Source organism: Novosphingobium capsulatum NBRC 12533, from assembly GCF_001598375.1.
Classification (GTDB): domain Bacteria; phylum Pseudomonadota; class Alphaproteobacteria; order Sphingomonadales; family Sphingomonadaceae; genus Novosphingobium; species Novosphingobium capsulatum.
Genome location: NZ_BCYV01000004.1, coordinates 57,672 through 112,137 on the forward strand (window position 1 = coordinate 57,672; position 54,466 = coordinate 112,137).

The 54,466-nt window shown below is 65.0% G+C and carries 59 protein-coding genes and 3 tRNA genes (2 of these 62 only partly in view); 36 read left to right on the forward strand and 26 right to left on the reverse strand.

What is annotated here, in order from left to right; translation table 11 throughout:
• Positions 1–91: the 5' portion of a thiolase family protein gene (locus SCA01S_RS01245; protein WP_062782110.1), read on the reverse strand. 1,106 nt of this gene lie to the left of the window's left edge; 91 of the gene's 1,197 nt are visible here — the first part of the coding sequence; the start codon lies at positions 89–91; the stop codon falls past the left edge of the window.
• A gap of 228 nt (positions 92–319) precedes the next feature.
• Between SCA01S_RS01245 and SCA01S_RS01250 the strand changes: the two genes are divergently transcribed.
• The 21 genes from SCA01S_RS01250 (at position 320) to SCA01S_RS01350 (ending at position 19,766) form a co-directional block, all read left to right on the forward strand.
• Positions 320–1,081, forward strand: coding sequence for a prepilin peptidase (locus SCA01S_RS01250; protein WP_245652406.1), 762 nt, complete (start codon positions 320–322; stop codon positions 1,079–1,081).
• A gap of 251 nt (positions 1,082–1,332) precedes the next feature.
• Positions 1,333–1,707, forward strand: coding sequence for an NADH-quinone oxidoreductase subunit A (gene ndhC / locus SCA01S_RS01255; protein WP_022676304.1), 375 nt, complete (start codon positions 1,333–1,335; stop codon positions 1,705–1,707).
• Positions 1,704–2,261, forward strand: a complete 558-nt coding sequence (locus SCA01S_RS01260; protein WP_157088825.1) for a NuoB/complex I 20 kDa subunit family protein — start codon at positions 1,704–1,706, stop codon at positions 2,259–2,261. The genes ndhC and SCA01S_RS01260 overlap by 4 nt, the downstream gene beginning before the upstream one ends.
• 13 nt (positions 2,262–2,274) lie before the next feature.
• Entirely contained in the window at positions 2,275–3,006 is a 732-nt protein-coding gene (locus SCA01S_RS01265; protein ID WP_062782113.1) for an NADH-quinone oxidoreductase subunit C, read from the forward strand.
• Complete coding sequence (locus SCA01S_RS01270; RefSeq protein WP_022676301.1) at positions 3,003–4,214, forward strand: NADH-quinone oxidoreductase subunit D; 1,212 nt, start codon at positions 3,003–3,005, stop codon at positions 4,212–4,214. Before SCA01S_RS01265 ends, SCA01S_RS01270 begins: the two co-directional genes overlap by 4 nt.
• A complete protein-coding gene (locus SCA01S_RS01275) occupies positions 4,211–4,417 on the forward strand; it encodes a hypothetical protein (protein WP_022676300.1) in 207 nt (68 codons plus the stop codon). Before SCA01S_RS01270 ends, SCA01S_RS01275 begins: the two co-directional genes overlap by 4 nt.
• Before the next feature lies 1 nt (position 4,418).
• Positions 4,419–4,754 carry a nuclear transport factor 2 family protein gene (locus tag SCA01S_RS01280; RefSeq protein WP_062782116.1) on the forward strand — a complete coding sequence of 112 codons (336 nt, stop codon included), beginning with the start codon at positions 4,419–4,421 and terminating at the stop codon, positions 4,752–4,754.
• Positions 4,754–5,422, forward strand: coding sequence for a complex I 24 kDa subunit family protein (locus SCA01S_RS01285; protein ID WP_062782119.1), 669 nt, complete (start codon positions 4,754–4,756; stop codon positions 5,420–5,422). The genes SCA01S_RS01280 and SCA01S_RS01285 overlap by 1 nt, the downstream gene beginning before the upstream one ends.
• A gap of 3 nt (positions 5,423–5,425) precedes the next feature.
• Positions 5,426–6,718, forward strand: a complete 1,293-nt coding sequence (gene nuoF / locus SCA01S_RS01290) for an NADH-quinone oxidoreductase subunit NuoF (protein WP_062782122.1) — start codon at positions 5,426–5,428, stop codon at positions 6,716–6,718.
• Positions 6,718–8,724: an NADH-quinone oxidoreductase subunit NuoG gene (gene nuoG / locus SCA01S_RS01295; protein ID WP_062782125.1), complete on the forward strand. Its 2,007-nt coding sequence runs from the start codon at positions 6,718–6,720 to the stop codon at positions 8,722–8,724. The genes nuoF and nuoG overlap by 1 nt, the downstream gene beginning before the upstream one ends.
• Positions 8,721–9,767, forward strand: coding sequence for an NADH-quinone oxidoreductase subunit NuoH (gene nuoH, locus SCA01S_RS01300; protein WP_062782128.1), 1,047 nt, complete (start codon positions 8,721–8,723; stop codon positions 9,765–9,767). Before nuoG ends, nuoH begins: the two co-directional genes overlap by 4 nt.
• Positions 9,764–10,249 carry an NADH-quinone oxidoreductase subunit NuoI gene (gene nuoI / locus SCA01S_RS01305; protein WP_022676294.1) on the forward strand — a complete coding sequence of 162 codons (486 nt, stop codon included), beginning with the start codon at positions 9,764–9,766 and terminating at the stop codon, positions 10,247–10,249. The genes nuoH and nuoI overlap by 4 nt, the downstream gene beginning before the upstream one ends.
• 12 nt (positions 10,250–10,261) lie before the next feature.
• On the forward strand, positions 10,262–10,879 hold the full coding sequence (locus SCA01S_RS01310) for an NADH-quinone oxidoreductase subunit J (protein ID WP_022676293.1): 618 nt from the start codon (positions 10,262–10,264) through the stop codon (positions 10,877–10,879).
• On the forward strand, positions 10,879–11,184 hold the full coding sequence (gene nuoK, locus SCA01S_RS01315; RefSeq protein WP_022676292.1) for an NADH-quinone oxidoreductase subunit NuoK: 306 nt from the start codon (positions 10,879–10,881) through the stop codon (positions 11,182–11,184). Before SCA01S_RS01310 ends, nuoK begins: the two co-directional genes overlap by 1 nt.
• A gap of 4 nt (positions 11,185–11,188) precedes the next feature.
• Positions 11,189–13,243 (forward strand): NADH-quinone oxidoreductase subunit L, encoded by a 2,055-nt coding sequence (gene nuoL / locus SCA01S_RS01320; RefSeq protein ID WP_062782131.1) that lies wholly within the window; start codon positions 11,189–11,191, stop codon positions 13,241–13,243.
• On the forward strand, positions 13,240–14,784 hold the full coding sequence (locus SCA01S_RS01325; protein ID WP_022676290.1) for an NADH-quinone oxidoreductase subunit M: 1,545 nt from the start codon (positions 13,240–13,242) through the stop codon (positions 14,782–14,784). The genes nuoL and SCA01S_RS01325 overlap by 4 nt, the downstream gene beginning before the upstream one ends.
• Positions 14,784–16,247, forward strand: coding sequence for an NADH-quinone oxidoreductase subunit NuoN (gene nuoN / locus SCA01S_RS01330; protein WP_062782134.1), 1,464 nt, complete (start codon positions 14,784–14,786; stop codon positions 16,245–16,247). The genes SCA01S_RS01325 and nuoN overlap by 1 nt, the downstream gene beginning before the upstream one ends.
• Positions 16,216–17,001: a biotin--[acetyl-CoA-carboxylase] ligase gene (locus SCA01S_RS01335; RefSeq protein ID WP_062782137.1), complete on the forward strand. Its 786-nt coding sequence runs from the start codon at positions 16,216–16,218 to the stop codon at positions 16,999–17,001. Before nuoN ends, SCA01S_RS01335 begins: the two co-directional genes overlap by 32 nt.
• Positions 17,001–17,807 carry a type III pantothenate kinase gene (locus SCA01S_RS01340; RefSeq protein WP_022676287.1) on the forward strand — a complete coding sequence of 269 codons (807 nt, stop codon included), beginning with the start codon at positions 17,001–17,003 and terminating at the stop codon, positions 17,805–17,807. Before SCA01S_RS01335 ends, SCA01S_RS01340 begins: the two co-directional genes overlap by 1 nt.
• A gap of 53 nt (positions 17,808–17,860) precedes the next feature.
• Complete coding sequence (locus tag SCA01S_RS01345) at positions 17,861–19,456, forward strand: ribonuclease J (protein WP_412103063.1); 1,596 nt, start codon at positions 17,861–17,863, stop codon at positions 19,454–19,456.
• 37 nt (positions 19,457–19,493) lie between these two features.
• Positions 19,494–19,766: a DUF1467 family protein gene (locus tag SCA01S_RS01350; protein ID WP_062782143.1), complete on the forward strand. Its 273-nt coding sequence runs from the start codon at positions 19,494–19,496 to the stop codon at positions 19,764–19,766.
• A 1-nt stretch (position 19,767) separates the two neighbouring features.
• Here SCA01S_RS01350 and SCA01S_RS01355 read toward each other — a convergent pair whose 3' ends face one another.
• Both SCA01S_RS01355 and SCA01S_RS01360 read right to left on the reverse strand, forming a co-directional pair.
• Positions 19,768–20,652: a bestrophin family protein gene (locus SCA01S_RS01355; RefSeq protein WP_062782146.1), complete on the reverse strand. Its 885-nt coding sequence runs from the start codon at positions 20,650–20,652 to the stop codon at positions 19,768–19,770.
• Between the two features lie 18 nt (positions 20,653–20,670).
• Positions 20,671–20,934 (reverse strand): hypothetical protein, encoded by a 264-nt coding sequence (locus SCA01S_RS01360; RefSeq protein WP_022676283.1) that lies wholly within the window; start codon positions 20,932–20,934, stop codon positions 20,671–20,673.
• Positions 20,935–21,022: 88 nt separating this feature from the next.
• On the opposite strand from SCA01S_RS01360, the gene SCA01S_RS22040 reads away from it, so the two are divergent.
• Together SCA01S_RS22040 and SCA01S_RS01365 are read left to right on the forward strand one after the other, a co-directional pair.
• Entirely contained in the window at positions 21,023–21,169 is a 147-nt protein-coding gene (locus SCA01S_RS22040; protein ID WP_157088826.1) for a hypothetical protein, read from the forward strand.
• A complete protein-coding gene (locus SCA01S_RS01365) occupies positions 21,169–22,050 on the forward strand; it encodes a LysR family transcriptional regulator (protein ID WP_062782149.1) in 882 nt (293 codons plus the stop codon). The genes SCA01S_RS22040 and SCA01S_RS01365 overlap by 1 nt, the downstream gene beginning before the upstream one ends.
• 80 nt (positions 22,051–22,130) lie before the next feature.
• Here the strand turns inward: SCA01S_RS01365 and phoB are convergent, their stop codons facing one another.
• From phoB to SCA01S_RS01400, 7 genes are all read right to left on the reverse strand, one after another.
• The gene (gene phoB / locus SCA01S_RS01370) at positions 22,131–22,820 is read right to left on the reverse strand and encodes a phosphate regulon transcriptional regulator PhoB (protein ID WP_022676280.1); all 690 of its coding nucleotides are present in this window, start codon (positions 22,818–22,820) and stop codon (positions 22,131–22,133) included.
• 99 nt (positions 22,821–22,919) lie between these two features.
• Positions 22,920–23,603, reverse strand: a complete 684-nt coding sequence (phoU, locus tag SCA01S_RS01375; RefSeq protein WP_022676279.1) for a phosphate signaling complex protein PhoU — start codon at positions 23,601–23,603, stop codon at positions 22,920–22,922.
• Positions 23,604–23,614: 11 nt separating this feature from the next.
• Positions 23,615–24,445, reverse strand: coding sequence for a phosphate ABC transporter ATP-binding protein PstB (pstB, locus tag SCA01S_RS01380; RefSeq protein ID WP_062782152.1), 831 nt, complete (start codon positions 24,443–24,445; stop codon positions 23,615–23,617).
• A gap of 1 nt (position 24,446) precedes the next feature.
• On the reverse strand, positions 24,447–25,733 hold the full coding sequence (pstA, locus tag SCA01S_RS01385; protein WP_084390714.1) for a phosphate ABC transporter permease PstA: 1,287 nt from the start codon (positions 25,731–25,733) through the stop codon (positions 24,447–24,449).
• Positions 25,726–27,108 (reverse strand): phosphate ABC transporter permease subunit PstC, encoded by a 1,383-nt coding sequence (gene pstC, locus SCA01S_RS01390; protein WP_022675553.1) that lies wholly within the window; start codon positions 27,106–27,108, stop codon positions 25,726–25,728. The genes pstA and pstC overlap by 8 nt, the downstream gene beginning before the upstream one ends.
• Positions 27,109–27,130: 22 nt before the next feature.
• A complete protein-coding gene (locus SCA01S_RS01395; RefSeq protein ID WP_062782155.1) occupies positions 27,131–28,177 on the reverse strand; it encodes a substrate-binding domain-containing protein in 1,047 nt (348 codons plus the stop codon).
• Positions 28,178–28,333: 156 nt separating this feature from the next.
• The gene (locus SCA01S_RS01400; protein WP_062782158.1) at positions 28,334–29,521 is read right to left on the reverse strand and encodes a sensor histidine kinase; all 1,188 of its coding nucleotides are present in this window, start codon (positions 29,519–29,521) and stop codon (positions 28,334–28,336) included.
• A gap of 503 nt (positions 29,522–30,024) precedes the next feature.
• Between SCA01S_RS01400 and SCA01S_RS01405 the strand changes: the two genes are divergently transcribed.
• Positions 30,025–30,246 carry a hypothetical protein gene (locus tag SCA01S_RS01405; protein ID WP_062782161.1) on the forward strand — a complete coding sequence of 74 codons (222 nt, stop codon included), beginning with the start codon at positions 30,025–30,027 and terminating at the stop codon, positions 30,244–30,246.
• A 93-nt stretch (positions 30,247–30,339) separates the two neighbouring features.
• On the opposite strand, the gene SCA01S_RS01410 is transcribed toward SCA01S_RS01405, so the two are convergent.
• The 4 genes from SCA01S_RS01410 to recJ form a co-directional block, all read right to left on the reverse strand.
• Positions 30,340–30,414, reverse strand: a tRNA-Glu gene (locus tag SCA01S_RS01410).
• Positions 30,415–30,497: 83 nt separating this feature from the next.
• Positions 30,498–30,572, reverse strand: a tRNA-Glu gene (locus SCA01S_RS01415).
• 19 nt (positions 30,573–30,591) lie between these two features.
• Positions 30,592–30,666: transfer RNA gene (locus SCA01S_RS01420), tRNA-Glu, on the reverse strand.
• A gap of 92 nt (positions 30,667–30,758) precedes the next feature.
• Complete coding sequence (gene recJ / locus SCA01S_RS01425; protein WP_062782273.1) at positions 30,759–32,573, reverse strand: single-stranded-DNA-specific exonuclease RecJ; 1,815 nt, start codon at positions 32,571–32,573, stop codon at positions 30,759–30,761.
• 172 nt (positions 32,574–32,745) lie between these two features.
• Here recJ and SCA01S_RS01430 point away from each other — a divergent pair, with 172 nt between their 5' ends.
• From SCA01S_RS01430 to SCA01S_RS01440, 3 genes are all read left to right on the forward strand, one after another.
• Positions 32,746–33,228, forward strand: coding sequence for an NAD(P)H-dependent oxidoreductase (locus SCA01S_RS01430; protein WP_245652407.1), 483 nt, complete (start codon positions 32,746–32,748; stop codon positions 33,226–33,228).
• A 264-nt stretch (positions 33,229–33,492) separates the two neighbouring features.
• Complete coding sequence (locus tag SCA01S_RS01435) at positions 33,493–34,080, forward strand: hypothetical protein (RefSeq protein WP_157088827.1); 588 nt, start codon at positions 33,493–33,495, stop codon at positions 34,078–34,080.
• A 53-nt stretch (positions 34,081–34,133) separates the two neighbouring features.
• Positions 34,134–34,619: an AHH domain-containing protein gene (locus SCA01S_RS01440; RefSeq protein ID WP_255420046.1), complete on the forward strand. Its 486-nt coding sequence runs from the start codon at positions 34,134–34,136 to the stop codon at positions 34,617–34,619.
• 65 nt (positions 34,620–34,684) lie between these two features.
• Here the strand turns inward: SCA01S_RS01440 and leuA are convergent, their stop codons facing one another.
• The 7 genes from leuA to miaA form a co-directional block, all read right to left on the reverse strand.
• Positions 34,685–36,355, reverse strand: a complete 1,671-nt coding sequence (gene leuA / locus SCA01S_RS01445; RefSeq protein ID WP_062782170.1) for a 2-isopropylmalate synthase — start codon at positions 36,353–36,355, stop codon at positions 34,685–34,687.
• Between the two features lie 248 nt (positions 36,356–36,603).
• Entirely contained in the window at positions 36,604–37,251 is a 648-nt protein-coding gene (locus tag SCA01S_RS01450; protein ID WP_062782173.1) for a YceI family protein, read from the reverse strand.
• A gap of 128 nt (positions 37,252–37,379) precedes the next feature.
• Complete coding sequence (locus SCA01S_RS01455) at positions 37,380–37,778, reverse strand: I78 family peptidase inhibitor (protein ID WP_084390717.1); 399 nt, start codon at positions 37,776–37,778, stop codon at positions 37,380–37,382.
• 246 nt (positions 37,779–38,024) lie between these two features.
• Entirely contained in the window at positions 38,025–39,044 is a 1,020-nt protein-coding gene (gene ilvC / locus SCA01S_RS01460) for a ketol-acid reductoisomerase (protein WP_022675564.1), read from the reverse strand.
• A 103-nt stretch (positions 39,045–39,147) separates the two neighbouring features.
• Positions 39,148–39,663: an acetolactate synthase small subunit gene (ilvN, locus tag SCA01S_RS01465; protein WP_171792719.1), complete on the reverse strand. Its 516-nt coding sequence runs from the start codon at positions 39,661–39,663 to the stop codon at positions 39,148–39,150.
• A gap of 26 nt (positions 39,664–39,689) precedes the next feature.
• A complete protein-coding gene (gene ilvB / locus SCA01S_RS01470) occupies positions 39,690–41,441 on the reverse strand; it encodes a biosynthetic-type acetolactate synthase large subunit (protein WP_022675566.1) in 1,752 nt (583 codons plus the stop codon).
• A gap of 165 nt (positions 41,442–41,606) precedes the next feature.
• Entirely contained in the window at positions 41,607–42,587 is a 981-nt protein-coding gene (gene miaA / locus SCA01S_RS01475) for a tRNA (adenosine(37)-N6)-dimethylallyltransferase MiaA (RefSeq protein ID WP_062782178.1), read from the reverse strand.
• Between miaA and serB the strand changes: the two genes are divergently transcribed.
• Together serB and SCA01S_RS01485 are read left to right on the forward strand one after the other, a co-directional pair.
• Complete coding sequence (gene serB / locus SCA01S_RS01480) at positions 42,580–43,464, forward strand: phosphoserine phosphatase SerB (protein ID WP_028657667.1); 885 nt, start codon at positions 42,580–42,582, stop codon at positions 43,462–43,464. The genes miaA and serB overlap by 8 nt on opposite strands.
• A complete protein-coding gene (locus tag SCA01S_RS01485; protein WP_062782181.1) occupies positions 43,464–44,261 on the forward strand; it encodes a Coq4 family protein in 798 nt (265 codons plus the stop codon). The genes serB and SCA01S_RS01485 overlap by 1 nt, the downstream gene beginning before the upstream one ends.
• 123 nt (positions 44,262–44,384) lie before the next feature.
• Here SCA01S_RS01485 and purL read toward each other — a convergent pair whose 3' ends face one another.
• Positions 44,385–46,526: a phosphoribosylformylglycinamidine synthase subunit PurL gene (gene purL, locus SCA01S_RS01490; RefSeq protein WP_062782184.1), complete on the reverse strand. Its 2,142-nt coding sequence runs from the start codon at positions 46,524–46,526 to the stop codon at positions 44,385–44,387.
• Positions 46,527–46,646: 120 nt separating this feature from the next.
• On the opposite strand from purL, the gene SCA01S_RS01495 reads away from it, so the two are divergent.
• The 5 genes from SCA01S_RS01495 to queA all read left to right on the forward strand — a co-directional run bounded on the left by SCA01S_RS01495 (position 46,647) and on the right by queA (position 50,356).
• A complete protein-coding gene (locus SCA01S_RS01495; RefSeq protein ID WP_028657669.1) occupies positions 46,647–46,892 on the forward strand; it encodes an exodeoxyribonuclease VII small subunit in 246 nt (81 codons plus the stop codon).
• Between the two features lie 5 nt (positions 46,893–46,897).
• Positions 46,898–47,806: a polyprenyl synthetase family protein gene (locus SCA01S_RS01500; protein WP_062782188.1), complete on the forward strand. Its 909-nt coding sequence runs from the start codon at positions 46,898–46,900 to the stop codon at positions 47,804–47,806.
• Positions 47,806–48,318 carry a pantetheine-phosphate adenylyltransferase gene (coaD, locus tag SCA01S_RS01505; protein WP_022675573.1) on the forward strand — a complete coding sequence of 171 codons (513 nt, stop codon included), beginning with the start codon at positions 47,806–47,808 and terminating at the stop codon, positions 48,316–48,318. The genes SCA01S_RS01500 and coaD overlap by 1 nt, the downstream gene beginning before the upstream one ends.
• A 111-nt stretch (positions 48,319–48,429) precedes the next feature.
• On the forward strand, positions 48,430–49,149 hold the full coding sequence (locus SCA01S_RS01510) for a peptidylprolyl isomerase (protein ID WP_022675574.1): 720 nt from the start codon (positions 48,430–48,432) through the stop codon (positions 49,147–49,149).
• Between the two features lie 178 nt (positions 49,150–49,327).
• Positions 49,328–50,356 (forward strand): tRNA preQ1(34) S-adenosylmethionine ribosyltransferase-isomerase QueA, encoded by a 1,029-nt coding sequence (gene queA, locus SCA01S_RS01515; RefSeq protein ID WP_062782191.1) that lies wholly within the window; start codon positions 49,328–49,330, stop codon positions 50,354–50,356.
• Here the strand turns inward: queA and SCA01S_RS01520 are convergent, their stop codons facing one another.
• Entirely contained in the window at positions 50,357–51,160 is an 804-nt protein-coding gene (locus tag SCA01S_RS01520; RefSeq protein ID WP_084390718.1) for a TSUP family transporter, read from the reverse strand.
• 69 nt (positions 51,161–51,229) lie between these two features.
• Here SCA01S_RS01520 and tgt point away from each other — a divergent pair, with 69 nt between their 5' ends.
• Positions 51,230–52,357, forward strand: coding sequence for a tRNA guanosine(34) transglycosylase Tgt (gene tgt, locus SCA01S_RS01525; RefSeq protein WP_022675577.1), 1,128 nt, complete (start codon positions 51,230–51,232; stop codon positions 52,355–52,357).
• A gap of 12 nt (positions 52,358–52,369) precedes the next feature.
• Here the strand turns inward: tgt and SCA01S_RS01530 are convergent, their stop codons facing one another.
• Together SCA01S_RS01530 and SCA01S_RS01535 are read right to left on the reverse strand one after the other, a co-directional pair.
• Entirely contained in the window at positions 52,370–52,597 is a 228-nt protein-coding gene (locus SCA01S_RS01530; protein WP_022675578.1) for a hypothetical protein, read from the reverse strand.
• Positions 52,598–52,673: 76 nt separating this feature from the next.
• Complete coding sequence (locus SCA01S_RS01535; RefSeq protein ID WP_062782194.1) at positions 52,674–53,579, reverse strand: LysR family transcriptional regulator; 906 nt, start codon at positions 53,577–53,579, stop codon at positions 52,674–52,676.
• Between the two features lie 122 nt (positions 53,580–53,701).
• On the opposite strand from SCA01S_RS01535, the gene SCA01S_RS01540 reads away from it, so the two are divergent.
• Positions 53,702–54,325, forward strand: coding sequence for a YceI family protein (locus SCA01S_RS01540; RefSeq protein WP_054132241.1), 624 nt, complete (start codon positions 53,702–53,704; stop codon positions 54,323–54,325).
• A 129-nt stretch (positions 54,326–54,454) separates the two neighbouring features.
• On the opposite strand, the gene rpsD is transcribed toward SCA01S_RS01540, so the two are convergent.
• A protein-coding gene (gene rpsD / locus SCA01S_RS01545; protein ID WP_022675581.1) for a 30S ribosomal protein S4 crosses the window boundary here: on the reverse strand, positions 54,455–54,466 show its 3' end. The gene runs 603 nt beyond the window's last position; only the last 12 of its 615 coding nucleotides appear in the window; its start codon lies beyond the right edge, outside the window; it ends in the stop codon at positions 54,455–54,457.

The following is a 54,466-nucleotide window of genomic DNA, read 5'->3' on the forward strand; positions in this document are numbered from 1 at the left end:
CAACGTCTGCCAGTGCACCCTGCATGGCGCCCATCGGCGTGCGCGCATAGCTGAGGATGACGATCGGATCGGCGGCGGAGAACTGGGCCATGGTAACAGGTCCTTCCTGTGCTAAACTGCCGCCCCGGCTGCGGGCGGGTGGCAGCGTCTTGTCGTTGCCAGCGCCGATGTAGAGACCGGGCGTGGCGATTGCAATTGAAGGCGGCCCTGCATTGCCGTTTCATGACGCATTGCAGCAATTCGGCAGACACCCTGGGGTGGGGCTCGTGCGGCCGGGCATGGGGCGGGTGGGGGACGTAACGTGGGGTTTTCGGCGCAGATGCCGATGTTTACGGTCGTGTTGGGCATGCCGGCCTGGCTCTTGGTGACAATCGGCGCCATTTTGGGGGCAATCATCGGATCATTCCTGGGCACCGTGGCGGTGCGCCTGCCGGCCGGGCGCGGCATCATCCGCGCGCCTTCGGCCTGCGATAGCTGCCGCCAGCGCCTGCGCCCGTGGCACCTGGTGCCGATCGTTTCATGGCTGGCCCTGCGCGGGCGCTGTCAATCCTGCGCTGCGCCGATCGGGCGGGGGCAACTGGCGGCAGAGGTGCTGGGCGCCGCGATCGGCGCATTGGCATGGTGGGCACCGATTGGCCTCGCCTTGCCGGCCATGGTGCTGGGCTGGCAACTCCTGCTGCTGGGGCTGCTCGATGCGCGCTGCCTGTGGTTGCCGTGGCGCCTCAACGCTGCGCTGGCGTTGAGCGGATTGGCGGTAGCCGTGGCGGACAACTGTTTGCCATTTGCCCTCGCTGGGGGCGGCCTGGCCTATGGCCTCTTGGCGCTGGTTGCGTGGGGCTATCGCCGGGCGCGCGGGCGCGAAGGGCTGGGCGGAGGTGATCCGCTGCTGCTCGGCGCGATCGGGTTATGGGTGGGGCCGGTGGGCGCGGTGCATGTCCTGCTTGGCGCGGCGCTGCTCGGCCTGGCCGTGGCGGGCCTGATGGCCTGGCGAGGAGGCCGCATCGATGCAGCCACCAGATTGCCGCTCGGTACGTTCCTGGCCGCCGCGGCCTGGCCTGTTTTCGTGCTCGACCTGAGGTGAGGGTGCGCGGGGCGCCTTGTGCAGCATGCAATCGTGTGCGCAATTCCTGCAACTGACATCTCGCGATGCGGCAAGAGGTGGCTGGTTTGCCGCGCTTTTGGGCAAAATCCGGGGGTTTGTACCTCGGTATTGTCACGATCTTGCCCAAATGGGTGGGGTCAACCCCCTTTATTGCGCTGCACCCCACTTGCGCATGGGCCAAGGCAGGACTAGTGCCCCGTGCCAAGTGCATTCCATCGCGAGTCAGCCCCTTGGTCGACCTCATCCAATATCTGCCGATCCTGATTTTCCTCGGGATCGCGCTCGCGCTTTCCACGGCCTTCGTGTTTTTGCCGATGGGGGCAGCCCGTCTGACGGGCACCCACAATCCCACGGCAGACAAGCTGGCCGAATATGAGTGCGGGTTCCCCGCCTTTGAAGACCCGCGCAGCCAGTTCGACGTGCGGTTCTACCTCGTGGCGATCCTGTTCATTATCTTCGACCTGGAAGCAGCGTTCCTGTTTCCCTGGGCGGTGAGCCTCAAGCAGACCGGTTGGGCCGGCTGGGCGACCATGATGGTCTTCCTGGCTGAGCTGGTGCTGGGCTTCATCTATGCCTGGAAGAAGGGCGCACTGGATTGGGAATGAACGACATGGCTACTATCCCCGCTGTCTCGCCCGTCGCTGGCTCGCCGATCGTCGCGCCCGACCAGGCCTTTTTCGAAAGCATCAACGCCGAGGTTTCGGACAAGGGCTTTCTCGTCACCTCGACCGAGGAACTGTTCCAGTGGGCGCGCACCGGCTCGCTCTGGTGGATGACCTTTGGCCTGGCATGCTGCGCCGTGGAAATGATCCACGTCAACATGCCGCGCTATGACATGGAGCGCTTCGGCGTTGCTCCGCGCGCCTCGCCGCGCCAGTCCGACGTGATGATCGTGGCCGGCACGCTGTGCAACAAGATGGCCCCGGCGCTGCGCAAGGTCTACGACCAGATGTCGGACCCCAAGTACGTCATCTCGATGGGTTCGTGCGCCAATGGTGGTGGCTATTACCACTACAGCTATTCGGTGGTGCGCGGCTGTGACCGCATCGTGCCGGTGGATATCTATGTGCCGGGTTGCCCGCCGACTGCCGAGGCGCTGCTCTATGGCGTGATGCAGTTGCAGCGGAAGATCCGCCGCATCGGCACGCTTGAGCGTTGAGAGGGTAGGGCACATGGCCATTCTGCATTCCGCACCGCGCTATGCCCCCTTCGACGGGGTGAAAGACACGCTCGCCACCGCGCTGGGTGACCTGGTGATCGAAGCCAAGGAAGAGCACGGCGAAATCGTCCTGCTGGTGGTGCGCGAGCGCATCCAGGACGTGCTGCGCACCCTGCGTGACGAGCACGAATACCAGCAGCTGATGGAAATCGCCGGGGCAGACTATCCGCAGCGGCTCGACCGTTTCGAAGTGGTCTATTGCCTCCTCTCGCTGACCCGCAACCATCGCCTGATCGTGAAGGTGCGGACCGACGAGGCGACCCCGGTTCCCACCGCCACCACGCTGTGGCCGGTGGCTGGCTGGCTGGAACGCGAAGTCTATGACATGTATGGCGTGCTGTTCGCGGGCAACCCCGATCTGCGCCGCATCCTCACCGACTATGGCTTCCAGGGGCACCCGTTCCGCAAGGACTTCCCGCTGACCGGCTATGTCGAGCTGCGCTATTCCGAGGAAGACCAGCGCGTGGTCTATGAGCCCGTGCGCCTGGCCCAGGACCTGCGCCAGTTCGACTTCATGAGCCCGTGGGAAGGCGCCGACTACGTGCTGCCCGGTGACGAGAAGGCAGCGCAAGCGGCCGCGCCTGCACCGGTGGCCACGCCCAAGGACACGCCGACGCCGGCGCATACCGGCGCTGGCGCGGCGGCCAACAAGGAAGCGACCAAGCCCTCGGGAGACAAGGCATGAGCTTCTCGCTCGAACAGTCGCCCACCACGGGTGACGAGGTCATCACCAACTACACGATCAACTTCGGCCCGCAGCACCCGGCTGCGCACGGTGTGCTGCGCATGGTGATGGAGCTGGACGGCGAAATCATCGAGCGGATCGATCCGCACGTCGGCCTGCTGCATCGCGGCACGGAAAAGCTGATCGAGCACAAGACCTATCTCCAGGCGCTGCCGTATTTCGACCGCCTGGACTACTGCTCGCCACTGGCGATGGAGCACTCCTACGTGCTCGCGGTGGAAAAGCTGCTCAACATCGCCGTGCCGCTGCGCGCGCAGTATCTGCGCGTACTGTTTGCCGAGCTGACCCGCATCTGCAACCACATGCTCAACATCGGTTCGCACGTCATGGACGTGGGGGCGATGACGCCGAACCTGTGGCTGTTCGAAATCCGCGAGGATTGTCTCACGTTCTTCGAACGCGCATCGGGCGCGCGTATGCACTCGGCCTGGTTCCGCCCCGGTGGCGTGCATCAGGACGTGCCGCTCAAGCTGTTGACCGATATGGCCGACTGGCTCGACACGCGCCTGCCGCAGCTGTTCGACGACGCGATGAGCCTGGTGGTCGACAACCGCATCTTCAAGCAGCGCAACGTCGATATCGCCGTTGTGAGCAAGGACGATGCGGTGCGCTGGGGCTTCTCCGGCCCGATGATCCGCGGTTCGGGCATCCCCTGGGATATCCGCAAGGCGCAGCCCTATGACGTCTATGACCGCATGGAATTCGATATTCCGGTGGGCACGCGGGGCGATTGCTATGACCGCATGATGGTGCGCGTGGAAGAAGTGCGCCAGTCGGCCCGGATCATGAAGCAGTGCCTGGCGCAGATGCCCGAAGGCCCGGTGCACAGCGATGACCGCAAGGTGATGCCGCCCAAGCGCGCCGAGATGAAGAGCTCGATGGAAAGCCTGATCCATCACTTCAAGCTCTACACCGAAGGGTTCCACGTGCCGGCCGGCGAAGTCTATGTCGCCACCGAAAGCCCCAAGGGCGAATTCGGCGTGTACCTGGTCTCTGACGGCACCAACAAGCCCTATCGCTGCAAGATCCGCCCGACCGCGTTCTCGCATCTCCAGGCGATGGACTTCATGTCCAAGGGCCACATGCTGCCCGACGCGACCGCCATCCTGGGCGCGATCGACGTGGTGTTCGGGGAGTGCGACCGGTGAGCCGCGCGCAGATCGATCAGGTTTCGATCCTCGCCTGCCTGACTGGGCTGGTCCTCGCCGTGGCCTGGTTCATTGCCCTGGGCGTGACCGGCAAGGCGCCGGAAAGCCTGGCCATGCTGGCAAGCGCGGTGGGCGGTTTCGAACTGTTCCATTTTGGCCAGGGGCTGTGGTTCAACCGCGCCCGCCGGCGCAGGGGGCTTTGACATGGCTGGTTTGACCCAGATCGCCACGGCCATGATCGCGGCCTACAACGCCCAGGATGCCGACACTTACGTCAGCTACATGACCGACGATGCCTGCGAAGCGGGCTATCGCGGCGCCGTGGTGCGCGACGGCAAGGAAGGCACCCGCCAGGGCCTCAAGAAGATGTTTGCCGAGTTTCCGGAAAACCGCGCCGAGGTGATCGGGGCGAACGAGCTGGGCAATTATGTGGTGTTTCACGAGCGCGTCTGGCGCTCTGCCGCTGCCGAGCCGTTTGACGTGATTGCCGTCTACAGCTTCGTCGATGGCAAGTGCGCACGCGTGGAGTTCATTCGCTAATGGCTGATCGTCATCCCGAACCCGATAGCCCCGCGCTGCGTGCGCGCTGGGGCAGCTTTGCCTGGACGCCCGAGAACGCGACCAAGGCCAAGGAAATCATCGCGCGCTATCCCGCCGGGCGCCAGCGTTCTGCGGTGATGCCGCTGCTCGACCTGGCGCAGCGCCAGGTTGGCGCCGAAGAGAACACGCAGGGCTGGCTGCCGCTGCCGGTGATGGAATACGTCGCCGCGCAGCTCGACATGCCGATCATCCGCGTGCTCGAAGTGGCCACCTTCTACACGATGTACAACATCGCGCCGATCGGCCGGTTCCACGTGCAGGTCTGCGGCACCACGCCGTGCATGCTGCGCGGGTCTGACGACATCCTCGCCTCCTGCAAGGCCAAGGGCATGAAGAAGGGCCACACCACTGCTGATGGTCTGTTCACGCTGACCGAAGTGGAATGCATGGGCAACTGCTCGTCGGCGCCGATGGTGCAGATCAACGACGACAACTATGAAGACCTGACGGCCGAGCGGATCGAGCATATCCTCGACGAACTCGCTGCCGGGCGCCAGCCCAAGACCGGCACGCAAGAGCCGGGCCGCCACACCGTGGAACCGGTGGGTGGGCCGACCTCGCTGACGGCGATGGTTTCCGAAAACCACGATTATCGAGGGGAGTGGTAAGCCATGGCCCTTGCCGACAAGGATCGCATCTTCACCAATCTCTACGGCTATCAGCCGTGGAACCTGGCTGCCGCCCAGGCGCGCGGCGATTGGGACAACACCAAGGACCTGATCGCGCGCGGCCGTGACGCGATCATCCAGGAAATGAAGGACTCCGGCCTGCGTGGCCGTGGCGGTGCGGGCTTCCCCACCGGCATGAAGTGGTCGTTCATGCCCAAGGAATCCAAGGATGGCCGCCCCAGCTTTCTGGTGATCAACGCCGACGAATCCGAACCGGGTTCGTGCAAGGACCGCGAAATCATCCGCCACGATCCGCACAAGCTGATCGAAGGCGCGCTGGTCGCCGGTTTCGCGATGGGCGCACGCGCGGCCTATATCTACATTCGCGGTGAATATATCCGCGAAGCCGAAACGCTGTTTGCCGCCGTGGCCGAAGCCTATGACGCTGGTCTGCTCGGCAAGAACGCTGCCGGTTCGGGCTATGATTTCGACGTCTTCGTCCATCGCGGCGCGGGTGCCTACATCTGCGGCGAAGAAACCGCGATGATCGAATCGCTCGAAGGCAAGAAGGGCCAGCCCCGCCTCAAGCCGCCGTTCCCGGCCGGCGCCGGCCTCTATGGCTGCCCGACCACGGTGAACAACGTGGAATCGATCGCGGTTGCCCCCACCATCCTGCGCCGTGGCGCGGCATGGTTCTCCAGCTTTGGCCGGGAGAACAACAAGGGCACCAAGCTGTTCCAGATCAGCGGGCACGTCGACAAGCCCTGCGTGGTCGAGGAAGAGATGTCGATCCCGTTCCGCGAGCTGATCGAGAAGCATTGCGGTGGCATTCGCGGCGGTTGGGACAACCTGCTCGCCGTGATCCCGGGTGGTTCGTCGGTGCCGCTGGTGCCGGCGGCCGAGATCATGGATGCGCCGATGGACTTTGACGGCCTGCGCGCACTCGGCTCTGGCCTGGGCACCGCAGCGATCATCGTCATGGACAAGTCTACCGACATCGTTCGCGCGATCAGCCGCCTTTCGTACTTCTACAAGCACGAAAGCTGCGGCCAGTGCACACCCTGCCGCGAAGGCACCGGCTGGATGTGGCGCGTGATGGAGCGCCTGCGCACCGGCGATGCCGACGTGGAAGAGATCGACATGCTCTTCAACGTGACCAAGCAGGTCGAAGGCCACACCATCTGCGCCCTGGGTGACGCGGCCGCCTGGCCGATCCAGGGCCTGATTCGCCACTTCCGCCCCGAAATCGAACGTCGCATCGCCGCGCGCGCCGACGTTCGGGAGGCAGCAGAATAATGCCCAAGGTCAAAGTAGACGGCGTCGAACTCGAAGTTCCGGCCGGGGCCACCGTGCTCCAGGCCTGCGAACTCGCCGGCAAGGAAATCCCCCGCTTCTGCTATCACGAGCGGCTGAGCATTGCCGGCAACTGCCGCATGTGCCTGGTCGAAGTGAAGCCTGGGCCGCCCAAGCCGCAGGCGTCGTGCGCGCTTCCGGCCAGCGAAGGCCAGGAAATCCGCACCGACAGCGAAATGGTCAAGAAGGCGCGGGAAGGGGTGATGGAGTTCCTCCTCATCAACCACCCGCTCGATTGCCCGATCTGTGACCAGGGCGGCGAATGCGACCTGCAGGACCAGTCGGTGGCCTATGGCCGTGGCGGCTCACGCTATCACGAGCACAAGCGTGCCGTGACCGAGAAGTACATGGGCCCGCTCATCAAGACGACGATGACGCGCTGCATCCACTGCACCCGCTGCGTGCGGTTCTCGGAAGAGATCGCCGGCGTGGACGAAATCGGCGCGCTCTATCGCGGCGAAACCATGCAGATCAGCACCTATCTGGAAAAGGCCGCCAAGCACGAGCTTTCGGCCAATGTGATCGACCTGTGCCCGGTCGGCGCGCTGACCAGCAAGCCCTATGCGTTCGAAGCGCGCCCGTGGGAGTTGAAGAAGACGCTGTCGATCGACGTGTCTGACGCGATCGGCGCCAACATCCGCCTCGACAGCCGTGGCCGCGAAGTGCTGCGCATCCTGCCGCGCGTCAACGATGACGTGAACGAGGAATGGCTGGCCGATCGTGGGCGCTTCATGGTCGACGGCCTGACCCGCCGCCGCCTGGATCGTCCGTGGCTGCGCCGTGATGGCAAGCTGGTTGCCGCAACCTGGGCCGAAGCCTTTGCCGCGGTTGCCTCGATCAACCCCGGCCCGTCGGTTGCGGTGGTTGCCGGTGACCTGGTCGATTGCGAAACGATGTTCGCGGCCAAGTCCCTGGCCAGCGCGCTCGGTTCCTCGCTGCTCGAAGGGCGGCAGACCGGCATGGCGTACACCACGTCGAGCCTGGCGGCCGTGGCGTTCAACTCGACCCTGGCCGGCATCGAGGACGCTGATGCGATCCTGATCGTGGGCAGCCAGGTCCGCAACGAAGCGCCGCTGCTCAATCCGCGCCTGCGCAAGGCCGTGAAGCGCGGCGCCAAGGTCTTCGTGATCGGGCCGGTGTGGGATACCACGTTCCCCGCCACGTTCCTGGGCGACGATGCCGTCACGCTGGCCAACCTGCCGGCCGAAGTGGCCGACGCGTTTGGCGCGGCAAACAAGCCGGCGATCATCATCGGCGGTGCGGGCCTGGCCAAGGGCGCGCTGGAAGCGGGCCTGGGCTTTGCCGCGCGCTTCAACCTGGTGCGCGATGGCTGGAACGGCTTCAACGTGCTGCACATGGCAGCCGCGCGCATGGGCGGCCTGATGCTGGGCTATGCCCAGCCGGGCGGCTTGGCTGATCTGGTGGCGGCCAAGCCCAAGATGGTCATTTCGCTGGGTGCGGACGAGGTCGACTGGACCAAGTTTGCCGACAGCATGATCGTCCACATCGGCCATCACGGCGACAAGGCGGCCCATGCCGCCGACGTGATCCTGCCTGCCGCTGCGTTCAGCGAAAAGGACGGCACTTACGTCAACACCGAAGGCCGCGTGCAGTTTGCCGAACGCGCCGTGTTCGCCCCGGGCGAAGCGCGCGAAGATTGGACGATCATGCGCGCGCTGGCCGATGCCTTTGGCGTCAATGTCGGGTTCGACAGCTTTGAACAGCTGCGCGCGGCGATGATCGCGGCGGTGCCGGCACTGGGCGTCGAAGGTCTGGCCGATTACGGCGCGCTTCCCACGGCTCCGGCCAGCGCGGATTGCACCGGGACGATCGCCTATCCGATCGCCGATCCCTATCTGACCAACGCCATCGGCCGCGCCAGCCCCACGCTGCAGCGCTGCTCGAGCGAACTGCTCCACGGTGAACTTCAGGCGGAGGCCGCGGAATGACTGCGTTCTTTCAAGGCCTTGGCCTGCCCTTCGCGGCGGCCTGGACCATTTCCACGATCTGCGGAATCCTGCTGATCGCGCTGCCGGTGATGCTGGCGGTGGCCATGGTCATCTATGTCGACCGCAAGGTCTGGGCATCGATGGCGCTGCGCCGTGGCCCCAACGTGGTTGGCCCGTTCGGGATTCTTCAGTCGTTTGCCGACGGCCTGAAGGTGTTCCTGCAGGAAACCATCATTCCTTCGGCGGCGAACAAGGGCCTGTTCCTGATCGCGCCGATCATCACTTTCACGGTGGCGCTGCTGGCCTGGGCGGTGATCCCGTTCAATTCGGGCGCGATCCTGGCCGATATCAACGTCGGCCTGCTCTATATCCTCGCGATCTCGTCGCTGGGGGTTTACGGCATCGTCATCGCGGGCTGGTCGTCCAACTCGAAGTACCCGTTCTTCTCGGCGATGCGCGCATCGGCCCAGATGATCAGCTACGAAGTCTCGATCGGCTTCATCCTGGTCTGCGTGGTGTTGTGGGCCAACTCGTTCAATCTTAACGATATCGTCAAGGCGCAGCACGGCTTCGGCTTTGGCTTCATCAACGGTTTCTGGTGCAGCCCGCTGCTGTTCCCGATGTGGGTGATGTTCCTAATCTCCAGCATGGCCGAAACCCAGCGCGCACCGTTCGACCTGACCGAAGCGGAAAGCGAACTCGTCGCCGGCTATCAGACCGAATATTCGTCGATGGCCTTCGCCCTGTTCTGGCTGGGTGAATACGGCAACGTGCTGTTGATGTGCGCGCTCAACGCCACGCTGTTCTGGGGCGGTTACCTGCCGCCGGTGGAACTGGCGATCCTCTACCTGATCCCTGGTTGGATCTGGCTGATCCTCAAGATCGCTTTCGGCTTCTTCGTATTCAGCTGGGTCAAGGCGACGGTGCCCCGTTACCGTTATGACCAACTGATGCGCCTTGGCTGGAAGATCTTCCTGCCCGTCTCGCTGCTGTTCGTGTTCCTCGTCAGCGGCTACCTCATGGCTACCGGACACTTCGCATGACTGTCGGACAGCTCGTCAAGAGCTTCACCCTCTGGGAGTTCGTGAAAGCGCACTGGCTGACCCTGAAGTATTTCTTCAGGCCCAAGGCGACCGTGAACTACCCGTTCGAGAAGAACCCGATCTCGCCGCGCTTCCGTGGTGAACACGCCCTGCGCCGTTATCCCAACGGCGAGGAACGCTGCATCGCGTGCAAGCTGTGCGAAGCGGTGTGCCCGGCGCAGGCGATCACGATCGAGGCGCAACCGCGCGAGGACGGCAGCCGCCGCACCACGCGGTATGATATCGACATGACCAAGTGCATCTTCTGCGGCTTTTGCCAGGAAGCATGCCCGGTCGATGCCATCGTCGAGGGGCCCAACTTCGAATACGCGACCGAAACGCGCGAAGAACTGCTCTACGACAAGGCCAAGCTTCTGGCGAACGGGGACAAGTGGGAGCGGGCGATTGCCGCGAACCTTGAAGCCGATGCACCGTACCGGTAAGGGGCGCGCGTCATGATCCAGGCAATTGCCTTTTATCTCTTTGCCACGCTTACGATCTTTTCGGGCGCGGTGACCATTCTCGCCCGCAATCCGGTGCACTCGGTGCTCTGGCTGATCCTGGCGTTCTTCAACGCTGCTGGCCTCATGATCCTGATCGGCGCCGAGTTCATCGCGATGCTGCTGGTGATCGTCTATGTCGGCGCGGTGGCGGTGCTGTTCCTGTTCGTCGTCATGATGCTCGACATCGACTTCGCGCAGCTGCGGGCCGGCTTCATCAAGAACTTCCCGCTCGGCTTTGCCCTGGCCTTCGTGTTCCTGGCCGAACTGGTCATGGGCGTGGGCGCCTACAAGGCCGGTGGCCTGGTGCTGGGTACGCCTGACGCGGCGACTGCACCGGTGGCGGGGCTGTCCAACACGGCGGCCATCGGAGCGCTGCTCTATTCGCGCTATCTCTTCCTGTTCGAAACCGCCGGCATTATCCTGCTGGTGGCCATGATCGGCGCTATCGTGCTGACCCATCGCCAGCGTGGCGATGTGCGCGGCCAGAAGCCGAGCAGCCAGATCTCGCGCCGTCCGGAAGAGGCGACCATCAATCTTCAGCCGGAAGTCGGGAAGGGGGTAACGCTCTGATGATCGGCATCGAACATTATGTCTTCGTCAGCGCGATCCTGTTCGTGCTCGGCGTGCTGGGGATTTTCCTCAACCGCAAGAACGTCATCATTCTGCTGATGTCGATCGAGCTGATCCTGCTGTCGGTGAACCTCAACCTGGTCGCTTTCAGCGTCTTCCTGCATGATCTGGTCGGCCAGATCTTCGCGATGTTCGTGCTCACGGTGGCAGCGGGCGAAGCGGCGATCGGTCTTGCCATTCTTGTCATCTACTTCCGTGGCCGCGGCACGATTGCCGTCGACGACGTCAACCGGATGAAGGGCTGAACCCATGTCGTCCATCAACGTCATCGTCTTCCTGCCGCTTCTGGCAGCGATCGTTGCCGGCCTTGGCAACAAGAAACTGGGCCTGATCCCGTCGAAGGTGATCACCACCGGCGCGCTGTTCTTTTCCTGCGCGCTGTCGTGGCCGATCTTCCTCTCGTTCCTGGGCGGCCATGCCGAAGCGAGCGTTACGCCGGTGCTGCACTGGGTGAAGTCGGGCGATCTCGATTTCCTCTGGGCGCTGCGCGTCGATACGCTCACCGCGATCATGCTGGTGGTGATCACCACCGTCTCGTTCCTGGTGCACCTCTATTCCTGGGGGTACATGAGCGAGGAACCCGATCAGCCGCGCTTCTTCGCCTATCTGTCGCTGTTCACCTTTGCCATGTTGATGCTGGTGACGGCCGACAACCTGGTGCAGATGTTCTTCGGCTGGGAAGGCGTGGGCCTGGCCTCGTACCTCCTGATCGGCTTCTGGTTCCGCAAGCCCAGCGCCAATGCCGCCGCGATGAAGGCCTTCGTGGTCAACCGCGTGGGCGACCTTGGCTTCATGATGGGCATCTTTGCGACGTTCCTGGTGTTCCACACCGTGTCGATCCCACAGATCCTGCACGATGCGCCAGCCGTCCTTTCGGGCTCGACCATCGGTTTCCTGGGCTATCGCCTCGATACCGCCACGGTGATCTGCATCCTGCTGTTCATCGGCGCGATGGGCAAGTCGGCGCAGCTCGGCCTGCACACCTGGTTGCCTGACGCCATGGAAGGCCCGACCCCGGTGTCAGCGCTGATCCACGCGGCCACCATGGTCACCGCCGGCGTGTTCATGGTTTGCCGCCTGTCGCCGCTGTTCGAACTGAGCCCGACGGCGACCAGCTTCGTCACCTTCATCGGCGCGATGACCTGCTTCTTTGCCGCCACGATCGGCACGACGCAGACCGACATCAAGCGCGTGATCGCCTATTCGACCTGCTCGCAGCTCGGCTACATGTTCTTTGCCGCCGGCGTTGGCGCCTATGGCGCGGCGATGTTCCACCTGTTCACGCACGCCTTCTTCAAGGCGCTGCTGTTCCTGGGTGCCGGCTCGGTGATCCATGCCATGCACCACGAACAGGACATGCGTTACTACGGTGGCCTGCGGAAGAAGATCCCGCTGACCTTCTTCGCCATGATGGCCGGCACGCTGGCCATTACAGGGGTCGGTGCATTCGAGATCGGTTTCGCCGGTTTCTTCTCGAAGGATGCGATCATCGAGGCCGCCTGGGCCAAGGGCACCGAACTCGGGCACTTTGCCTTCTTCATGGGCGTGTTCGCTGCGCTGCTCACCAGCTTCTATTCGTGGCGCCTGGTCTACCTGACTTTCTTCGGCAAGCCGCGCTGGGAGCAGTCGGAGCACATCCAGCACGCCGTGCACGATGCGCATGGCCACGACGATCATGGGCATGATCATGCACACGCGCATGGCCATGATCATCACCACCATGACGAACACAGCGATGGCACGGCGGGCTATCACCCGCACGAAAGCCCGCTGGTCATGCTGGTGCCGCTGGTCGTGCTGTCGCTCGGCGCCATCTTCGCAGGTTGGGTTTTCGCACACGCGTTCATCAGCGAAGGTACGGGTGAATTCTGGAAGGGCGCGCTGGTCTACAGCGAGCACCTGATCCACGCCGCGCACCATGTGCCGACCTGGGTGAAGTGGTCGCCGTTCGCGGTGATGGTCACTGGCTTCCTGATCGCGACGTATGCCTATGTCGTGAACCCGGCGTTCCCGGCGGCTTTCGTGAACCAGTTCGGCTTCCTCTATCGCTTCCTGCTCAACAAGTGGTACTTCGACGAACTCTATCACTTCATCTTCGTGCGCCCCGCGCTGTGGCTCGGCCGCGTGTTCTGGAAGGTGGGTGATATCGGGATCATCGATCGCTTTGGCCCGAACGGCGCCGCCTGGCTGGTGGCGCAGGGCAGCCGCGGGGCGGTCAAGCTCCAGTCCGGATATCTCTACAGCTATGCGCTGGTCATGCTCGTCGGTCTCGTCGGCGCGATCAGCTGGGTGATCGCACAATGACCGGCTTTCCGATCCTTTCGCTCATGCTGCTGGTGCCGCTCGTCGGCGCCGGCCTGGTCCTCAAGGCCAACCGCGAGCAGGCCCGCCTGATCGCGCTGATCGCCACGCTCATCGATTTCGTCCTGGGCGTTGTCCTGTGGATGCACTTCGATGTGGGCGGCGCACAGTGGCAGTTCCAGGAGCGGGCCGCGCTCTTCTCCGGCTTTGAATGGAAGCTGGGCATCGATGGCATCGCCCTGCTGCTGATCGCACTGACCGTGTTCCTCATGCCGATCTGCATCGGCGCCAGCTGGAACTCGATCGAGAAGCGCGCCGGTGAATACTACGCGGCGTTCCTGCTGATGGAGACGCTGATGATCGGCGTCTTCACCGCGCAGGATCTGTTCCTGTTCTACATCATGTTCGAAGCCGGCCTGATCCCGATGTATCTGATCATCGGCATCTGGGGCGGGGCGGATCGCATCTACGCCAGCTACAAGTTCTTCCTCTACACGCTGCTCGGCTCGGTGCTGATGCTGATCGCGATGTTCTGGATGGTCAACGTGGCGGGCACCAGCGACATCCCGACGCTGATGGCCTACAACTTCCCGGTCCATGCGCAGACTTGGCTGTGGCTTGCGTTCTTTGCCAGCTTTGCGGTGAAGATGCCGATGTGGCCGGTGCACACCTGGCTGCCCGACGCGCACGTGCAGGCACCCACCGCCGGCTCGGTGATCCTGGCGGGCGTGTTGCTCAAGATGGGTGGCTACGGCTTCATCCGCTTCTCGCTGCCGATGTTCCCCGAAGCCTCGGCGCAGTTCGCGCCGCTGGTGTGGGGCCTGTCGATGGCGGCCGTGGTGATCACCTCGCTGATCGCGCTGGTCCAGCAGGACATCAAGAAGCTGATCGCCTATTCCTCGGTCGCGCACATGGCGATCGTGACCATCGGCCTCTTCGCGTTCAACACGCAGGGTCTTGAAGGCTCGATGCTGATCATGCTGAGCCACGGCCTGGTGGCCGGCGCGCTGTTCCTGGGCGTGGGCGTGATCTATGATCGCCTGCACACCCGTGAAATCACGCGCTATGGCGGTCTTGCCATAAACATGCCGTACTACGCGCTGTTCATGCTGCTGTTCACCATGGCCTCGATCGGCCTGCCGGGCACCAGCGGGTTCGTGGGTGAATTCCTCTCGCTGATGGGCGTTTATGCCGAAAGCAGCTGGGTGGCGCTGGTGTGCACCACCGGGATCATCCTGGGTGCGGCCTATATGCTCTACCTCTATCGCCGCGTGATCTTTGGTGACCAGAAGAACGCCGACGCTGCCGCCATGCTCGATCTCGACAAGCGCGAGTGGGCAATGATGGTGCCGCTGGCCGCCGTGGTGCTGTGGATGGGCGTCTATCCGGAAAGCTTCCTGGCGCCGATGCGCAAGGATATCGCCGCGCTTGAAGCGCGCGTGGCCCCGGCCAAGCCCAAGGGCGACGCGCAACTGAAACTCGGGGTGGCCCAGCCGGTTGGTGCCGCTGCCCATGAAGAAGCCGCGCACGGGGAGGCGCACTGATGGAACTGCTTCGCTCTCTCCAGATCACCCTGGCCGAGGAAGTGCTCAGCATTTCCGGCCTGATCCTGCTGCTGGTGGCGGCCTGGGCCGGTGACAAGGCTGCGCGCCTGATCTCGATCCTGTCGGTTGCGGTCCTGACCGTCTGCGCCCTGATCGCCGCGCCCGCGCTGTGCGGATCGGCGATGGGCCCGGCGGTGACCGCTTTCGCCGGCCAGTATCATGCCGATGCCTTTGCCGCCTTTGCCAAGCTGCTGATCTATGCCGGTGCCGGCGTGACGCTGATCGTGGCGCCCGCGTTCTTCGAACGCGTGCGCGGCATGCGCGCGGAATTTCCGCTGCTGGTGCTGTTTGCCGCGCTGGGCATGGGGATCATGGTGTCGGCCGGCGATCTTCTCGCGCTGTATATCGGTCTCGAACTCAACAGCCTTGCTTCGTATGTGCTGGCTTCCATGCTGCGCAGCGACGAACGCTCGGCAGAATCGGGCCTCAAGTACTTCGTGCTGGGCTCGCTCGCCTCGGGCATCCTGCTCTATGGCGTCAGCCTGACCTATGGCTTCACCGGCACGACCAGCTTTGAAGGCATTCGCCTGGCGCTCAGCCATGGCCTGTCCACCGGCGCCACTTTTGGCGTGGTCTTCGTTCTGGCTGGCCTGGCGTTCAAGATCAGCGCTGCGCCGTTCCACATGTGGACGCCCGACGTTTATGAAGGCGCGCCGACCCCGGTGACGACCTTCTTTGCCACGGCGCCCAAGGTCGCTGCGCTCACGCTGCTGATGCGTGTCAGCCTCGAAGCATTCGGCACCCAGGTCCACGCCTGGCAGCAGATCGTGATCTTTGCCGCGCTGCTGTCGATCGTGATCGGTGCGCTGGGCGCGATCGGGCAAAACAACATCAAGCGCCTGATGGCCTATTCGTCGATCAACAACGTCGGCTTCATGCTGATCGGCCTGGCCTGTGCCAACCAGCCGGGCGCGGCCGCGATGCTGGTTTACCTGGCGATCTACGTGGCGATGTCGGTGGCGGGCTTTGTCGCCGTGCTGATGCTCAAGGACGCCGATGGCGAGCCGGTGGAAGCGATTTCCGACATGGCCGGCCTGTCCAAGACGCGCCCGGGCCTGGCCGCAGCGCTGGCTGCAGTCATGTTCAGCCTGGCGGGCATTCCGCCGCTGTTCGGTTTCTGGGGCAAGTTCGTGGTGTTCCAGGCGGCCGTTCAGGCCAACCTGCTGGCGCTGGCCGCGATTGGTATCGCTGCCTCGGTGATCGGCGCGTTCTACTACCTCAAGGTCGTCAAGGTGCTCTACTTTGACGAGGCGACCGACAAGGTGACGGGCAAGAGCGAACTGGCCCATACCGTGTTGCTGGTGGTGGCCACGCTGTTCATCTCGCCGCTGGGCTACCTGCTGACCAACTGGCTGCACGTGCTTGCCGGCAATGCGGCAGCCGCGCTGTTCCACGTGGCCTGAGCCGCTCTTGCTCGAATACGTAAAAGAAATCCCCTCCACCAACGCGGCCCTTGTGGCGCGCGCTGGTGGGGGGGATTGCCTTTTGGAGGGGCACTGGCTGATCGCCGATCGGCAGAGCGCCGGGCGCGGCCGATCGGGCCGGGTGTGGAGCGATGGCTTTGGCAACTTCATGGGCTCTACCGCCGTGCAACTGGCGTCCCATGAAACCGCGCCGCAGACATTGGCGCTGGTTGCCGGCCTGGCGCTGTGGGATGCCGTTTCCAGCATGGCGCCGGGGCTACCCGGACTGTACCTGAAATGGCCCAACGATCTGCTGGTGGGCCAGGCCAAGCTGGCGGGTATCCTGCTGGAACGGGTGGGCCAGACCGTGGTGGTCGGCATCGGCGTGAACCTCGCCGCCGCGCCCGATGTGCCGGGGCGGCAGACCGTTTCCCTTGCGGCATTGGGCCACGCTATTGCGCGTGATGCCTTTGCCGCGGCCCTGGCAAGCGCCTGGGCCGCGCGGCTTGGCGCCTGGCATGCCGGGCAATGGCCTATCTTGCGCAGCGCCTGGGAAGAGCGGGCGGTGCCGCGTGGCACGCTGGTTTCCGTCAACGATCGCGACCATGGCATGATCATGGGTGCCTTTGCCGGCATCGATGCCGATGGCGTGGCCCAGTTGCGCCTGGCCGATGGCCGCACCCTTGCGATTCATGCCGGCGATGTCGATCTGGTGGGTGATCCCACGCCACCAGCGGCCCAAGGAGATGCGTAATGCTGCTGGCGGTTGATGTCGGCAATACCAACGTGGTGTTTGCCCTGTTCGAGGATCGCACGATCCGCGCGCGCTGGCGCGTGGCCACCGATCCGCGCCGCACGGCCGACGAATACGCCGTGTGGCTGCTGCAACTGATGCAGATCCAGGGCTTTGCCCGCGATGCCGTGCGCCAGATCGTGATTTCCACGGTGGTGCCGCGCGCGCTGCACAACCTGCAGGTTCTGGCCGACAAGTATTTCGGCCTGGAAGCGCTGGTGGCGGGGCAGGGCCTGGCCGAATGGGGCTTTGTCGCCGATGTGGACGAGCCACGCTCGCTCGGCGCGGATCGCGCGCTGAACGTGATTGCCGGCCATGCCGCCCATCCCGGGCAGCACCTGATCATCATCGATTTCGGTACGGCGACGACGTTCGACTGGGTAGACCCACAAGGCACCTACAAGGGCGGGATCATTGCGCCGGGGATCAACCTCTCGCTCGACGCGCTGGTGAGTGCGGCGGCGAAATTGCCGCGCATCGCCATTTCCGTGCCGCGCCAGGGCGAAAGCGTGATAGGGCGCAACACCGAAGACCAGATGCACATCGGCGTGTTCTGGGGCTATGTTGCCATGATGGAAGGCCTGATCGCCCGGATGCGCGCCGAAATCGGCCAACCGGCCAAGGTGATTGCCACGGGCGGGCTGGCCGTATTGTTTGACCGCCACACGCGGATTTTTGACCATGTCGACCCCGACCTGACGTTGGACGGCATGGCCTTGCTTGCAGAGCGCGCCATCGCGGCCGCCCAGAACAGGACACAAGAGTGAAGCCCGGAAAGGAATTGCTGTTTCTCGCCCTTGGAGGTTCGGGCGAGATCGGGATGAACGTCAACCTTTATGGGTGTGACGGCAAGTGGTTGATGGTCGACCTGGGCATGACCTTTGCCGATCCCTGGTACCCCGGCGTCGAACTCGTCTTTGCCGATCTGGAATTCATCGAAGCGCGCAAGAAGGACCTGCTCGGCATTGTCCTGACCCATGCGCACGAGGATCATATCGGCGCGGTGCCCTATTTCGCGCAGGAACTGGGCGTGCCGCTCTATGCCACGCCGTTTACCGCGCGCCTGGTGAATGAAAAGCTGGTGGAAGCCGGCATCGAGAACAGCGTCGAACTGAACGTGATCCAGAACGAGGGCAGCCTCTCGCTCGGCGCGTTCGACATCCGCTATGTGCCGCTGGCGCACTCGATCGCCGAAGGCAATGCCCTGGTGATCGACACGCCCTATGGCCGCGTGTTCCACACCGGTGACTGGAAGCTGGACGACGAGCCGCGCGTGGGCACGCCCGCCACCGAGGAAGAACTGACCGCCATCGGTGACGAAGGCGTGCTGGCGCTGGTGTGCGATTCCACCAACGTGTTCAATCCCAAGCCGTCCGGCTCGGAAGGTGCGGTGCGGGCCGGGCTGCTCGAAACCATTGCCGAGCTCAAGGGCCGGCGCGTGGTGGTGACGACCTTTGCCTCCAACGTGGCGCGCTTGCAGACCCTGGCCGAAGTGGCCGAGGCCACCGGGCGGCAGCTGTGCGTGGCCGGGCGCTCGCTCGATCGCATCATCAAGGTGTCGCAGGCATCGGGCTATCTGCTCGATTTTCCCGATCCTATCAGCATGGACGCGGCGATGGACCTGCCGCGCGGCGAAGTGCTGATCCTGGCCACTGGCGGACAGGGTGAGGCGCGCGCCGCGCTTGCCCGTATCGCTGGTGGCCAGCATCCGATCTCGCTGGAAGCGGGCGATGCGGTGGTGTTTTCCAGCCGCCAGATTCCCGGCAACGAACTGGCCATCGGCCGCGTGCAGAACGCGCTGGTGGAAAAGGGCGTGCGCCTGATCACCGACAAGCAATCGATGATCCACGTTTCGGGTCACCCTGGTCGGCCGGAACTGGTGGCGCTGTATGATTGGCTGCGCCCCAAGATCCTGGTGCCGGTGCATGGCGAAATCCGCCACATGGCCGAGCAGGCCGCGCTGGGCAAGGCCGAGGGCATTCCCAAGACCATCCTGCAGAAGAACGGCGATCTGGTGCGCCTGGCCCCCAATGGGCCGGTCAAGATCAGCACCGAACGCAATGGCCGCCTGGTGCTGGATGGCGATATCATCGCCCCGGCCGATGGCGAGGCGATGGCCGCGCGGCGCAAGCTGGGCAACAATGGCCTGGTCAGCGTGGCCCTTGCGGTGACAGCCGAAGGCAAGCAGGCCTCTGGTGTGGACATCGGCTGCATTGGCGTGCCCCTGGAAGAGGACATGGAGCCGTTCCTGGAAGAGGCGCGCGAGGACGTGTCAAAGGCGCTGAAAGCCCTCAAGGGCGACCGCAAGCGCGACCGCGTGGCCGTTGCCGAATGCGTGCGGCTTGCGGTAAGACGCACGGCGCAGCGCTGGTCGGGCAAGAAGCCGGTGGTGCAGGTGCTGCTGCGCGAACGTTGAGCCGGCAACAGCCGCACGGCGCAAGAGGGAGAGAACGATGCGTTTTGGCTCGATGCTGGCGGTCTATGCCCTGATCTGGGTGCTGTCTGCCTTTGCCGTGCTGCCCTTTGGCCTGCGCACCCCGCACGATGCCGGGGTGAACCCCACGGTGGGCCATGCCACCAGCGCGCCGGTGAATTTCCGGCCGCGCATGGTGGCTTGGCGTGCCACGCTGGTTTCGGCGGTGGTCTTTGCCCTGCTCTACGCCAATTTCCGCAACGGTTGGATAACGGCGTCAGACCTCGACATTTCGCCGTTGATCGGCCTTTGACCTACCACAGGATGCCGCCTTCGGGCTGAACCACTGGAACGGGCGGCAGGCCCAGGCTTTCATTGCAATCGGATTCGATCGTGGCGCACATCGCCGTGAGCGGGGCGTCGTGGATCGTGTTGGCGAACGGATTGACCAGGTCATCGCCGATCTGCAGCGCGGCGAGGAACATGAAGCCGGCCAAGGCGGAGCCAAGCGGCGTCGCCGGCCCCAGCGTTTCCACCAGGCCAATCGGCAGCAGCACGCAGAACAGGCGCGTGAAGAACGTGGGAAAACTGCGGTATTGCGCGGGCAGCGGGGTGTTGCGCAGACGCTCCATGGCGCCTTGGGCGTTGCTGATATCGACCATGATCGCCTCGATCCGGCTCAACTGCACGGTATCGATCCAGCCCTGACGCAGCGCGGAGGCCAGGCGCATGCCGTTGCCTTCGAGCAGGCCATTGGCCGGGTTGCGCCGCGCCAGTTCGGGAATCTCCGCCTCTCCCAGCACGCGCTGCGCGCTTTCAGCCGGGTCTTGCCCGCGCAACTGGTGGCGCAGCACGTGGACATAGGCGATGTGGCGGCGCACCACGTCATGGCGCAAGGCCTGGCCGGCCGCGTGATCGGGCAGGGCGGCACCCACCGCGCGCGCCAGGCTGCGCGAGGCGTTGGTCATCGCGCCCCACACGATGCGGCCTTCCCACCAGCGGGCATAGGCCGAATTGACGCGAAACCCCAGCAGCAGTGCCAGCCCGGTGCCGAAGATCGTCAAGGGCAGCGCCGGGGCGGGGAAGGGCGTGAAATAATAGAAGACGGTTACCGCCACATCCCACACGAACAGGGCGAGCAGCGTGTTCCACGCCGCCACGAACGTCATGCGGATACGCGGGGTCTTGCCAACGATCATGCCTGTTTGAACCTTTGATCAGGGGCGCGGCGCCGGGTCATCGGGGCGATCCATGCCCAGCCAGGCCCGGCGCAGCGCGATGCAGCCGATAATACCGATCACCTTGGCAAGCGCCAGTTGCAGTGTCTGCCCTTCTTCGTTGATCGCCAGCCAGGCCAGCACGGCCATGGCCAGCACGGCGCAGTGCACCGGCAGCGCCTCGATATCGTTCCAGCGCAGGGGCGCTTCGGCGCCATACGCGGCGGCAGGTGCGGCGTTGCGAAAGGGGAATGCAAAGGCCATCGACAGGTTCCCGTGTCTCATCGGCGGTACCACCATGGCACGCCATCGCCCTTTCATTTTGCGACGCGCCAGGGAAATGGGAATGCCCATGGCCGGCAACCGTGGCTTGCAGATTTTGAAAACATCAGGTGGAACAGAGAATTACGTCGCAAATCCGGCAGCGGGCAACGATTTCAAACAGTTCTGCAACCTTGGGCATATTGCGGCGCAACACCGGCATCCTATCCTCGGTTAATGGCAGATCGTTATTCCGAACTGGTTTCATTCGTCCGCGTGGCCGAGGCGGGTAGCTTGTCGCAGGCGGCAGTGCGCCTGGGCCTGTCGCTGCCGGTCGTTAGCCGCCGCCTGGCCCAATTGGAGGCGCGCCTGGGCGTGGCGCTGGTCCGCCGCAACAGCCGCCACCTTTCGCTGACCGAGGAAGGCGAAATCTTCTATCGCCAGGCCGGGCAGGCCCTGGCCGACATGGAACGGGCCGAAACCGTGATCCGCACGCGTGCCTTTGGCCCCGCTGGCACGCTGAAAGTGGCAACGACCCTGGCCTTTGGCCGCCGCCGCCTGGGCGAGTTGTTGCAGCGCTTTGCCCGTGCCCATGCCGACGTGACCGTGCATCTCGACAGCGTGCCGGCGCTGGCCAACCCGGTGGAGAGCGGGCACGACCTGGTGATCAGCTTTGCGCCGCCGCCGCTGTCTTCGCTGATCTGCCGCCGCCTGGGCAGCAACCCGCGCGTGCTGTGTGCCGCGCCGTCGTATCTGGAGCGGCGCGGGCGGCCGCAGGCGGTGGAAGACCTGGCGCATCACGAGCACGTGGTGGTGCTGGACGAAGCCGGCGCCGTGCTGCGCGAGGGCCTGCCCGAGGGGCTGGCGCTGCCGGCGGGCCTGGCCACCAACGATGCCGACGTGGCGCGCGCCTGGGCGCTGGATGGCGCAGGCGTGGCGCTGCATTCGCTGTGGGAAGTGGCCGAAGACCTGGAGAGCGGCGCGCTGGAGGCGGTGCTGCCCGATCTGGAACTGCCGGCGCTGCCGGTGGTGGCGCTGTTTGAGCCGCGCCAGGGGCAGACACCGCGCCTGCGCCGCTGCCTGCAATTCCTGGCGCATCAGGTGCCGGCTTTGGCGTGATGGGAGGAGCATCGACGTACCCCCCTCCGTCAGCCCTGCGGGCTGACACCTCCCCCACGGGTGGGGGAGGATTTGGATGGTTACACGCCTTCCAGGGCGTAGCCGGCGGAGCGCACGGTGCGCACCGGGTCAGCCGCGCCGGGCAGGGCGATCGCCTGGCGCAGGCGGCGGATGTGCACGTCAACCGTGCGCAGTTCGATGTCGCTGCCGCTGCCCCACACCGCATCGAGCAGTTGCCCGCGCGAAAACACGCGGCCGGGATGCTCCATGAAATGCTTGAGCAGGCGGAATTCGGTGGGGCCGATCTTGATCGTCTGGCCGCGCCGGGTGACGCGGTGCGCGGTGGGATCGAGGCTCATGTCGCCCACGGTAATGGTTTCGCCGGCCAGCGCCGGGCGCACGCGGCGCAGCACGGCGCCAACGCGGGCGATGAGTTCGCGCGGCGAAAACGGCTTGGTGACGTAGTCATCAGCGCCGGTTTCCAGGCCGCGCACGCGATCATCCTCGTCGCTGCGCGCGGTGAGCATGATGATCGGCACATGGGCCGTGGCCTTGTTGCGGCGCAGGCGGCGGCACACCTCGATCCCGCTGGTGCCACCGATCATCCAATCGAGCAGCACGAGATCGGGCGTGTCTTCGGCGGCCAGGAGCAGGGCTTCATCGCCATCGTCGGTGCTGCGCACGTCATAGCCTTCGCCGCGGAAGCGATATTCCACGAGTTCGGCCAGCGCGGTATCGTCTTCGACGAGAAGCAGCTTGGGAGCAGACACGCATTACCTCCGGGATGAACCTTGACCGTAACCTTGCGAAAGCACGACAATTGTTACGTGGCCATGACGAATGGCGTGGGAATAATGCGGCCGCCGCGATCACGCTGGCGGAATGACGTCTTCCCGTTCGGGCAGATAGGTGCCCGTGGCGGCATAGTGGACGATTTCGGCAATATTGGTGGCCTGGTCGCCGATCCGCTCGATATTGCGGGCCACGAACATCAGCTGGGCGACGCTGCTGATCGTGGCGGGGTTTTCCACCATGTACGACACGAAATTGCGGAACACGCTGTCATAGATCGCATCGACCTTGGCATCGCGGCGCACGATTTCGGCGGCGGCCACGGCATCGCGCGCGGCATAGGCGGTGAGCACGTCGTGCACCATGTCGCTGGCCAGCTCGTTCATGATCGGCAGCAGGGTCAGCGGTTCGAAGCGCTTGCGCCCCTCGATATGGCCCACGCGCTTGGCGATGTTCTTGGCATAGTCGCCAATCCGCTCGATCACGCCGGCGATCTTGAGCGCGGCGATCACTTCGCGCAGGTCGTCGGCCATCGGTGCGCGCAGGGCGAGCACGCGGATGGCGAGGCGATCAACCTCGCCTTCCAGCTGGTCGATGCGCTTGTCGCGCGCGATCACGCTGGTGGCCAGCTCCTCGTTGCCGCCGACCAGGGCGTCCATCGCCTCGGTAATGGAAAGTTCGGCCAGGCCGCCCATTTCCGCCACCAGGCCGCGCAGGCGGGTGATGTCTTCGTCGAATGCCTTGACGGTATGTTCAGCCACGTCTCGTATCCTTACCCGTAACGCCCGGTGATATAGTCCTTGGTGCGCTCTTCCCGTGGATTGGTGAAGATGTCCGAGGTCGTGCCATATTCCACGATCTTGCCCATATGGAAGAACGCGGTGCGCTGCGAGACGCGGGCGGCCTGCTGCATGGAGTGGGTGACGATCACGATGGCATAGCGGCCACGCAATTCGTCGATCAGTTCCTCGATCCGCGCGGTGGCGATGGGATCGAGCGCGGAGCACGGCTCGTCCATCAGGATCACTTCGGGATCGACGGCAATGGCGCGGGCGATGCACAGGCGCTGTTGCTGGCCGCCCGAGAGCGCGGTGCCGCTGTCGGTGAGCCGATCCTTGACTTCGTCCCACAGGCCGGCGCGCTGGAGCGAGGTTTCGACGATGCCGTCCAACTCGCTCTTGCTGGTCGTTAGCCCGTGGATGCGCGGGCCATAGGCGATGTTTTCATAGATCGACTTGGGAAACGGGTTGGGCTTTTGAAAGACCATGCCAACGCGCGCGCGCAGCTGCACCACGTCCATGCCCGAGCGGTAGATATCCTGCCCATCGATCAGGATTTCGCCTTCGACCCGGGCATTGGCGATCGTGTCGTTCATGCGATTCAACGAACGCAGGAACGTGGACTTGCCACAGCCCGAGGGGCCGATAAACGCGGTGACATAGTCGTTGGGCACGTCGATCGAGACATCGTCGATCGCGCGCTTGGCGCCATAGAACACCGAAACGTTGCGCGCGCTGATCTTGGCCGGGCCATCGTCGGGCAAGCTGGTGATCTGCGCCGCGGCTTCGGCAGGGGCGTCGGTGAGGGGCAGGGGGGCGTTCATGTTACCACCGTTTCTCGAAGCGGTTGCGCAGGTAGATGGCAAGACCGTTCATCAGCAGAAGGAAGACCAGCAGGACGACGATCGCGGCGCTGGTGCGCTCGATGAAGCCACGGTCGATTTCGTCGGACCACAGGAAGATCTGCACCGGCAGCACCGTGGCTGGCGAGGTGAGATCGCCCGGTGGCGAAGCGACGAAGGCGCGCATGCCGATCATCAGCAGCGGCGCGGTTTCACCCAGCGCGCGGGCCATGCCGATGATCGTGCCAGTGAGGATGCCGGGCAGCGCCAGCGGCAGCACGTGGTGGAACACCACCTGCACCGGGCTGGCGCCCATGGCCAGCGCGGCGTCGCGGATCGAAGGCGGCACTGCCTTGATCGCATTGCGCCCGGAAATCACGATGACCGGCATCGTCATCAGCGCCAGCGTCATGCCGCCGATCAGCGGGGCCGAGCGATAGTGCGGGAAGATCGCGAGGAATACCGCGAGGCCGAGCAGGCCAAAGATGATCGAGGGCACGGCCGCCAGGTTGTTGATCGAGATTTCAATCAGGTCGGTCCAGCGGTTGCGCGGGGCATATTCCTCCAGATAGAGCGCGGCGAGCACGCCTACCGGGAACGCCAGCACGATCGTGACCAGCATGGTCATGATCGAACCCTTGAGCGCGCCCCAGATGCCCACGGCCTGCGGGCTGGTGGCGTCGGAGCGGGCCAGAAAGCCCCAGTCGAATGCGCGCACCAGCTTGCCATCCTGGACCAGGCGCTGCGCGACAGGGCGCAGTGCCTCGGGGCCATCGCCACGCTGGGCAGCGGCGAGTTCGTCGGTGGCGGGCAGGGAAAGCGATAGGCTCGGTTCGTCCAGCAGCGCAGGCTTGGCCGCGATTTGCGCGGCAACATCGCGCCAGGCACCATCGGCAAGCAACGCCGCGCCGCCCAGGCCCAGGCCCTTTTCAGCGGCGGCATCGACCATCGCGGGTAGGCCTGCCAGTTCCAGCGCGCTGGCCGGATCGGGCTGGCCCAGGCGATCGCGATCGATCGAAAGCTGGCCGCGCAGGGGCAGGTCAAAGCGCAGTTCGCTGCGCTGGAAACCAGCCAGGCCACTCGATGCCATCGACACCAGCAGGAACACCAGGACCAGCGCGGAAAACGCCACGGCACCCAGGCCAGCCAGCTTGAACAGCCGGTCGCCGGTGTGGCGGCGCGCCAGGCGCGCGGCCATGCGGGCGCGGCGCTGCGCGGCCAGCGCGTCGGCAGAAGAGGAAGTCAGCGTGTCCATGATCGGCTCACTCATAGGCTTCGCGATAGCGCTTCACCACGCGCAGGGCGATGAAGTTGAGCGCCAGGGTGACAAGGAACAGCACCATGCCCAGGGCAAAGGCCGAAAGGGTGGCCGGGTGATCGAAGCTGCCTTCGCCGGTGAGCATGGCAACGATCTGGAACGTCACCGTGGTCATCGACTGGAATGGATTGGCGGTGAGATTGGCCGAGGCGCCGGCCGCCATCACCACGATCATGGTTTCACCGATCGCGCGGCTCACGGCCAGCATGATGCCTGCGACGATGCCGGGCAGCGCGGCCGGCACCAGCACCTTGCGGATGGTTTCGGCGCGGGTGGCGCCCATCGCCAGGCTGCCATCGCGCAGGGCATCGGGCACGGCGGCGATGGAATCGTCGGCCATCGAGGAGACGAAGGGAATGATCATCACGCCCATGACCAGGCCGGCAGCCACCGCGCTTTCGGTCGAGGCGCTGGAAATGCCGATGCCTTGCGCGAAATCGCGCACCGCCGGCGCCACGGTGAGGGCGGCGAAATAGCCGTATACCACCGTGGGCACGCCCGCGAGGATTTCGAGCAGCGGCTTGATCACCTTGCGCACGGTGGAAGAAGCATATTGCGTGAGGTAGATCGCGCTCATCAGGCCAAGCGGGATGGCCACCAGCATGGCAATGATAGCGCCGATATAGATCGTGCCCCAGAACAGCGGAATGGCGCCGAACTGCTTGCCATCGACCGCGCCGGTACTCATCGGATCGGGCGCCCAGTGGGTGCCGAACAGAAAATCAATGGGCGAGACCATGCCGAAAAAGCGCACGGTTTCGAACACCAGGCTGATGATGATGCCGGCCGTGGTGAGAATGGCGACGAGCGAAGCGATCAGCAGCAGCGACATGACCGCCCGCTCCACCCGGGTGCGGGCGGTGAAATCAGGCTTCAAGCGCAGGAAGGCAAAGGCCCCGCCAGCCAGCGCGACCAGGATGGTGACGATCAGCCCGATCGATTCATAGCGGGCAAGCGCGACGCGATAGGGCGCGATCAGCCCTTCGGCCTCGGGCATGAACACGCCAAACGCTTTGCCTTCGGCGACGGCGCGGGCCTGCGCCAGCATGGCTTCGCGTTCAAAGCCAAAGCCCGGAAGGGCCGCCGCTGCCGGATCGGCCAGGACATGCGCGGTGATCAGCGCCGGGCTGACCGCATTCCATACCAGCGCAAAGACCAGCGCCGGCACCGCGATCCACAGCGCCACGTACCAGGCGTGGAAGCTGGGCAGCGAATGCAGGCGCGCATCCGGCGTCTTGGCGCGAAACGCCCAGGCGCGCGAGCGGGCCGCCAGCCAGCCGACAAGGCCCAGCCCGAAGGCGAGCAGGAGAAGAATGGCTGGCGACATGACTGGGCTTTCCCGTCCTTTCTTACTTGAGCTGCGAACCGTCGAGCGACGGCATCGTGGTCACGGCCTTGGCGCTTTCGGCCAGGACGGCATCGGGCGCAACCACCATGCCCAGCTTGGCGAGCGTGCCATCCTTGCCCCACAGCTTTGACCATTGCGTGACATAGGCCTGCAGACCCGGAATCGCCTTGAGGTGCGCCTTCTTCACATAGATGTAGAGCGGGCGGGCGCCGGGATAGCTGAAGTTGGAAATGGTCTCATAGGTCGGCGTGATGCCGCTCATCGTCAGGCCCTTGATGCGGTCGGCATTGGATTCGACATAGGAAAAGCCGAAAATGCCGATGGCCTTGGGATTGGCCTCGATCTTCTGCACGATCAGGTTGTCGTTCTCGCCGGCATCGACATAGACGCCGTCTTCGCGCACCTGGGTGCAGACGTCGTCATGCTTCTTCTTGTCGCTGTCCTTGAGCGCCTTCATCTCGGGATTGGCGTCGCAGCCCTTGGCCAGGATCAGTTCCTTGAGCGCATCGCGCGTGCCCGAGGTGGACGGCGGGCCGTAGACCAGGATCGGATCGGCCGGCAGCGTGGGGTTCACGTCGGCCCAGGTCTTGGCGGTGTTGGGCTTGCCATAGGGGTTCTTGGCCAGCGCCTTGTAGATGTCTTCGGGCGTGAGCGCGAGATTGGCGCCGCCCTTGGCCTCGGCAAAGGCCACGCCATCCAGGCCCACCTGGATTTCGGCAATGTCCTTCACGCCGTTGGCGACGCATTCGTCGAATTCCGACTTCTTCATGCGGCGCGAGGCATCGGCGATATCGGGGTGCTGCGGGCCGACGCCGGCGCAGAACAGCTTCATGCCGGCGCCCGTGCCGGTCGATTCGATGATCGGCGACTTGATCGAGGGATCGCTCTTGGCGAGCTGCTCGGCCACGGCCTTGGCAAAGGGATAGACGGTGGACGAGCCGACGGCGCGCACCTGGTCGCGGCTGCCGGAATCGGCGCCGCCGCAGCCGGCGAGAGCGAGCGAACCCAAAGCGGCAGTGGACAGAGCAAGTGTGCGAAGCGTGACCATGGCAATACCTTCCATTCCCCGTGGCCAGGAAGTGTCCCGGTGGATGAGCGGCCAATGCGACCAGGGTGTGACAGCTTTATGACAAAAGCTGCGGCATTTGTGACAAAACCATGGTGTCGTTGAAAAACGCCCGTTCAGCCCGGCAAGCCAGTCTGGCTAGGCAGCGGTTGGCGCCGCCTCTGGCGCGGCCAAGGGCAGGCGCACGGTCACGGTCGATCCTTCGCCCAATGTGCTGGCAATGTCGAGCTTGCCGCGATGGCGCTCGACGATATGCTTGACGATCGCCAGGCCCAGGCCGGTGCCGCCCGCCGCGCGGCTGCGGCCAGGATCGGACCGGTAGAACCGCCGGGTCAGATAGGGCAGGTGATCGGGGTGGATGCCTTCGCCCTGGTCGGCCACTTCCAGCACCACGTCGCTGCCGTCGCGGTGGACCCGCACCGCCACCGGAGCCTGCGCATCGCCATATTTGAGCGCATTGTCGATGAGGTTGCGGATCAATTGGTCAAGCTGCTGGCGATCGCCACAGACCACGCCGGTTTCGGTTTCGGGCAGGATGCGCTCGTCACCCACGGTGAAGCCCACTTCGCTGGCGATGGTTTGCGCCATCTGCCCGATATCGATGCGCTCGCGCGGGAACTCGTGCTTTTCCGCCTCAATGCGCGAGAGCGACATGAGATCTTCCACCAGCGTCTGCAGGCGCTTGGCCTCACGCAGCACGGTGGCGTGGAACTTGGCCGCCGTGGCCGGATCGACCCGCGCATCGGGATCGGCCAGGGTTTCGACATAGCCGATGATCGAGGCCAGCGGGGTGCGCAACTCGTGGCTGGCGTTGGCGACGAAATCGGTGTGGGCGCGGCTGATATCGGCCTCGGCCGTGCGGTTGACCAGCTCGATCAGCGAAAAGCGTTCGTCGATCGCCACCCGGCTGACCTGCCAGATGCTGCGCGCGCCGGTCAGGCCGCGAACCAGCGCGGTTCCCTCGGGCTTGTCGAGCAGGGTGATCGCCTCGGGATGGCGCAGCGCCACGCGCGCGTCCTGCCCGACGATATGCGGGCCCAGCGCCTCACGCGCGGCGGCATTGGCCGAGGCTATGCGCTGACGATCGAGCATCAGCACCGGCACGCTGAACGGCTCCACCAGGGCGACCATGGCCTGGCGCGAGACGCTGCCTTCCTCGGGCCGGACCTGGACGATCTCCGGCTCGGGGCTGGCGAGCCACAGTGAGGCCAGCCACACCACCAGCACCGCAAAGGCAAGCCACAGGCTGGCGCCGGCAAACGGCATGGCCGCAGCGGCGACCAGGGCAATGCCCACGCTTGTCCACGGCAGGACCAGACCTTTCATCGGGGGATGTCACTTTCGCCAGGAAACGCAGATAGCGCACCTGTTAGGCGAGGGCAGGGGGGCGCGGCAAGCCCGCTGCCGGCCTGTCACACTTGCCGCCAAGGCTGTCCACAGGCTTGGCTGAGGGACGCGAAGGCGGCGCTGGACACGCGCGCTTTTGCTTCCGTTTCGGCGGGAGTGGTGACGGCTGGCGCGCGTGCCTGCCGTTCATTAGCCATCTAACATGCTGCTTTTCCCTGAAGATGATCTGAAAAGCGGCCATTCTGGTACACGACTTAGTTGCGCGCGATACCGCCAAAGCTGCGGGGAAAGCCGTGGCGGGCAGGCGTGGTGGCGCGTAGATGAGACCAAGGTCGAACATTCCCCTTCATCGTCCGCCGCCATGGCGGGCAACGGGGCGCCGGGTTGCGCTGGCGGCTTGCAAGGCCGGCTCTAAGGCCTGTCGAGGTGCGGGCGCGCGCGCGCGCGGCCTGATCGGCGCCAAGAAGTGGGAGGACGATTGCGTGAAATCCTCGGATCGCAACGGCGCCGACAAGGCCGTTCTGGCCGACCTGATCGGCAAGCTGGAAGGCTCGCTGGCGGTGCTCGATCACCAGGGCGCCTCGCTGGCGGCCGCGCACCTTTCCATGGTGCTGGATCTGATGCGCAAGGAACTGGCAGGCCCGCGCCCGATCGAGGGGATCGCCGGCATTCCCGCCACGATCCAATCCTCGCAACTGCATTGAGGGCGTAATTGCGGGCGCGCACGGCCCAGCATAATGCGATGGGCATGCGGCGTGCCGACGATGTGGTGTGGTTCCGCGCCAATTGCGCCGGAATGGTGACCCCTACGGGAATCGAACCCGTGTTTCAGCCGTGAAAGGGCCGCGTCCTGACCGCTAGACGAAGGGGCCTTGCATGCGAAGGCATGATTGCCGGCGGAACATGGCGCATTGCATGGCATGCCGGCAATCCGCATCTTGAGGCAAGATGCAGATGGTGACCCCTACGGGAATCGAACCCGTGTTTCAGCCGTGAAAGGGCCGCGTCCTAACCGCTAGACGAAGGGGCCGTCCGGCAGCGTGCAATGATGGTGACCCCTACGGGAATCGAACCCGTGTTTCAGCCGTGAAAGGGCCGCGTCCTGACCGCTAGACGAAGGGGCCTCCGGGCTTGCGCCGCTGGGCAGGTCCGCGCCTCTATTAGGCTGGGGCCGGTGCGTCAACCCGCCGATCCAAAAAAATCAGACCCAAAAAATTCAATCGGCAAACGCGGCATCTTCGATATGCAATTCGGCGGCGGGGCGGCTGCCCCAGTCGTCGAGCCGGGCGCGTCCGGCCAGCCATAGCTGGCGGCCCTTGCAGCCGTGCAGCAGGGCCTGGCCCAGATCGGTTTGTGCTGCGCGAAAGGCCATGGCCTTGAACGATCGGCCATCGGCCCCGGCCACGATCGCCCGCACGTGATCGTTGCCGACGATATCGCACTTGACCAGCCGCACCGGGCCCACTGCCACGCGCGGGCCGGGCCAGCCCACGCCATAGGGGCCAGCGCCTTCCAGCGTTTCGACCAGGCTGGGGGTCAGACCGCCAGGGCTGAGCGACAAGTCCAGCGCCAGGCTTTGCGCGGCGCGGGCATTGGCCACGTCGCGGCCGAGGCGTTCATCGAGCCATTGGGCCAGTGGCTCCACGCTGTCGGGTGCGATAGTCAGGCCACAGGCCATGGCATGGCCGCCGCCCTTGACCAGCAGTCCGGCCTCGCGTGCGGCGATGATCGCTGCGCCCAGATCGACACCGGGGATGGAGCGGCCCGAACCCTTGCCCATGCCAGCGCCATCAACTTCGGCCTGTTCGCCATCGTCGAGCGCGATGACCAGCGTGGGCTTGCCGGTCTTTTCCTTGATGCGGCCGGCAACGATGCCGATCACGCCGGGATGCCAGCCCAGGCCGGACACTACCACTACGGCGCGATTGTGCTGTGCTTCCACTTGCGCTTCGGCGGCTTCCTGCACCGCCTGCTCGATCGCGCGGCGCTCGTCGTTGAGGGCCGAGAGGCGGGCAGCGATGTCCTTGGCCTCGTCAGGGTCTTGCGTCGTCAACAGCCGCACGCCGAGCGAGGAATCGCCGATGCGCCCGGCGGCATTGATGCGCGGCCCCAGGGCAAAGCCCATGTCGCTGGCAGTTGGCGCACGGGTGATGCGGCTGGCATCGATCAGCGCGGAAAGCCCGATATTGGCGCGCTTGGCCATGACTTTCAGCCCCTGCGCCACCAGCGCGCGGTTCAGGCCCTTGAGCTGCGCAACGTCGGCCACAGTGCCCAGCGCAACCAGATCGAGCAGGCCCATGAGATCGGGCGCCGGGCGGCTTTCGAACCATCCCCGCGCGCGCAGGACACGCACTGTCGCCACGGCAAGCAGGAAGGCCACGCCCACGGCGGCAAGATGACCATGCGCGGCGGCCTCGTCATCCTCGTCCAGGCGATTGGGGTTGACCAGGGCCACGGCAGGGGGAAGGTCAGGCGCGCACTTGTGGTGATCCACCACGATCACGTCGATTCCTGCGGCCGCGGCCTGGCCCAGCGCCTCGTGCGCCATGGCGCCGCAATCGACGGTGACGATCAACTGGCTGCCTTCGCGGCCAAGCCGGACCAGCGCCTCGCCCGAGGGGCCATAGCCTTCGAGCAGGCGATCGGGAATATAGGCCTGGCCTTCCACGCCGAGTGCGCGCAGCAGGCGCAGCAGCAGTGCGGCGCTGGTGGCGCCATCCACGTCGTAATCGCCATAGACGGTGATGCGCTCGCCGCGCACCACGCCTTCGGCAAGGCGGCGCGCGGCCACTTCCATGTCGCGGAAAATGGCGGGATCGGGCAGGAAATCGCGCAAGGTGGGGCGGCGGTGCCGCTCAAGATCATCGTGCGGCACCCCACGCGAGAGCAGCAACTGGTCTACCAGATCATTGCTGAGGCCATCGTCGCCACCGCCGGCGCGGCCGAAACGGCCGGAAAGGTCCATGTTGCCGCCGCGCCAACGCCAGGCGAGGCCGGAAAGGGAATGGGTAATCGCAGTGACCGGGATCATTGTTGCGCGGTAGCCGATTGCCGCCCCATGGGCAAACCGCACGGGCAGATACATCGCCAGGAAACCGATTTGGCAAAGCTGCGTTCATGTCCGATTTGACACCAATGGATCGGCGCTTGTGCCGGGGATGACAAACGCTGCGGGGGCGGCGGTGGTGAAAAGGACAGGGGGCATGCTGGCAATCATCTGGCACAGCCGCACCGGCGCGGCACAGGCCATGGCACAGGCCGCTGCGCAAGGCGCAGCACAGGCCGGCGCGCCGGCGCAGCTGTTGCCGGCCGAGCAGATTAACCCCGCGCAATGCATTGCAGCGCAAGGTTTCCTGTTCGTCTGCCCGGAAAACCTTGGCAGCATGAGCGGCGAGATGAAGGCGTTCTTCGACCGCTGCTATTACCCCCTGCTGGAGCAGATCGAAGGGCGCGCCTATGCCACGGCCATCGCAGCAGGAACGGCGGGGCAGGGAGCACAGGCGCAGATCGACCGGATCGTGACCGGTTGGCGTTTGCGCCGCGTTGCGCCGCCCTGCATCATTCTAACGGGTGCGGATCGGCCCGATTCGATCTTGGCGCCCAAGGCCCTGCCGCATACTGCATTGCAAAAATGTCGCGAACTGGGGCAGTTGCTAGCGTCGGGTTTGGAAATGGGCGCTTTTTGAGCATGTCGCGCCGGGGTGTTGACGAAATTTCGACGGTATCGGGTGCAGGCCCTGTAGATCGCCGCAATGGATTGCGGCGCAAGGGTTTGTCCAACGACAGGAGCGTAAGCGGTGGCTGATGGTCAGGAAAGTGCGGGGGGGCGCGCCGTGGCGACGCTGTTGTTCGCCCCTGGCACGCGCCCTGATGCCGATGCCCTGGCCGGGTTGGCCCAGGCCGAGCACGCCTTTGCCGTGAGCCATCGCCCGGGTGGCGCGGCCCGTTGGGTGGAACTGCTGCGCGATGGTTTGACGTTCGACCTGACTGGTTTGGCGCCAAAAGAGGGGACGGCAACAGCGCTTGCGAACCTGCGTGTGGGCCTGCCTGCGGATTTTGACCCGAGCACCTATGAAGCGCTGCTGCTGGCGCCGGGGCCGCACTTGGCCGGGGCGGAAAGCCTCTTGCCGGTGGTGCAGGTGGCGGCCAGCCTGTTGCTGGCGCTGGCGACTTTGCCGGGCTTGGCGGCGATCGGCTGGTTGCCGGCTGGCAACCTTGTTTCGCCGCGCTGGTTCGTCGACGCCGTGCGCCCGTGGCTGAATGGCGGGCCGTTTCCGGCCATGGCCCTGGCCGGCCTGAAGCGCGGAGATGATCGCGTGACCAGCATCGGCCTGACCTTTTTCATCGGGCAGGAGTTTGCTTTGCACACCGGGGGCGCGCGGCCGGGAGAACAGCATGCGCGCGCCGCCGTGCGCCTGACAGACTGGTTGATCGCCCATGGCCACATTGCACAGGCGCAGGCGGTTGAGCTGCCCGGCGCTGGCACGCTCTGGTTAGAACCAGGGGAAGACTGTATCATTTCGGCACGATGGGCCTAACGAAATGTGTTCCTGATTCGTCTCGCAAATGGCGGTTTGCCGCGCGTCGGGCGATTCCGTTTCATTGCGTCAACGTCGTCGGCTCTCCGGGATATCAGGCGCATATGCAGCGGCACCATATCCTGCCCTGCCAGGTTCTGACGCGCGCTGGTTTGAATGTCATGCTGGGCCGATTGGGCGAAGCCGAGGTGGGCTTTCACGATTTCCGCCGCAATGGTCTGCTGCTGCCGGCAACCGAGGCGGCCGCGCAACGCGTGCTGATGCCGCTGCATCGCGGCCCGCATCGGCAATACAACCAACTGGTGCTGGAACGGATCGGCCAGATCGAGGCCGGCTGGCAGCGGCGGCGCGGCGCCAACGACATGGCCGCCGATCGCGAAGCGCTGATGCGCCTCGACCTGTTGCAACGTGCCCTGCGCCGCCGCCTGCTCGATCCACGGCGCTGGGGCGGAATGCCGCTCAACCGTCGCGATCCGGCGGTGGATTTCAGCCATCTCGACGCCATGGCCGAAATGCTGTGGGCCGATACCGAGGCCTGATCGCAAAAAGGCCCCGGAGCGGGTGCTCCAGGGCCCTTGCATGATGCGTGTGATGGTGGTGGCGATCAGCGGCCGGCGTTGGCTGCCGAAAGGATGGCGCGCACGCTGGCGGTGGCAACGTCTTCGTCGATGCCCACGCCCCATACCACGCGCCCATCGGCCAGTACGCATTCGACATAGGCGGCCGCGCGCGCATTGGTGCCGCTGCCCATGGCATGTTCGGAATAGTCGCGCACTTCCAGGCGAACGCCGAACCCTTCGGCCAAGGTGGCAACGACCGACGAGATCAGGCCATTGCCGCGCCCGCTGACAGACTGCACCTGGCCATCGATCTCGATCTTGCCGGCAAACACGCGGGTGCCGTCGGTGCCGCGCTGCTCGTCATAATCGACCAGCTGGAAATGCTGCGGGGCATCCAGGCGATAGACCATGCGGAACACGCCCCAGATATCGCCGGCCTGCAGTTCGCGGCCCAGTTCGTCGGCCAGTTCCTGCACGTGGCGCGAGAAATGCGCCTGCATCTTCTTGGGCAGCTTGAGGCCCTGGTCCTGTTCCAGCACCCAGGCAAAGCCGCCCTTGCCGCTTTGCGAATTGACGCGGATCACCGCCTCATAGCTGCGGCCCAGATCGGCCGGGTCGATCGGCAGATAGGGGACGGCCCAGAGTTCGTCGTTGCGCTTTTCCTGCGCGGCAAAGCCCTTCTTGATGGCGTCCTGGTGGCTGCCGGAAAAGGCGGTGAAGACCAGTTCGCCGCCATAGGGGTGGCGCGGATGCACGGGCAGCTGGTTGCAGTATTCCACTGTCTGGATCACTTCGTCGATGTTCGAGAAGTCCAGTTCCGGGTCCACCCCTTGCGTGTAGAGGTTGAGGCCTACGGTCACCAGGCAGCAGTTGCCGGTACGCTCGCCATTGCCGAACAGGCAGCCTTCGACACGATCGGCCCCGGCCATCAGGCCCAGTTCCGCCGCGGCCACGCCAGTGCCACGGTCGTTGTGGGTGTGCAGGCTGATCACCGCACGATCGCGGCCGGGCAGGTTGCGGCAGAAATACTCGATCTGGTCGGCGTAGATATTGGCAGTGGAGGCTTCCACCGTGGCCGGCAGGTTGAGGATGATGGGCTTTTCCACCGTGGGCTGCAGCACGTCCATCACCGCTTCGCAGCAGGCGATGCTGAAATCGAGTTCGGCGGTGGAGAAGGTTTCCGGGCTATATTCAAAGCGCCAGTCGGTCTGCGGGAAACGGGCGGCTTGGTCGCGCAGGAAAGTCGCCCCACGGCGGGCGATTTCCTTGATTTCGCTCTGTTCCATGCCGAACACCACGGTGCGCCACAGCGGCGATACCGCGTTGTAGACGTGGACGATCGCCTGCTTGGCGCCGGCCAGGCTTTCGAACGAGGTCTTGATCAGGTCTTCGCGCGATTGCGTCAGCACCTGGACGACGACGTCTTCGGGGATGCGGCCTTCGTCCACCAGGGCGCGGATGAAATCATATTCGGTGGCACCGGCGCTGGGGAAGCCGACTTCGATTTCCTTGAGGCCGACCTTGCACAGCAGATCGAAGAAGCGCGCCTTCTTGTCGGCGTCCATCGGATCGATCAGCGACTGGTTGCCATCGCGCATGTCGGTCGAGAGCCAGCGCGGGGCCTTGGTGATGGTGCGCGAGGGCCACTGGCGATCGGGCAGATCCACCTGCGGAAACGGACGATACTTGATGCCGGGATTCTTCAGCATGGCCATGATGGCTGAACCTTAAAATGAAAATGATGCGTCTGGTGCGAGGGGATGACCCTTGGGCGCCGTGTGCGCCGCAAAACCGACGCGTCAGCTCACGCCCAAGGGCGTGTAAGTCGCAGGGTAAGGTTCAGCGCGGCGATCATCGGCCATGCCTATGGTGCCTTGCGCCAGCTTTGTCCAGATCAAATGCCGGGCGCAACAAACCCCGCAGCGGCATGCCGTTGCGGGGTTGCTGGTCAGTCAGGCAGAGGTCAGGCGGTCTTTTCGAACGCGATGGTGATGTTGAGTTTTACCTCGTCAGACACCAGCGGCAGCGCGCCATTCACGCCAAAGTCTGAACGCTTGAGCGTGGTGGTCCCTTCAAAACCGACTGTTTCCTTGCCCCAGCCTTTGCCGGCGCCGATGAACCTGGCGGCGATGGAAACCGGCGTGGTCACGCCATTGAGCGTGAGATTGCCTGCGATGGTGGCGCTGGTGCCATCGGCGCCAGGTGTCACACTGGTGGATGTGAAGGTGGCATCGGCCGGATTGGGGCCAAAGAAATCGGGCTTCTTGCCCTCGGTGCCGGGGCGCAGCAGGTGCGCATTGAGACCGGCATTGGCGGTGAGCACCTTGCTGACGGGGATAGTCGCGGTCACCTTGGCAGCGGAAAGATTGGCTGGATCGAGCGTGAGCTTGGCCGAAACATCACCAAACAGCCCGAAATAATCGTTGAAGCCGAGGTGGTTGACACTCCAGGCCACGAGCGAATGATTGGGATCGGCGGCATAGTTGCCGGCCGTGACGCGGGCCTTGTCCGGCTGGCCGGGAACGGCAGGGGCCTGGGCAATCATCGGCGTGGCGGCCAGGGCCAGGGCCAGTGGGGCGGCCAGCGTGAACGCGGTACGAACGGTGATCATGTGATGTCTCCCTTGGGCGCGGCCGTTGCGCAGCCAGGCACGCCGTCGCCCAGAGGGAAAGGTGCCAAACGCATGGGCGAGTGGCAAGCGAGCAAAGCGGCTATGGTCCCTGTTGCAGGGGCGGGCGATCAGCCGCAGCGGGTGGCGGCGATCTGGCCGTGTTCGTCGACGATGACGTTGAGCCGGCCGGGCTGGTAATCCATCGTCACGGCATCGCCGGGATGGACCCAGCGGATGTGGCGATGGCCCACGGCCGCAATCACGGCGGCATGGGCTTCTTCGGATTCCGGCATGTTCATCAGCTTGGCCATGCGGCCTTCGCCGCAATTGATCGCGGGCAGGGTATCGGGATCGACCGCTGCATCGCTGCTGTCAGAGGCATCTGCCACTGGACCTGTAGCGGTGGGAGGCGCCACCGGCACTCCGGCGCCATCGGGCGTCGGCGTGGGCTTTGGCACCGGGGCCTGGCACGCCCCGAGCAGGCATAGCGCGGCACAGGCCGAGGCAAGATGGGGCAGCGAAGGCATCGGCGACTCGATCAGTTTCTGGTGGTGGGCAGGACTGGAAAGCGATGGGCGAACCAATAGGTCCAAAATGGCTATGAATGCATTTTTACGATTTTGCCATGCAGTTCGTCGAGCCGGTGGACCGCTCGGTAGAGCGAGGGGGCGCACGAAAAAGGGCCAGCCCGCCAAACGGGCCGGCCCCTTTGCCGGAAGGCCGCGCCACCGCACTTGCCAAGGCAAGGCGCGGTGGCGCAGGTCTTTGCGCGATCAGTTCTTGGATTGGTCGACCAGCTTGTTGGCGCCGATCCAGGGCATCATCGCGCGCAGCTGGGCGCCGGTCTTTTCGATCGGGTGCGCGGCAGCGGCCTTGCGGGCAGCCTTGAGTTCGGGCTGGCCAGCGCGGTTGTCGAGCACGAAGTTCTTGACGAAGCGGCCCGACTGGATGTCGGCCAGAACGCGCTTCATTTCCGCCTTGGTTTCGGCGGTGATGATACGCGGACCGGTGACGATGTCACCATATTCGGCAGTGTTCGAGATCGAGTAGCGCATGTTGGCGATGCCGCCTTCATAGAGCAGGTCGACGATCAGCTTGGTTTCGTGGAGGCATTCGAAATAGGCCATTTCCGGGGCATAGCCGGCTTCGACCAGCGTTTCGAAACCGGCCTGGATCAGGTGGGTCACGCCGCCGCACAGCACGGCCTGTTCGCCGAAGAGGTCGGTTTCGCACTCTTCCTTGAAGTTGGTTTCGATGATGCCCGAACGGCCGCCGCCCACGCCCGAGGCATAGGCCAGGGCGATGTCGTGGGCATTGCCGGTGGCGTTCTGGTGGATGGCCACCAGGCACGGCACGCCGCCGCCCTTGACGTATTCACCGCGCACGGTGTGGCCCGGGCCCTTGGGCGCAACCATGATCACGTCCACGTCGGCGCGCGGTTCGATCAGGCCGAAGTGCACGTTGAGGCCGTGGGCAAAGGCCAGCGCCGCGCCGGGGCGCAGGTTGGCGTGGATGTCGTCGGCATAGATGGCAGCCTGGTGCTCGTCGGGCGCCAGGATCATCAGGATGTCGGCCCAGGCGGCGGCTTCGGCGTTGGGCAGAACCTTGAAGCCGGCGGCTTCGGCCTTGGCGGCGCTGGCCGAACCGGGACGCAGGGCAATGGCCACTTCCTTGATGCCCGAATCGCGCAGGTTCTGCGCGTGGGCATGGCCCTGGCTGCCATAGCCCAGGATGGCGATCTTCTTGCCGGTGATCAGATTGAGATCGCAATCGGCGTCGTAGTAAACCTTCATGGTACTCGTCCTTGGTTGGTCGTCCTGCCGCAACGGGCATCCCTCAGGCCGAATTAGCGCAGTGGTGGACGCAGGGTTTGTGCAAACAGCGATGGAAAAAGGGTCAGGCGGCCTCGGCGCCGCGGATCATGCCGACGATGCCGGTGCGGCCCACTTCGACAAGGCCCAGTTCCTTCATCAGGCTGACGAAGGTATCGATCTTGTCGGGCGCGCCGGTCAGTTCGAAAATGAAGCTGGAGGTGGTGGTGTCGACCACGTTGGCGCGAAACACCTCGGCAAGGCGCAGGGCCTCCACGCGGTTTTCGCCCTTGCCGGCCACCTTGATCAGCGCCAGTTCGCGCGCGACATAAGGGCCAACCTCGGTCAGGTCGGTCACCTTGTGCACCGGCACCAGGCGTTCGAGCTGGGCATGGATCTGGTCGATCACCGCCGGCGGCCCGTGGGTCACGATGGTGATGCGGCTGACGTCGTGCTCGTCGGTGATGTCGGCCACCGTCAGGCTGTCGATATTGTAGCCGCGCGCGGTGAACAGCCCGGCGATCTTGGCCAGGATGCCCGCCTCGTTGTCGACCGTGATGGTCAGGACGTGGCGCTCCTGCGCCTCTGCTTTGATTTTCATCATCGGATCAATCTTCAAATCGGGCTTCAGACCAGGGCCTTGGCTTCATCATCCATCGTGCCGGCCACTTCGTCGCCGTAGAGGATCATGTCGGTATGCGCTGCGCCCGAGGGGATCATCGGGAAGCAGTTGGCTTCCTTGGTGACGCGGCAATCGACAATCACCGGGCCGGGATGATCGATCATCGCGCGGATGCCGTCGTCCAGCTGATCGAGCGTGTCGATCTGGATGCCCTTCCAGCCATAGGCCTCTGCCAGCTTCACGAAATCGGGAAGGGCATCGGAATAGGAGCTGGAATAGCGGCTTTCATATGTCAATTCCTGCCACTGGCGGACCATCCCCATCCATTCGTTGTTGAGGATGAAGACCTTGACCGGCAGGCGGAACTGCGTGGCAGTGCCCAACTCCTGGATATTCATCTGGATGGAGGCATCGCCGGCAATATCGATCACCAGCGCATCGGGGCAGCCCACCTGCGCGCCGATCGCCGCCGGCAGGCCATAGCCCATCGTGCCCAGGCCACCCGAGGTCAACCACTTGTTGGGCCGATCGAAGTGGAAGTGCTGCGCCGCCCACATCTGATGCTGGCCCACTTCGGTGCTGATGATCGGCTCGCGGTCCTTGGTCAGTTCATAGAGCCGCTCGATCGCCAGCTGGGGCATGATCTCGCCATTGGTACGCTTGGGATAGGCCAGGCTGTTGCGCGCGCGCCAGCCGTTGATGCGCGCATGCCATTCGGTCAGATCCTGCGCCTGGTGCCCGGCGTCGAGCCAGCCGGTGATGATCTGGTGCAGTACGCGGCCGCAATCGCCCACCAGCGGCAGATCGACGCGGACGGTCTTGTTGATCGACGCACGATCGATATCGATGTGGATCTTGCGGCTATCGGGCGAAAATGCGTCGAGCCGGCCGGTGACGCGATCATCGAAGCGCGCGCCGATGCACACGACCAGATCGGCGCGGTTCATCGCCATGTTCGCTTCATAGGTGCCGTGCATGCCGAGCATGCCCAGCCAATCCTTGTGCGCAGCGGGGAACGCGCCCAGGCCCATCAGCGTGGAGGTGACTGGCGCGCCGGTGAGCGTCTGGAGTTCCTGCAGCAGACGCGCGGCTTCCGGGCCGGAGTTGATCACCCCGCCGCCGGTATAGAACACTGGCGCCTTGGCCGTCGCGAGCATGGCCACGGCCTGCGCAATCGCGTCGCTGGGCGCTTCCACCTGCGGGGCATAGCGATTGCGCATCTGCGTCGCCTGGCCGGTCCAGCGGGTGGAGGCGATCTGCACGTCCTTGGGAATGTCGACCACGACCGGGCCGGGGCGGCCTTCGGTGGCGATGCGGAACGCCTCGTCGATGATCGTCGCCAGCTCTGCCGGGTCTTTGACCAGGTAGTTGTGCTTGGTGCAGTGGCGCGTGATGCCGACGGTATCGGCTTCCTGGAACGCGTCGGACCCGATCAGGGCCGTGGGCACCTGGCCGGTGATGACGACCATCGGGATCGAATCGAGGAACGCGTCGGCAATGCCGGTAACGGCATTGGTCGCGCCAGGGCCCGAGGTGACCAGCACGACCCCGGGCTTGCCCGTGGCGCGGGCATAGCCTTCGGCGGCATGAGCCGCACCGGCTTCGTGGCGGACGAGGATGTGGCGGATGCGTTCATCGCCGAACAGCGCATCATAGATCGGAAGTACCGCGCCGCCGGGATAGCCGAACACAAATTCGACGCCCTTGGCGACCAGGCTTTCGACCAGGATTTCAGCGCCGCTGCGCTCGCTTTTCACGACCTTGTTCCCTTGCTTGCCGGGCCGCGCGAACGGCCCATAATCCTAAAAAATTGCGGCCCGGCTGCAGTTGCCTGCGCCGGGCCGTCTCTCCCTACTCGGGCACTTGGCAAGAGCCAAGCAATTGACGGCTTGGTAATTGACACAAACATTCGTGTCAACCCGCTAGTTTTGAAATAAAGATGCTATCCGGGTTCTGTCAAGGCAATTTTCGTGCGTGTCGCGTGGCCAATCGCCGGGAAACTGGTGCTTGGCCCAGGTGAACTGCCGCTTGGCATAGCGCCGGGTGGCCTGGCTGCCGGCGGCGATGGCGGATTCGGCGCTGATTTCACCGCGCAGGTAGGCCGCGATCTCGGGCACGCCGATCGCGCGCATCACCGGCAGATCGGGATCGAGCTGGCGTGCCAGCAGCGCGGCAACTTCGGCCTGGGCGCCCTGTTCCCACATGGCGGCAAAGCGTTGGTCGCAGCGGGCATAGAGCCAGGCGCGATCGGGCAGCAGCACCAGCGGGCGCAGCGTCACGCTGTTGGCAATGCCACCCTCGCGCCGGGCCTGCCAGTGGGCCAACGGCTGGCCGGTGGAGCGCACCACTTCCAGCGCGCGGGCGATGCGGATGCTGTCGCCAGGATTGAGCGCGGCGGCGCGGGCTGGGTCTTCGCGACACAGCGCGGCATAGGCCTCACTTACCGGCAGGACGCGAACCACCGCCCGGATGGCGGGATCAATGGCGGGAATAGGGGCAATCCCATCAAGCAGTGTGCGGATATAAAGGCCGGTGCCGCCGACCAGGATCGGCAGCGCGCCAGCCGCGTGCGCAGTGGCGATTTCTGCCTGGGCCGCCAGCGCCCAATCGGCGGCGGAACAGGCCTGCGGGCCGTCCCAGGCGCCGAACAGGCGGTGCGGCACGCCCTGCATTTCCGCCGGTGAAGGGCGGGCGCTGAGGATGGCGAGATCGGCGTAGACCTGTGCGCTATCGGCATTGATCACCACGGCGGCGCGGCCAGCGGCCTGCTCGGCCAGGGCCAGCCGCACGGCAAGATCGCTCTTGCCGCTGGCGGTTGGCCCTGCAATGAGCGCGAGCCGAGGCCGGTTGTCGGTGGCGTGATTGTCCTGGCCGGAACAGGAAAGGGAAGTTTCAGTGCTCATTGCCCGTCTGATAGCAGACCCGACGACGCTTGGTGACAATCTTGCACGGGCGGTGGAGCAGATCACGGCCGCAGGCGGCGAAGTGGCCGGCGCCGGCATGCTCGATTTCTGCGAATCGGTCCTGGAAATCGAAGTGGCGACGGGCGATGCCGCCGCGGTGCGCGGCATTCTCGACACCTGCTTTCCGGCCAGCGATTTCCTGCTGTCGGATCGCGTGATCGAAACGCCGCGCCTGTTCGTGTCCGACATGGATTCGACCATGATCAGTGCCGAATGCATCGATGAACTCGCCGATTTCGCGGGCTTGAAAGAGCGCATCGCCGCCATCACCGAACGCGCCATGCAGGGCGAACTGGATTTCGAATCCGCCCTGCGCGAGCGTGTCGGCCTGCTCAAGGACTTGCCGGAAACCGCCATCACGCAGTGCCTCGACGAACGCATCCGCCCGATGCCCGGTGCACGCACGCTTGTTTCCACGCTCAAATCGCGCGGCTGCCACACCGTACTGGTCACTGGCGGCTTCCATTCGTTTGCCGATCCGGTGGCAGCGCAACTCGGCTTTGACCGCGTAGTAGGCAACCGCCTGGAGATCGCCGACGGGCGCCTTACCGGCGCGCTGGTTGGCGGGATCGTCGATAGCGGGGTGAAGAAGACCGTGCTGCTCGAGGAGATGGACCGGCTCGGCCCGGCGACTGCCAGCCTTGCAACCGGCGATGGCGCTAACGATATTCCGATGATCGCGGCCGCCACCCACGGCATTGCCTATTATGCCAAGCCCAAGGCGCGGCAGGCCGCAGATGGCTGGATCGACCGGGGTGACCTGACATCGATCCTGCAGTTGTTTGGCATCGCGCGCGAGGATTGGGTGATCGACTGATGGAGCAACGGGCGGGGGACTTTGCGGCGCTGCCGCTGTTTGACCCGGCGCGGGAAAAGCCGCGCCTGCGCCCGCTGGTTGCCTATCGCCATTTCCGCCGACTGATGCACAATACCGAAAACACGGCAGAGGTGTTCGGCATCTTTGCCGCCTTGCCCTGGCGCGGTGGGGGCAGGGCAGGCTCTGCCTTTCTTTCCACGCCGCAGGGCCATGCCCTGGCGCTGGCCGAGCCGTGGCTGCCGGCGGTGCTCGACGATCACGCGGCGCTGTGGCGGCTGCCGGCTGGCTCGCTGGCCCAGGCCTATTGCGATTTCATGGAGGCCGAGGGCCTGACCGCGCAGGGCCTGGTGGAAGAGGCGGAGCGGTTCCTTGCCGATCGCCCGCGCTATAACGACCGCTTCCAGTGGTACATGAACCGCCTGCGCGATGTGCACGATCTGCTGCATGTGCTGACCGGCTATGGCCGCGACGCTCTGGGCGAGGCGTGCGTGCTGGCCTTCACCTTTCCGCAGCAACCGGCGCCCGGGCACCTGTTCATCGCCTGGATGGCGGCGCTGCAGATGAATCTGCGCCTCAACAGCCGGGCGCCGGTGCTGGGCGCGGTGCGCGAGGCATGGCGGCGGGGCAAATCCTGCCCGCGCCTGATGGAGCAATCGATCGTCGCGCTCTTGCCGCTGCCGCTGGAAGAAGCGCGGCGACGCCTGGGGATCGTGCCCGGCGTGGTGTATGAGCAGGCCCATGCCGTGTGGCAGGCCGAAGGCATCGATCCGCGCGACCTGCTTAAGCACGCGCGTTAAAAGCCCCCTCCGACAGCCCTGCGGGCTGCCACCTCCCCCACGGTGTGGGGGAGGATCTGGTCCTCTCTGTCGCACAGCGATGGGGAGGGGGACCACCCGCGCAGCGGGTGGTGGAGGGGCGGCTTAGCCTTCCATCCAATCGCGGAAGAAGGCTTCGTTCGCTTCGCGCAAGGCGGCAAGCGGCACGCCGGCCACTGCCTTGCCGCCGGTGGTGCCAAGCTTGGTGGCGCCGGCAAGCACCACGCCAGCCGGCGTGGTGACGACATAGCGCGACTGGTCTTCGCCAAAGGCCTGCGCGGTGGTGAGCGGGGCATCGAGCGTCACGCCGATGTTGCCGGCCAGCGCCATTTCGGTGAGCGCCACGAGCAGGCCGCCATCGGCCACGTCATGCACTGCCGTAACCTTGCCGTCGGCAATCCATTCGCGCACCAGTTCGCCGTTGCGGCGTTCCAGCGCGAGGTCGACCGCGGGAGCCTGGCCTTCTTCGCGGCCGAGGATTTCGCGCAGATAGAGCGACTGGCCCAGGTGGGTGCCTTCGGGGCCAAGCAGCCATACGGTTTCGCCCTCTGCCTTGAACGCCACGGTTGCCATGCGCGTGTGATCGAGCATCAGGCCAACGCCGCCGATGGCCGGCGTGGGCAGGATGGCCGAACCGCCGCCAGTGGCCTTGGATTCGTTGTAGAGCGAGACGTTGCCCGAGACGATCGGGTAATCGAGCGCGCGGCATGCATCGCCCATGCCTTCCAGGCAGCCCACGATCTGGCCCATGATTTCCGGGCGCTGCGGGTTGGCAAAGTTGAGGCAGTTGGTGATGGCGAGCGGCGTGGCGCCGACCGCGCAGATGTTGCGGAACGTCTCGGCCACGGCCTGCTTGCCGCCTTCATAGGGATCGGCAAAGCAATAGCGCGGGGTGCAGTCGGTGCTGATGGCCAGCGCCTTGTCGGTGCCGTGCACGCGTACCACGGCCGCATCGCCGCCGCTCTTCTGCAGCGTATCGGCGCCGACCTGGCTGTCGTATTGCTCGAAAATCCAGCGGCGGTTGGCAAGGTCCGGGCTGCCGATCAGCGTGACCAGGTCAGCACCGATGTCCGCGCTTTCGGGCAGGGCTTCGAGCGCAGCCGGCTTGGGCGTGGGCACGTGCGGGCGATCATAGAGCGGCGCATCATCGGCCAGCGGATCGAGCGGAATGTCGCACACGACTTCGCCGTTCCATTCCAGCACCATGTGGCCGGTGTCGGTCACTTCGCCGATCACGGCAAAGTCCAGCTCCCACTTGCGGAAAATCGCCTCGGCCATCGGCTCCTTGCCGGGCTTCAAGACCATGAGCATGCGCTCCTGGCTTTCCGAGAGCATCATTTCATAGGGCGTCATGCCCTCTTCGCGGCAAGGCACCATGTTCATGTTGAGGCGGATGCCGGCGCCGCCCTTGCTGGCCATTTCCACCGACGAGGAGGTGAGGCCGGCTGCGCCCATGTCCTGGATGGCGACGATGGCGTCGGTGGCCATGAGTTCGAGGCAGGCTTCGATCAGCAGCTTTTCGGTGAAGGGATCGCCCACCTGCACGGTCGGGCGCTTTTCATCGCTCTTCTCGTCGAAATCGGCGCTGGCCATCGTCGCGCCGTGGATGCCGTCGCGTCCGGTCTTGGAGCCGACATAGACGATGGGATTGCCCAGGCCCGTGGCCGCCGAGTAAAAGATCTTGTCGGTATCGGCCACGCCCACGGTCATCGCGTTGACCAGGATGTTGCCGTCATAGGCCTTGTGGAAATTGGTTTCGCCGCCAACCGTGGGCACGCCCACGCAGTTGCCATAGCCGCCGATGCCCGCCACCACGCCTTGGACCAGGTGCTTCATCTTGGGGTGATCGGGCCGGCCGAAACGCAGCGCATTCATGTTGGCCACCGGGCGCGCGCCCATGGTGAACACGTCGCGCAGGATGCCGCCAACGCCGGTGGCCGCGCCCTGATAGGGTTCGATGTAGCTGGGGTGGTTGTGGCTTTCCATCTTGAAGATGGCGGCCTGGCCATCGCCGATGTCGATCACGCCGGCGTTCTCGCCGGGGCCGCAGATCACCCACGGCGCTGTGGTCGGCAGCTTCTTCAAGTGGATGCGGCTCGACTTGTACGAGCAATGCTCTGACCACATGACCGAGAAGATACCCAGCTCGACCAGGTTGGGCTCGCGCCCCAGCGCGCCGAGCACGCGGGCGTATTCTTCTTCCGACAGGCCGTGAGCGGCGACGATTTCAGCGGTGATCTGGGACATGGGAAGCGCCCTTAGCCGCGTGCGCGCGTTTGCGCTAGGGGAAGAACACCCCAAAAGGCCGGTGACAGCCACGCGTTCCCCGCTTGACCGGCCCGGCCGGCGCGGCCATTGCTTGCCGCGATGGCTAGCACACCCGATATCGCCGCGCTCAGCTTCGAGGATGCGCTGAAGGAACTGGAAGTGGTGGTTCGCCGCCTGGAAAGTGGCGAGGCTCCGCTCGACGAATCGATCGACCTCTATGCCCGGGGCGAGGCCCTGCGCACGCATTGCCAGGCCCGGCTCGATGCCGCGCAGGCGCGAATCGAGGCGGTCGTGGCCGATCGCGAAGGGCGGCCGGCAGCAACCCGGCCGTTCGACGGGGCCTGATCGCGATGACCGCGCCCACGGGCAGCCCTGGCCTGCTCAAGCCGGCACTGGCCGCGATCCAGGCAGATGTCGACGCCAGCTTCGATGCGCTGCTGCCCCTGCCGGGTGATCCGCGCGATCGGCTGGTGCAAGCGATGCGCTATGCCACCATCGGTGGCGGCAAGCGGCTGCGCCCGCTGCTGGTGACGGCCACGGCCGCGATGTATGGCGTCGATCGCCAGGTGGCAGTGCGGGCAGGGACCGCGCTGGAGGCGATCCACGTCTATTCGCTGATCCACGATGACCTGCCGTGCATGGACAACGATGATCTGCGCCATGGCAAACCCACGGTGCACAAGGCGTTCGACGATGGCACCGCCGTGCTGGCGGGCGATGCGCTGCACGATTTCGCGTTCGAGATCCTGTCTGATCCCGCGATGAGCGGCGATCCGTTCGTGCGGGTCGAACTGATCCGTACCCTGGCCGTGAACAGCGGCACCAATGGCATGGCCGGCGGGCAGATGATGGATATCGTGGCCGAAACCGCCACGTTCGATCTGCCCACGGTGACCCGCCTGCAACAGCTCAAGACCGGCGCGCTTCTGGCCGCTGCGGTGGAAATGGGCGCGATCCTGGGGCGGCTGCCGCCCGAAGGCCGCACCCACCTGCGCGGCTATGCCCGCGATATCGGCCTGGCTTTCCAGATCGCGGACGATCTGCTCGACGCCGAAGGTGACGAGGCAGCCGCCGGCAAGGCGCTGCGCAAGGATGCCGTTGCCGGCAAGGAAACCTTCGTCTCGCTGCTTGGTGTCGAGCGCGCGCGCGAACAGGCGCGCATCCTGGTCGACCAGGCAATCGCCCACCTGGGCAGCCATGGCAGTGAGGCAGACCTGCTGCGCGAACTCGCGCGCTTCATCGTGGAAAGGAATCACTGATGGCGCAGCGCGTGGGCATTTATCCCGGCACGTTTGATCCGATCACGCTGGGCCATCTCGATATCATCCGTCGCGGTGCCAAGCTGGTGGACCAGTTGATCGTGGGCGTGACCACCAATCCGTCCAAGAACCCGATGTTCACGCCCGAAGAGCGGATGGACATGGTGCGCCGCGAACTGGACGAGCAGGGCATCGACAATGTCAGCGTGGTGGGTTTCAACGCCCTGCTGATGAAGTTTGCCGAAGCGCAGGGCGCCAGCGTTATCGTCCGCGGCCTGCGCGCCGTGGCCGATTTCGAATACGAATACCAGATGGCCGGGATGAACCAGCAGCTCAACGACCGGATCGAGACGGTCTTTCTGATGGCCGATGTCAGCCTGCAGCCGATTGCGTCCAAGCTGGTCAAGGAAATCGCGCTGTTCGGCGGCGACATTTCCGGCTTCGTTACCCCTACCGTGCGCGACGATGTGGTGGCCCGCGTAAACAGCATCGGCCGCCTGGGGGATTACTGAGCGCGCCATGCCGCCGCGCCGATCGCGTGTTTATTGCCGAATCGTTCATTGCAGTGTCAGCGCGCCGGGCCTAATCGGCGTTTCACATATTCCAACAAGGTGGCAGGCTTGATGATCGCCCGTTCGTTTTCCAAGGCCCTGATCTGCGCTGCCCTGGCAGCCTCGGCGGTCGTGTCCGGCCCGGCCATGGCGCAAAGCCGTGGGGAAAAGGCCCCGGCGCAGCCGTTCAAGATCGACAAGGTCGTGCCGCAGCACGAAATTACCTATGCCGTCGATACCGATCCGGCCCACGATCCTGAAAACGTGCTGGTGCTCGACCTGTCGAACGGCGGGCGCGTGCTGATCCGCCTGATGCCGCAATGGGCGCCCCACCATGTGGAGCGCATCAAGACGCTGACGCGCGAAGGCTTTTACAACGGCATCATCTTTCACCGCGTGATCGATGGGTTCATGGCGCAGACCGGCGATCCCACCGGCACGGGGCAGGGCGGATCGAAGCTGCCCGACCTTCAGGCCGAATTCAACGATGCCCCGCACATGCGCGGCACTGTGTCGATGGCCCGCACCAACGAGCCCAATTCGGCCAACAGCCAGTTCTTCATCGTGTTCTATCCGCGCTTTGCGCTCGATCACAAGTACACCAACTTTGGCCGCGTGATCAGCGGGATGGATGCGGTGGACACGATCGTGCGGGGCGAGCCGCCCAGCAACCCGACCAAAATCCTCCAGGCCTCGATCCTGGCTGACAACAAGCCGCGCCCGGCCTTGCCGGCGGCCGTGCCCACCGGCGCGATCACGCCCGACATGCTGAGCAAGTCGCGCACCAACTGAGCGGGCCTGGGGACGATTTAGGCTGCTTATCTCCCCTCCTCTTTAGAGGAGGGGCCGGGGGTGGTGCGAAGCCTGGCGCTACGCATCCACCACCCCCAACCCCCTCCTCTAAAGAGGATGGGGAGCCGGTGGCGTCATGTGCTTGCCCTGTGCCACGGCTGCGGCTAGCGCGCTCGCCATGCGTGTTGACCTATTCGATTTCGAACTGCCGCCCGAAAATATCGCCCTGCGCCCGGCTCGCCCGCGTGATGCGGCCAAGCTGCTGCATGTGGCCGGCGGGCAGCCGCTGAGCGACCATGTGGTGCGCGATCTGCCCAGCCTGCTGCGCCGCGGCGATGTGCTGGTGTTCAACGATACCCGCGTCATTCCGGCGCAACTCGAAGGCCGCCGGGGAGAGGCGCGGGTGGGCGCCACGCTGCACAAGCGGCTCGACCTGCGCCGCTGGCAGGCCTTCATCCGCAATGGCAAGCGGCTGCGTGCCGATGACGTGATCGATTTCGGCGCCGGCGTTTCCGCCACGGCCGAGGCGCGCCATGCCGATGGCAGCTGGACGCTGTTCTTCCCCGGGGATGAGCCGGTGGAAGTGCTGCTGGAACGGGCCGGCCGCATGCCGCTGCCGCCCTATATCGCCGGCAAGCGCGAGACCGACGCCCAGGATCGCCAGGATTACCAGACGATGTTCGCGCAAAAGGACGGGGCCGTTGCCGCGCCCACCGCCGCGCTGCATTTCACGCCAGAGCTGATGGCGGGGCTGGCCGACGCCGGCATCGCTCATGAAACGCTCACGCTGCATGTGGGGGCGGGCACGTTCCTCCCGGTCAAGGCCGATGACACCGCCGATCACCAGATGCATGCCGAATGGGGCCGGATCGAGCCCGAAACCGCGGCCCGGCTCAACGCCGCACGCGCGGCCGGTGGGCGCATCATCGCGGTGGGCACCACTTCGCTGCGCCTGCTGGAAAGCGCAGCCGACGACGCGCGCACGATCCATCCGTTCGAAGGGGATACCGCGATCTTTATCACCCCGGGCTATCGCTTCAAGGCGATCGACGGGCTGATGACCAATTTCCACCTGCCCAAGTCCACGCTGTTCATGCTGGTTTCGGCGCTGATGGGACTGGACACGATGCAGGCGGCCTATGCCCATGCCATCGCCACCGGCTATCGCTTTTACAGCTACGGCGACAGTTCACTGTTGGTGCCGTAATCAGCCGGCAAACCACTGCCACACCAGCCGCCCGGTCAGGGCCAGGCTGACCACGATCAGCAACGGGCGGATCAGCCGGGCGCCAAAGCGGGTGGCAAAGTGGCTGCCGATGATGGCACCGGTCATCGCCCCGGCGCCCATGCACAGGCCCAGCAGCCACAGCACATGGCCGCCCAGGGCAAAGACGATCACGCTGGCCAGGTTGCTGGTCACGTTGAGCAGCTTGGTCAGTCCGGTGGCGCGGGTCAGCCCCATGCCGCGCAGGGCCACCAGGGTGGTGGTGTAGAATTGCCCGGCGCCAGGGCCGAAGAACCCGTCATAGAAGCCCACGCCGCCCGCAACTGGCAGGAACTTGCGCGCGCCGAGGCGATCGTGGCGGTCGCCATCGTCCATGCGCGGAGAAAGCACGGTGTAAAGCGCCACGCCGATCAGCAGCACCGGCACGATCAGCGAGAGCACCTGTGGCTTGAAATGCTGGATCACCAGTGCGCCGATCAGCGCGCCGGCAAACGTGACGGCCACCAGCACGCCATTGCCGGCCAGGGTGAACAGCCCGGCGCGGTGATAGCGCCAGGTGGCCATCGTCGTGCCGCACATCGACTGGATCTTGTTGGTGCCCAGCGTCAGGTGCGGCGGTAGGCCCACCGTGATCAGCGCGGGCATCATGATCAGCCCGCCGCCACCGGCAATGGCATCGACCAGGCCGGTGATCACGGCAATCGCGGTCAGTACCGGATACATCCACGGCGTCGGCGTGAACGCGGGCGTCTGGGCAGCGGCAAGAGCAAGGTGAAACAGCGACATTTGCACGCCTTGGCGTTTGCGCCTAAGGGCCGCAACTGTTCTTTTGCCCCGGATGATTGCCCGCCCCCGATGACCCGCTTTTCGTTCCAGATTCACGCCACCAGTGGCAAGGCCCGCACCGGCACCATCCAGATGAAGCGGGGCGAGATCCGCACGCCGGCGTTCATGCCGGTGGGCACGGCGGCCACGGTCAAGGCAATGAAGGTGGAAGACGTACGCCGCACCGGCGCCGACATTATCCTGGGCAACACCTATCACCTGATGCTGCGCCCCGGCGCCGAACGCATGGCGCGGCTGGGTGGTCTCCACGCGTTCATGGGCTGGGATCGCCCGATCCTCACCGACAGCGGTGGCTATCAGGTGATGAGCCTGTCAGACCTGCGCAAGATCACCGAGGAAGGCGTCACGTTCGCCAGCCACCTCGATGGCTCGCGTCACATGCTCTCGCCCGAACGCTCGATGGAAATCCAGCGCTTGCTGGGCTCCGACATCGTGATGGCATTCGACGAATGCCCGCGTGCCGATCAGCCGCGCGACGTGATCGCCCGCTCGATGGAAATGTCGATGCGCTGGGCCCGCCGCAGCCGCGCCGGTTTCGACAGCGGGGAAGAGCATGCCGCGCGTTCGGCGCTGTTCGGCATCCAGCAAGGCGCGCTTGATGAAGGGCTGCGCCAGGCCAGTGCCGATGCCCTGCGCGATATCGGCTTTGACGGTTATGCCATCGGCGGCCTGGCGGTGGGCGAGGGGCAGGAGGCGATGTTCGCCACGCTCGATTTTGCGCCGTCGCAATTGCCGGCCGATCGCCCGCGCTACCTGATGGGCGTGGGCAAGCCCGATGACCTGGTCGGCGCGGTGGAGCGCGGGGTGGATATGTTCGATTGCGTGCTGCCCACGCGATCGGGCCGTAACGGGCAGGGCTTTACCTGGAACGGGCCGATCAACATGCGCAATGCCCGCCACGCCGAAGATACCGGCCCGCTGGACCCGCGCTGCACGTGCCCGGTCTGCGCCAAATACAGCCGCGCCTATCTGCATCACCTGCACAAGGCTGGCGAAATGCTGGGCGCCATGCTGCTGACCGAACACAACCTGTCGTTCTACCAGCAGCTGATGGCTGGTATGCGCGCGGCGATCGCCGAAGATCGTTTTACCGCGTTCGCCGCCGATTTCCGCCGGGACTATTTCAACCGGGAGTAAGCCGTCGGGCCGTCAGGCCGCGATCTGCGGTTGCGGCGTCATCACCACCTCGGTTTCGAGCCGGGTGCCGGGATATTGCGCGAATTCGCCGGTCCGGGTGTCGAGAAAGCCGGCGCCGATGGCGCTGGCCTGGGCCTTCGCTGTTTCCAGATCAGGATACCATTTGCCGCAACGGTGCGGCGTGACGAAGCGATACATCAGCATGCTGCGATAATGCTGGCGGCGCGATGCTGTTCCCATTTTCTGCTGCGTTCATGCGCAATTTGCGACGATCCGTTTGTTGCGGGAAACGGCTGAAAATATTGCTTTATTGTGTCTACCATTCGGCGGCCATCGCGGGCACCGTGGCGGCGAGGAATTCGATCCAGGCGCGGGTCTTGGCGGCCGGCCGGCGCGAGGGATGGGTGATCGCATGGACGGCGCCGAGCCCCGCCAGCGGCTGGTCCAGCACCACCTCTACCAGCCGCCCTTCGCGCAGGGCACGCGCGGCGATGAAGCGTGGACCATAGACCAGGCCAAGCCCTGCTGCCGCCGCTTCCACCAGCACGTCGCCATTGTCAGCCTGCAAGGTGCCGCGCACTGGCTGGTGGATCGTGCCATCCAGGCCAAAGCGCCAGACGTGCTGGCCAAACCGGGTCAGGGTGAAGCCCAGGCAATCATGCTGCACCAGATCGCTGACCTGGCTGGGGGTGCCGCGCTGGGCGAGGTAGGCAGGGGAGGCGCAGACCACCAGATGCATGTCGGCCAGTTTGCGCGCCACCAGGCTGCTGCCGACCAGGCGGCCGATGCGGATGGCCATGTCCCAGCGTTCTTCCACCAGATCGACCTGGCGATCGCTCATCCCCAGTTCCACGGTAATGCCGGGATAGCGCTGGTTGAAGGCGGCGACCAAGGGCGCGATGTGCAGCACGCCGAACGACATCGGGGCGCTCACCCGCAGCAGCCCTTCGATCGCCACGCTTTGCGCGGCTGCTTCTGCTTCGGCCTCGCGCAAGTCGGCCAGTACGCGTTCCGCCTTGTCGAGGTAAGCTGCGCCCGCCTCTGTCAGCGACAGGCGCCGCGTGGTACGGTGGACCAGCGTGGTGCCCAGCCGCGCCTCCAGCGCGGAAAGGTGCTTGGCCGCCATCGCCGGCGACATGTGCAGGGCGCGGGCGGCCGCAGAGAGGCCGCCCAGCCGCATCGCTTCGACGAACACCTCGATTCCGGTCAAGCGGTCAGCCACTGATTTCGCACCCTGGGTAAAAGGATAATCTCATGCTTGGCGTATTATCATCTGATGGTGGAAACGCCATCTTGCGCCCGATCATTTCACCGCTGATCATTGCAACAAGGACGATCCCTGTCATGACACGTACCAAGACTTTCGCCGCTCTGGCCCTGGCTCTTGCCGTTCCTGCCCTGGCCGCGCCGGCGCTGGTCGCCGCGCAGGCCACTGCCGCGCCTTCGGCCGTGCCGGCTGGCACCTATCAGGTGGAAACCCACCACACCCTGGCCGAATTCACCGTCAGCCACTTTGGCTTCAACGACTTTTTCGGCGTGATCCCCGGCGCGACCGGCACGATGACGCTCAACCCGGCCAACCTGGGTGCCACCACGCTGGACGTGGCGCTGCCGGTTTCGGCAATCTCCACCACCAACGCCACGCTCGATGGTGAACTCAAGAGCGCCGACTGGTTCGACGCTGCCAAGTATCCCACCATCCGCTTCGTCTCGCACAAGGTGGTGCCGACCGGCGATCGCACCGCGCGGATCGAGGGTGACCTGACGATGCACGGCGTGACCAAGCCCGTCACGCTCGACGCCACGTTTGGCGGCGCTGGCTCCAACCCGATGAGCAAGGCCTTCACCGTGGGCTTTGGCGCCACCGGCACGCTCAAGCGTTCGGATTTCGGCGTGAGCAAGTATGTGCCCTTCGTCAGCGACGAAGTGCGCCTCAAGATCACCGTGGCTTTCGAAAAGAAGGCCTGATCACGCGGCGTTCTGCCCGGTGCGCACCTGCGCATCGGGCATACGGTTTGGCCGCGTTTGGCGGGCAACAAAAAAGGCGGGGTGAAAGCCCCGCCTTTTCCGTTTGTCTCGTCCGTGAGGACCGACCGATCAGCGCGAATA

Excerpts from the sequence above, each read along its gene's own strand:
- SCA01S_RS01365 (WP_062782149.1), top strand. The coding sequence starts at position 21,169 with ATGGCAGATCGTTATTCCGAACTGGTTTCATTCGTCCGCGTGGCCGAG.
- SCA01S_RS01265 (WP_062782113.1), top strand. The coding sequence starts at position 2,275 with ATGGCCATTCTGCATTCCGCACCGCGCTATGCCCCCTTCGACGGGGTG.
- SCA01S_RS01495 (WP_028657669.1), top strand. The coding sequence starts at position 46,647 with ATGGCTAGCACACCCGATATCGCCGCGCTCAGCTTCGAGGATGCGCTG.
- SCA01S_RS01450 (WP_062782173.1), bottom strand. The coding sequence starts at position 37,251 with ATGATCACCGTTCGTACCGCGTTCACGCTGGCCGCCCCACTGGCCCTG.
- SCA01S_RS01540 (WP_054132241.1), top strand. The coding sequence starts at position 53,702 with ATGACACGTACCAAGACTTTCGCCGCTCTGGCCCTGGCTCTTGCCGTT.
- SCA01S_RS01430 (WP_245652407.1), top strand. The coding sequence starts at position 32,746 with ATGCTGGCAATCATCTGGCACAGCCGCACCGGCGCGGCACAGGCCATG.
- nuoN (WP_062782134.1), top strand. The coding sequence starts at position 14,784 with ATGGAACTGCTTCGCTCTCTCCAGATCACCCTGGCCGAGGAAGTGCTC.
- SCA01S_RS01500 (WP_062782188.1), top strand. The coding sequence starts at position 46,898 with ATGACCGCGCCCACGGGCAGCCCTGGCCTGCTCAAGCCGGCACTGGCC.
- SCA01S_RS01395 (WP_062782155.1), bottom strand. The coding sequence starts at position 28,177 with ATGGTCACGCTTCGCACACTTGCTCTGTCCACTGCCGCTTTGGGTTCG.
- SCA01S_RS01485 (WP_062782181.1), top strand. The coding sequence starts at position 43,464 with ATGGAGCAACGGGCGGGGGACTTTGCGGCGCTGCCGCTGTTTGACCCG.
- coaD (WP_022675573.1), top strand. The coding sequence starts at position 47,806 with ATGGCGCAGCGCGTGGGCATTTATCCCGGCACGTTTGATCCGATCACG.
- SCA01S_RS01335 (WP_062782137.1), top strand. The coding sequence starts at position 16,216 with ATGCGGCAGCCGCGCTGTTCCACGTGGCCTGAGCCGCTCTTGCTCGAA.
- purL (WP_062782184.1), bottom strand. The coding sequence starts at position 46,526 with ATGTCCCAGATCACCGCTGAAATCGTCGCCGCTCACGGCCTGTCGGAA.
- SCA01S_RS01520 (WP_084390718.1), bottom strand. The coding sequence starts at position 51,160 with ATGTCGCTGTTTCACCTTGCTCTTGCCGCTGCCCAGACGCCCGCGTTC.
- pstC (WP_022675553.1), bottom strand. The coding sequence starts at position 27,108 with ATGTCGCCAGCCATTCTTCTCCTGCTCGCCTTCGGGCTGGGCCTTGTC.
- SCA01S_RS01310 (WP_022676293.1), top strand. The coding sequence starts at position 10,262 with ATGATCCAGGCAATTGCCTTTTATCTCTTTGCCACGCTTACGATCTTT.
- SCA01S_RS01345 (WP_412103063.1), top strand. The coding sequence starts at position 17,861 with ATGAACGTCAACCTTTATGGGTGTGACGGCAAGTGGTTGATGGTCGAC.
- nuoG (WP_062782125.1), top strand. The coding sequence starts at position 6,718 with ATGCCCAAGGTCAAAGTAGACGGCGTCGAACTCGAAGTTCCGGCCGGG.
- SCA01S_RS01325 (WP_022676290.1), top strand. The coding sequence starts at position 13,240 with ATGACCGGCTTTCCGATCCTTTCGCTCATGCTGCTGGTGCCGCTCGTC.
- SCA01S_RS01250 (WP_245652406.1), top strand. The coding sequence starts at position 320 with ATGCCGATGTTTACGGTCGTGTTGGGCATGCCGGCCTGGCTCTTGGTG.
- SCA01S_RS01400 (WP_062782158.1), bottom strand. The coding sequence starts at position 29,521 with ATGAAAGGTCTGGTCCTGCCGTGGACAAGCGTGGGCATTGCCCTGGTC.
- miaA (WP_062782178.1), bottom strand. The coding sequence starts at position 42,587 with ATGAGCACTGAAACTTCCCTTTCCTGTTCCGGCCAGGACAATCACGCC.
- SCA01S_RS01360 (WP_022676283.1), bottom strand. The coding sequence starts at position 20,934 with ATGGCCTTTGCATTCCCCTTTCGCAACGCCGCACCTGCCGCCGCGTAT.
- SCA01S_RS01280 (WP_062782116.1), top strand. The coding sequence starts at position 4,419 with ATGGCTGGTTTGACCCAGATCGCCACGGCCATGATCGCGGCCTACAAC.
- nuoF (WP_062782122.1), top strand. The coding sequence starts at position 5,426 with ATGGCCCTTGCCGACAAGGATCGCATCTTCACCAATCTCTACGGCTAT.
- recJ (WP_062782273.1), bottom strand. The coding sequence starts at position 32,573 with ATGATCCCGGTCACTGCGATTACCCATTCCCTTTCCGGCCTCGCCTGG.
- pstB (WP_062782152.1), bottom strand. The coding sequence starts at position 24,445 with ATGAACGCCCCCCTGCCCCTCACCGACGCCCCTGCCGAAGCCGCGGCG.
- SCA01S_RS01530 (WP_022675578.1), bottom strand. The coding sequence starts at position 52,597 with ATGGGAACAGCATCGCGCCGCCAGCATTATCGCAGCATGCTGATGTAT.
- pstA (WP_084390714.1), bottom strand. The coding sequence starts at position 25,733 with ATGAGTGAGCCGATCATGGACACGCTGACTTCCTCTTCTGCCGACGCG.
- SCA01S_RS01270 (WP_022676301.1), top strand. The coding sequence starts at position 3,003 with ATGAGCTTCTCGCTCGAACAGTCGCCCACCACGGGTGACGAGGTCATC.
- leuA (WP_062782170.1), bottom strand. The coding sequence starts at position 36,355 with ATGGCCATGCTGAAGAATCCCGGCATCAAGTATCGTCCGTTTCCGCAG.
- SCA01S_RS22040 (WP_157088826.1), top strand. The coding sequence starts at position 21,023 with ATGGCCGGCAACCGTGGCTTGCAGATTTTGAAAACATCAGGTGGAACA.
- SCA01S_RS01340 (WP_022676287.1), top strand. The coding sequence starts at position 17,001 with ATGCTGCTGGCGGTTGATGTCGGCAATACCAACGTGGTGTTTGCCCTG.
- nuoL (WP_062782131.1), top strand. The coding sequence starts at position 11,189 with ATGTCGTCCATCAACGTCATCGTCTTCCTGCCGCTTCTGGCAGCGATC.
- SCA01S_RS01355 (WP_062782146.1), bottom strand. The coding sequence starts at position 20,652 with ATGATCGTTGGCAAGACCCCGCGTATCCGCATGACGTTCGTGGCGGCG.
- SCA01S_RS01350 (WP_062782143.1), top strand. The coding sequence starts at position 19,494 with ATGCGTTTTGGCTCGATGCTGGCGGTCTATGCCCTGATCTGGGTGCTG.
- nuoH (WP_062782128.1), top strand. The coding sequence starts at position 8,721 with ATGACTGCGTTCTTTCAAGGCCTTGGCCTGCCCTTCGCGGCGGCCTGG.
- ilvC (WP_022675564.1), bottom strand. The coding sequence starts at position 39,044 with ATGAAGGTTTACTACGACGCCGATTGCGATCTCAATCTGATCACCGGC.
- ilvN (WP_171792719.1), bottom strand. The coding sequence starts at position 39,663 with ATGAAAATCAAAGCAGAGGCGCAGGAGCGCCACGTCCTGACCATCACG.
- nuoK (WP_022676292.1), top strand. The coding sequence starts at position 10,879 with ATGATCGGCATCGAACATTATGTCTTCGTCAGCGCGATCCTGTTCGTG.
- SCA01S_RS01260 (WP_157088825.1), top strand. The coding sequence starts at position 1,704 with ATGAACGACATGGCTACTATCCCCGCTGTCTCGCCCGTCGCTGGCTCG.
- queA (WP_062782191.1), top strand. The coding sequence starts at position 49,328 with ATGCGTGTTGACCTATTCGATTTCGAACTGCCGCCCGAAAATATCGCC.
- nuoI (WP_022676294.1), top strand. The coding sequence starts at position 9,764 with ATGACTGTCGGACAGCTCGTCAAGAGCTTCACCCTCTGGGAGTTCGTG.
- SCA01S_RS01285 (WP_062782119.1), top strand. The coding sequence starts at position 4,754 with ATGGCTGATCGTCATCCCGAACCCGATAGCCCCGCGCTGCGTGCGCGC.
- SCA01S_RS01455 (WP_084390717.1), bottom strand. The coding sequence starts at position 37,778 with ATGCCTTCGCTGCCCCATCTTGCCTCGGCCTGTGCCGCGCTATGCCTG.
- tgt (WP_022675577.1), top strand. The coding sequence starts at position 51,230 with ATGACCCGCTTTTCGTTCCAGATTCACGCCACCAGTGGCAAGGCCCGC.
- SCA01S_RS01510 (WP_022675574.1), top strand. The coding sequence starts at position 48,430 with ATGATCGCCCGTTCGTTTTCCAAGGCCCTGATCTGCGCTGCCCTGGCA.